This is a genomic window from Rhodococcus erythropolis R138 (assembly GCF_000696675.2).
GTDB classification, from domain to species: Bacteria; Actinomycetota; Actinomycetes; order Mycobacteriales; family Mycobacteriaceae; genus Rhodococcus_F; species Rhodococcus_F erythropolis.
The window spans coordinates 1-56,620 of sequence record NZ_CP007256.1; the positions used below are offsets into that span (position 1 = coordinate 1).

General features: G+C 62.0%; 60 protein-coding genes (1 of these 60 cut by a window edge). 41 read left to right on the forward strand and 19 right to left on the reverse strand.

From position 1 onward, the window contains the following. The first annotated feature begins 190 nt into the window (after positions 1-190). The 4 genes from H351_RS32655 (at position 191) to H351_RS28660 (ending at position 4,345) form a co-directional block, all read left to right on the forward strand. Complete coding sequence (locus tag H351_RS32655; protein WP_244891518.1) at positions 191-430, forward strand: recombinase family protein; 240 nt, start codon at positions 191-193, stop codon at positions 428-430. Between the two features lie 448 nt (positions 431-878). Next, a complete protein-coding gene (locus tag H351_RS28650; RefSeq protein WP_244891519.1) occupies positions 879-1,415 on the forward strand; it encodes a recombinase family protein in 537 nt (178 codons plus the stop codon). A 423-nt stretch (positions 1,416-1,838) separates the two neighbouring features. Next, positions 1,839-2,396 (forward strand): restriction endonuclease, encoded by a 558-nt coding sequence (locus H351_RS28655; protein ID WP_158510649.1) that lies wholly within the window; start codon positions 1,839-1,841, stop codon positions 2,394-2,396. 983 nt (positions 2,397-3,379) lie between these two features. Continuing rightward, positions 3,380-4,345 carry a hypothetical protein gene (locus tag H351_RS28660; RefSeq protein WP_051636619.1) on the forward strand — a complete coding sequence of 322 codons (966 nt, stop codon included), beginning with the start codon at positions 3,380-3,382 and terminating at the stop codon, positions 4,343-4,345. 256 nt (positions 4,346-4,601) lie between these two features. Here the strand turns inward: H351_RS28660 and H351_RS28665 are convergent, their stop codons facing one another. The 6 genes from H351_RS28665 to H351_RS28695 all read right to left on the reverse strand — a co-directional run bounded on the left by H351_RS28665 (position 4,602) and on the right by H351_RS28695 (position 9,349). Beyond that, positions 4,602-5,108: a hypothetical protein gene (locus tag H351_RS28665; RefSeq protein WP_144440136.1), complete on the reverse strand. Its 507-nt coding sequence runs from the start codon at positions 5,106-5,108 to the stop codon at positions 4,602-4,604. Between the two features lie 29 nt (positions 5,109-5,137). After that, positions 5,138-5,419, reverse strand: coding sequence for a hypothetical protein (locus tag H351_RS28670; RefSeq protein ID WP_029257052.1), 282 nt, complete (start codon positions 5,417-5,419; stop codon positions 5,138-5,140). A gap of 56 nt (positions 5,420-5,475) precedes the next feature. Next, positions 5,476-6,033, reverse strand: coding sequence for a TetR/AcrR family transcriptional regulator (locus tag H351_RS28675; RefSeq protein WP_244891516.1), 558 nt, complete (start codon positions 6,031-6,033; stop codon positions 5,476-5,478). Positions 6,034-6,143: 110 nt separating this feature from the next. Further along, entirely contained in the window at positions 6,144-6,806 is a 663-nt protein-coding gene (locus H351_RS28680; protein ID WP_029257050.1) for a TetR/AcrR family transcriptional regulator, read from the reverse strand. A gap of 82 nt (positions 6,807-6,888) precedes the next feature. Next, positions 6,889-7,986, reverse strand: a complete 1,098-nt coding sequence (locus H351_RS28685; protein WP_029257049.1) for a DUF2637 domain-containing protein — start codon at positions 7,984-7,986, stop codon at positions 6,889-6,891. A gap of 445 nt (positions 7,987-8,431) precedes the next feature. Further along, complete coding sequence (locus H351_RS28695; protein WP_019750059.1) at positions 8,432-9,349, reverse strand: ParA family protein; 918 nt, start codon at positions 9,347-9,349, stop codon at positions 8,432-8,434. Positions 9,350-10,446: 1,097 nt separating this feature from the next. On the opposite strand from H351_RS28695, the gene H351_RS28700 reads away from it, so the two are divergent. After that, on the forward strand, positions 10,447-11,259 hold the full coding sequence (locus H351_RS28700; RefSeq protein ID WP_029257121.1) for an SDR family NAD(P)-dependent oxidoreductase: 813 nt from the start codon (positions 10,447-10,449) through the stop codon (positions 11,257-11,259). 129 nt (positions 11,260-11,388) lie between these two features. Then, positions 11,389-12,396 (forward strand): GAF domain-containing protein, encoded by a 1,008-nt coding sequence (locus H351_RS28705; RefSeq protein WP_029257120.1) that lies wholly within the window; start codon positions 11,389-11,391, stop codon positions 12,394-12,396. Between the two features lie 4 nt (positions 12,397-12,400). On the opposite strand, the gene H351_RS28710 is transcribed toward H351_RS28705, so the two are convergent. The 4 genes from H351_RS28710 to H351_RS31630 all read right to left on the reverse strand — a co-directional run bounded on the left by H351_RS28710 (position 12,401) and on the right by H351_RS31630 (position 14,813). Next, the gene (locus H351_RS28710) at positions 12,401-13,576 is read right to left on the reverse strand and encodes a hypothetical protein (RefSeq protein ID WP_051636632.1); all 1,176 of its coding nucleotides are present in this window, start codon (positions 13,574-13,576) and stop codon (positions 12,401-12,403) included. Positions 13,577-13,581: 5 nt separating this feature from the next. Further along, positions 13,582-13,722, reverse strand: a complete 141-nt coding sequence (locus H351_RS32145) for a hypothetical protein (RefSeq protein ID WP_158510650.1) — start codon at positions 13,720-13,722, stop codon at positions 13,582-13,584. A gap of 244 nt (positions 13,723-13,966) precedes the next feature. After that, positions 13,967-14,167 (reverse strand): hypothetical protein, encoded by a 201-nt coding sequence (locus tag H351_RS28715; protein ID WP_020971495.1) that lies wholly within the window; start codon positions 14,165-14,167, stop codon positions 13,967-13,969. A gap of 145 nt (positions 14,168-14,312) precedes the next feature. After that, a complete protein-coding gene (locus H351_RS31630) occupies positions 14,313-14,813 on the reverse strand; it encodes a helix-turn-helix domain-containing protein (RefSeq protein WP_081051205.1) in 501 nt (166 codons plus the stop codon). 1,050 nt (positions 14,814-15,863) lie between these two features. Here H351_RS31630 and H351_RS28725 point away from each other — a divergent pair. The 22 genes from H351_RS28725 to H351_RS28825 all read left to right on the forward strand — a co-directional run bounded on the left by H351_RS28725 (position 15,864) and on the right by H351_RS28825 (position 35,501). Continuing rightward, positions 15,864-17,045: a hypothetical protein gene (locus H351_RS28725; protein WP_029257117.1), complete on the forward strand. Its 1,182-nt coding sequence runs from the start codon at positions 15,864-15,866 to the stop codon at positions 17,043-17,045. Positions 17,046-17,105: 60 nt separating this feature from the next. Beyond that, complete coding sequence (locus tag H351_RS28730; RefSeq protein WP_029257116.1) at positions 17,106-18,734, forward strand: cutinase family protein; 1,629 nt, start codon at positions 17,106-17,108, stop codon at positions 18,732-18,734. 60 nt (positions 18,735-18,794) lie between these two features. Then, positions 18,795-19,697: a DUF8176 domain-containing protein gene (locus tag H351_RS28735; RefSeq protein WP_051636629.1), complete on the forward strand. Its 903-nt coding sequence runs from the start codon at positions 18,795-18,797 to the stop codon at positions 19,695-19,697. Beyond that, positions 19,694-20,602, forward strand: coding sequence for a hypothetical protein (locus H351_RS28740; protein ID WP_051636628.1), 909 nt, complete (start codon positions 19,694-19,696; stop codon positions 20,600-20,602). The genes H351_RS28735 and H351_RS28740 overlap by 4 nt, the downstream gene beginning before the upstream one ends. Then, on the forward strand, positions 20,602-21,231 hold the full coding sequence (locus tag H351_RS28745; RefSeq protein WP_029257113.1) for a DUF6668 family protein: 630 nt from the start codon (positions 20,602-20,604) through the stop codon (positions 21,229-21,231). The genes H351_RS28740 and H351_RS28745 overlap by 1 nt, the downstream gene beginning before the upstream one ends. Positions 21,232-21,246: 15 nt before the next feature. Next, on the forward strand, positions 21,247-21,531 hold the full coding sequence (locus H351_RS28750) for a hypothetical protein (protein WP_019749787.1): 285 nt from the start codon (positions 21,247-21,249) through the stop codon (positions 21,529-21,531). Next, the gene (locus tag H351_RS28755) at positions 21,528-21,758 is read left to right on the forward strand and encodes a hypothetical protein (protein WP_029257112.1); all 231 of its coding nucleotides are present in this window, start codon (positions 21,528-21,530) and stop codon (positions 21,756-21,758) included. The genes H351_RS28750 and H351_RS28755 overlap by 4 nt, the downstream gene beginning before the upstream one ends. Next, positions 21,755-21,964 (forward strand): hypothetical protein, encoded by a 210-nt coding sequence (locus tag H351_RS31635; RefSeq protein ID WP_081051206.1) that lies wholly within the window; start codon positions 21,755-21,757, stop codon positions 21,962-21,964. The genes H351_RS28755 and H351_RS31635 overlap by 4 nt, the downstream gene beginning before the upstream one ends. Then, the gene (locus H351_RS28760; protein ID WP_051636627.1) at positions 21,958-22,236 is read left to right on the forward strand and encodes a hypothetical protein; all 279 of its coding nucleotides are present in this window, start codon (positions 21,958-21,960) and stop codon (positions 22,234-22,236) included. Before H351_RS31635 ends, H351_RS28760 begins: the two co-directional genes overlap by 7 nt. A 30-nt stretch (positions 22,237-22,266) precedes the next feature. Next, positions 22,267-22,908, forward strand: coding sequence for a DUF8175 domain-containg protein (locus tag H351_RS28765; protein ID WP_029257110.1), 642 nt, complete (start codon positions 22,267-22,269; stop codon positions 22,906-22,908). Further along, on the forward strand, positions 22,905-23,759 hold the full coding sequence (locus H351_RS28770) for a DUF8175 domain-containg protein (protein ID WP_029257109.1): 855 nt from the start codon (positions 22,905-22,907) through the stop codon (positions 23,757-23,759). Before H351_RS28765 ends, H351_RS28770 begins: the two co-directional genes overlap by 4 nt. Then, entirely contained in the window at positions 23,744-25,330 is a 1,587-nt protein-coding gene (locus H351_RS28775) for a TrbL/VirB6 family protein (RefSeq protein ID WP_144440137.1), read from the forward strand. Before H351_RS28770 ends, H351_RS28775 begins: the two co-directional genes overlap by 16 nt. Next, positions 25,327-26,814: an SCO6880 family protein gene (locus H351_RS28780; RefSeq protein WP_029257107.1), complete on the forward strand. Its 1,488-nt coding sequence runs from the start codon at positions 25,327-25,329 to the stop codon at positions 26,812-26,814. Before H351_RS28775 ends, H351_RS28780 begins: the two co-directional genes overlap by 4 nt. An 11-nt stretch (positions 26,815-26,825) precedes the next feature. Continuing rightward, positions 26,826-28,514, forward strand: coding sequence for a hypothetical protein (locus H351_RS28785; RefSeq protein WP_029257106.1), 1,689 nt, complete (start codon positions 26,826-26,828; stop codon positions 28,512-28,514). Then, complete coding sequence (locus H351_RS28790; RefSeq protein WP_019749778.1) at positions 28,511-28,807, forward strand: transposase; 297 nt, start codon at positions 28,511-28,513, stop codon at positions 28,805-28,807. Before H351_RS28785 ends, H351_RS28790 begins: the two co-directional genes overlap by 4 nt. A 19-nt stretch (positions 28,808-28,826) precedes the next feature. Beyond that, positions 28,827-30,485 carry a peptidoglycan DD-metalloendopeptidase family protein gene (locus H351_RS28795; RefSeq protein WP_029257105.1) on the forward strand — a complete coding sequence of 553 codons (1,659 nt, stop codon included), beginning with the start codon at positions 28,827-28,829 and terminating at the stop codon, positions 30,483-30,485. 15 nt (positions 30,486-30,500) lie between these two features. Beyond that, entirely contained in the window at positions 30,501-31,079 is a 579-nt protein-coding gene (locus tag H351_RS28800; RefSeq protein ID WP_029257104.1) for a hypothetical protein, read from the forward strand. Further along, a complete protein-coding gene (locus H351_RS28805; RefSeq protein ID WP_029257103.1) occupies positions 31,076-31,315 on the forward strand; it encodes a hypothetical protein in 240 nt (79 codons plus the stop codon). Before H351_RS28800 ends, H351_RS28805 begins: the two co-directional genes overlap by 4 nt. Continuing rightward, a complete protein-coding gene (locus tag H351_RS28810; RefSeq protein ID WP_029257102.1) occupies positions 31,312-31,863 on the forward strand; it encodes a thermonuclease family protein in 552 nt (183 codons plus the stop codon). The genes H351_RS28805 and H351_RS28810 overlap by 4 nt, the downstream gene beginning before the upstream one ends. After that, a complete protein-coding gene (locus H351_RS28815; RefSeq protein ID WP_029257101.1) occupies positions 31,863-33,776 on the forward strand; it encodes a type IV secretory system conjugative DNA transfer family protein in 1,914 nt (637 codons plus the stop codon). The genes H351_RS28810 and H351_RS28815 overlap by 1 nt, the downstream gene beginning before the upstream one ends. Continuing rightward, positions 33,773-34,483, forward strand: coding sequence for a DUF4913 domain-containing protein (locus tag H351_RS28820; protein ID WP_029257100.1), 711 nt, complete (start codon positions 33,773-33,775; stop codon positions 34,481-34,483). Before H351_RS28815 ends, H351_RS28820 begins: the two co-directional genes overlap by 4 nt. 64 nt (positions 34,484-34,547) lie before the next feature. Then, positions 34,548-35,501, forward strand: a complete 954-nt coding sequence (locus H351_RS28825) for a hypothetical protein (protein WP_037121490.1) — start codon at positions 34,548-34,550, stop codon at positions 35,499-35,501. 93 nt (positions 35,502-35,594) lie between these two features. On the opposite strand, the gene H351_RS28830 is transcribed toward H351_RS28825, so the two are convergent. From H351_RS28830 to H351_RS28845, 4 genes are all read right to left on the reverse strand, one after another. Then, positions 35,595-37,202, reverse strand: coding sequence for a toll/interleukin-1 receptor domain-containing protein (locus tag H351_RS28830; RefSeq protein ID WP_029257099.1), 1,608 nt, complete (start codon positions 37,200-37,202; stop codon positions 35,595-35,597). Between the two features lie 120 nt (positions 37,203-37,322). Then, a complete protein-coding gene (locus tag H351_RS28835; RefSeq protein ID WP_029257098.1) occupies positions 37,323-38,096 on the reverse strand; it encodes a hypothetical protein in 774 nt (257 codons plus the stop codon). Positions 38,097-38,159: 63 nt separating this feature from the next. Next, complete coding sequence (locus H351_RS28840; RefSeq protein WP_029257097.1) at positions 38,160-39,944, reverse strand: relaxase/mobilization nuclease domain-containing protein; 1,785 nt, start codon at positions 39,942-39,944, stop codon at positions 38,160-38,162. Continuing rightward, positions 39,941-40,339, reverse strand: coding sequence for a plasmid mobilization protein (locus H351_RS28845; RefSeq protein ID WP_029257096.1), 399 nt, complete (start codon positions 40,337-40,339; stop codon positions 39,941-39,943). The genes H351_RS28840 and H351_RS28845 overlap by 4 nt, the downstream gene beginning before the upstream one ends. 608 nt (positions 40,340-40,947) lie before the next feature. Between H351_RS28845 and H351_RS28850 the strand changes: the two genes are divergently transcribed. The 3 genes from H351_RS28850 to H351_RS28860 all read left to right on the forward strand — a co-directional run bounded on the left by H351_RS28850 (position 40,948) and on the right by H351_RS28860 (position 44,819). Then, positions 40,948-41,289 (forward strand): hypothetical protein, encoded by a 342-nt coding sequence (locus H351_RS28850; RefSeq protein ID WP_029257095.1) that lies wholly within the window; start codon positions 40,948-40,950, stop codon positions 41,287-41,289. Positions 41,290-41,846: 557 nt separating this feature from the next. Further along, on the forward strand, positions 41,847-44,402 hold the full coding sequence (locus H351_RS28855; protein WP_051636625.1) for an AAA family ATPase: 2,556 nt from the start codon (positions 41,847-41,849) through the stop codon (positions 44,400-44,402). A 45-nt stretch (positions 44,403-44,447) separates the two neighbouring features. Beyond that, positions 44,448-44,819 carry a hypothetical protein gene (locus H351_RS28860; RefSeq protein ID WP_029257093.1) on the forward strand — a complete coding sequence of 124 codons (372 nt, stop codon included), beginning with the start codon at positions 44,448-44,450 and terminating at the stop codon, positions 44,817-44,819. A 60-nt stretch (positions 44,820-44,879) separates the two neighbouring features. On the opposite strand, the gene H351_RS28865 is transcribed toward H351_RS28860, so the two are convergent. The 3 genes from H351_RS28865 to H351_RS28875 are packed head-to-tail and all read right to left on the reverse strand — an operon-like array spanning position 44,880 to position 46,210. Further along, a complete protein-coding gene (locus H351_RS28865) occupies positions 44,880-45,755 on the reverse strand; it encodes a Fic/DOC family protein (RefSeq protein WP_081051207.1) in 876 nt (291 codons plus the stop codon). Positions 45,756-45,761: 6 nt separating this feature from the next. Then, positions 45,762-45,962, reverse strand: a complete 201-nt coding sequence (locus H351_RS28870) for a hypothetical protein (protein WP_144440138.1) — start codon at positions 45,960-45,962, stop codon at positions 45,762-45,764. Next, positions 45,959-46,210 (reverse strand): antitoxin VbhA family protein, encoded by a 252-nt coding sequence (locus H351_RS28875; protein WP_037121482.1) that lies wholly within the window; start codon positions 46,208-46,210, stop codon positions 45,959-45,961. Before H351_RS28875 ends, H351_RS28870 begins: the two co-directional genes overlap by 4 nt. Positions 46,211-46,745: 535 nt before the next feature. Here H351_RS28875 and H351_RS28880 point away from each other — a divergent pair. Genes H351_RS28880 through H351_RS28905 form a run of 6 tightly spaced genes read left to right on the forward strand, consistent with a single transcriptional unit; the run spans position 46,746 to position 49,586 of the window. Further along, a complete protein-coding gene (locus tag H351_RS28880; RefSeq protein ID WP_029257089.1) occupies positions 46,746-47,372 on the forward strand; it encodes a hypothetical protein in 627 nt (208 codons plus the stop codon). Between the two features lie 28 nt (positions 47,373-47,400). Continuing rightward, entirely contained in the window at positions 47,401-47,625 is a 225-nt protein-coding gene (locus H351_RS28885) for a S1 domain-containing protein (protein WP_029257088.1), read from the forward strand. 20 nt (positions 47,626-47,645) lie between these two features. Continuing rightward, the gene (locus H351_RS28890) at positions 47,646-47,954 is read left to right on the forward strand and encodes a hypothetical protein (protein ID WP_029257087.1); all 309 of its coding nucleotides are present in this window, start codon (positions 47,646-47,648) and stop codon (positions 47,952-47,954) included. 14 nt (positions 47,955-47,968) lie between these two features. Continuing rightward, positions 47,969-48,928 carry a hypothetical protein gene (locus H351_RS31950; RefSeq protein ID WP_144440139.1) on the forward strand — a complete coding sequence of 320 codons (960 nt, stop codon included), beginning with the start codon at positions 47,969-47,971 and terminating at the stop codon, positions 48,926-48,928. Positions 48,929-48,984: 56 nt separating this feature from the next. Beyond that, complete coding sequence (locus H351_RS28900; RefSeq protein ID WP_244891512.1) at positions 48,985-49,368, forward strand: hypothetical protein; 384 nt, start codon at positions 48,985-48,987, stop codon at positions 49,366-49,368. Continuing rightward, the gene (locus tag H351_RS28905) at positions 49,368-49,586 is read left to right on the forward strand and encodes a carboxymuconolactone decarboxylase family protein (RefSeq protein ID WP_244891513.1); all 219 of its coding nucleotides are present in this window, start codon (positions 49,368-49,370) and stop codon (positions 49,584-49,586) included. The genes H351_RS28900 and H351_RS28905 overlap by 1 nt, the downstream gene beginning before the upstream one ends. Positions 49,587-49,730: 144 nt before the next feature. Here H351_RS28905 and H351_RS28910 read toward each other — a convergent pair whose 3' ends face one another. Beyond that, positions 49,731-50,702, reverse strand: a complete 972-nt coding sequence (locus tag H351_RS28910) for a DUF4192 domain-containing protein (protein ID WP_029257083.1) — start codon at positions 50,700-50,702, stop codon at positions 49,731-49,733. A 1,003-nt stretch (positions 50,703-51,705) separates the two neighbouring features. Between H351_RS28910 and H351_RS28920 the strand changes: the two genes are divergently transcribed. The 4 genes from H351_RS28920 to H351_RS28935 all read left to right on the forward strand — a co-directional run bounded on the left by H351_RS28920 (position 51,706) and on the right by H351_RS28935 (position 56,163). Continuing rightward, complete coding sequence (locus tag H351_RS28920; RefSeq protein ID WP_051636624.1) at positions 51,706-53,169, forward strand: APC family permease; 1,464 nt, start codon at positions 51,706-51,708, stop codon at positions 53,167-53,169. Between the two features lie 182 nt (positions 53,170-53,351). Continuing rightward, entirely contained in the window at positions 53,352-54,182 is an 831-nt protein-coding gene (locus tag H351_RS28925; RefSeq protein ID WP_037121513.1) for an SDR family NAD(P)-dependent oxidoreductase, read from the forward strand. Between the two features lie 138 nt (positions 54,183-54,320). Continuing rightward, positions 54,321-55,124 carry an enoyl-CoA hydratase-related protein gene (locus H351_RS28930; RefSeq protein ID WP_029257079.1) on the forward strand — a complete coding sequence of 268 codons (804 nt, stop codon included), beginning with the start codon at positions 54,321-54,323 and terminating at the stop codon, positions 55,122-55,124. Between the two features lie 64 nt (positions 55,125-55,188). Next, a complete protein-coding gene (locus H351_RS28935; protein ID WP_029257078.1) occupies positions 55,189-56,163 on the forward strand; it encodes an NAD(P)H-dependent flavin oxidoreductase in 975 nt (324 codons plus the stop codon). Positions 56,164-56,177: 14 nt separating this feature from the next. Here H351_RS28935 and H351_RS28940 read toward each other — a convergent pair whose 3' ends face one another. Continuing rightward, positions 56,178-56,620: the 3' portion of a TetR/AcrR family transcriptional regulator gene (locus H351_RS28940; RefSeq protein WP_037121477.1), read on the reverse strand. The gene runs 172 nt beyond the window's last position; 443 of the gene's 615 nt are visible here — the last part of the coding sequence; its start codon lies beyond the right edge, outside the window; it ends in the stop codon at positions 56,178-56,180.

The window sequence follows — 56,620 nt, forward strand, 5'->3', positions numbered from 1 at the left end:
TGCCGGTTTCGGTGTGCGTTTTGACCATCGTCATACCGGACGATCTCGAACGCGCTCCTGCGTGCGATTCACCTGGGGAAATTCAGCGCGTTCCGTCCATTTTGCTGTCCGTTAAAAAAACCGGTATGACATAGTTTCTAGCGGACGATACGTCCACTGGACGTCGTGAACGGCGAAAATCGGGAGTGAAATGAAGATCGGCTACGCGCGTGTGAGTACGGCGGCTCAGGATTCGTCGATTCAGGTCGATCTTCTCGTCAAGGAAGGCATCGACCGAGACCGCGTCTACGTCGATCACGGAATCAGTGGCCGGCAGACACATCGACCCGGACTCGACAATGCGATCAACGCCGCCCGCGAAGGCGACGTCTTCTGCGTGACCAAACTCGATCGACTCTCTCGTCCGCCGGGGATCTTCACGAAACGGTGAAGCGACTCGCCGCCAAAGGCGTGGCGTTGTCGATCGACGGGAAGATCTACGACCCCACCGATCCGATGGGAAAAATGTTCATCCGGCGTCCTCGGGCTGATGGCCGAATTCGAATCAGACCTGATCCGGAGCAGAACGCGGGGACGCTGTTGCAGCGGCCGCGGCGGCCGGCAAGATGAAAGGCCGTCAGCACAAGCTCACACCGGAAGAGCGTGCGTACCTATTGCAAAACGTACGAGACCGGGACAATTCAAGATCGAAACACTCTGCGGAACACAGGTTTGAAGCGTTCAGCACTTTACGCAAACATCGAGTTGGCACGCACCGAGCGGGACACTGAAAGACCCCCGGCACCCTGATCTTGCCCAGTCCAAGCGATCGCCCATGTTTACGGCCGACCGCGTCTATCGAGCACCCCATGCCAAATAATTCCAAGAGTCACAGGGCTATGCGCGGGTCTCGACTACCGATCAGACCGCTCGATGCTCAGAGCGACGCTCTGAGCGCGGCCGGCTGTTTCAAGGTCTGGACCGAGACCGCGTCGGGCGCAACCACGACCCGTCCGCAACTGACGGATCTCCTGGTCGCATCTTCGCGAACGGATATACCTTGGTCGTCTGGCGCCTCGACCTGTTGGGGCGTTCACCTCCCCCATCTGTTGCAAACCGTCGAAAATCTCCCCGGCCCGCGGAGTCGGCTTCAAATCGTTGACCGAAGCGATCGACATCACCCACCCTCCGGCGGCAAACTCATCTTCTCCATCTTCGGCGCACTCCCAGAATTCGAACGCAACCTGATCCGCGAACGGACTCAGGTCGGCCTCGCCGCCGCCAGGGCGCGTGGCCGTACCGGCTGCCGGCCACCGAAGATGACCTCAACGAAACTCGCACAAGCACAACGGATGCGGGAGAACGGCCTGCAACTCACCGACATCGCCGAAATCATCGGCGTCGGACGAACCACTCTGTACCGACACCTCAAGTAGATACGCGCACTTTCAGCCGGCGGTTCAACGGGCCGAAACATCAAAGACTTTGTCCCCCATCTGCGTTGGGACCCTGGATCTCGCCCTCACGGGGCATGATTGCGATTTTTTCGTTCGTTGTCGTAGCTGGCGGGTCGGTACGGCCTTAGCAGTGGAATGACCACATCAGGTCGGGCATTCAATGCCTCCGCAGCGTTTGTGATCGCTACTCTTCTCTGCCTTCTGGCGTACAAGATGATTAGGCGTGGTCACCGTTGAGGAATACTGGCCGGCCCTCGGCACCCAGGCGGCCAGCAGGCTCCATGGAATATATCGAATTTGTAGCGGTGGCACAGTTAGCTCGGTGGCGAACTTGGGTGGTTGTCGCTCTGATGTCGGAGTCGCGGTGTATAAGTGGATTTCACTTATCAGGAGGCGCTTGTCGTGACTTCGCTCTCTCATCAACAAGCTGAATTGGCGATGGCTTCGGCCATGCGAAAGATGGGGTTCAATGACGCACGAGCACATCCCGGAGGACCGGATGGTGGTATCGACGTGCTGTCGTCACGAGCGATAGCTCAAGTGAAGATGCACAGGTCCCAGGTTGGCCGGCCAGACCTTCAGCGTCTATATGGTGCACGAGGCCGTGACCTGCGAAGGTCGATGCTTTTCTTCTCTTTGAGTGGGTACTCGTCCCATGCTGTGAAATATGCAGCGGACGTCGAGATTGCGCTTTTCACCTTTGATTCGAAAGGTGCTGTTCAGCCGTACAATTCGGCGGCCCGGTCGATATCGAAAGGGGCCAAAGGTCTCGGTTCGCCCAGCCTTATTGTCGACGAGCACCTTGCATGGTTCCTCAAGGGCATCGTGCTCATATCCCCGACTTCACTCTTCCTGTTGTTCGATCTTTCTGTGCCGGTGCTGGATACCATTTTCGCTTTGGCAGGGGCGCTCGGGGTCCTGTTCATCGTGGCCGCTATCGGCGGGTTGATGAAGAAATGAAGCTAGCGGTTAGCGCTGGCCCTGACTTGCAAGGACGAGAACTCTGACACTGGAGAAGACGACTGCACGATCAGCGGCAATAACTGGGTCCCGTGGGATGCCGCTAATCGGTAGTTCGGCCTAGAGAGGCTCGCCACAGCTCCCGCAGGTGTCCTCGCCAGCTTCGTATATGGCCCCGCAGCAGTATGTGGAACCTGCGCCCACCTCGGAGCACCCCGGGCACAACTCACACTCCTCGTCCCAGTCCGCCTCGTCCTCGACAACCTGCTCACACGACGTACATACGAGCTCCACCAGAACCTCCTAGAGTCGGAACGCGGATACTTTACCGAGAGGTCACCCGTCAAAAGAGCTGGCTATGTCGGGGCGCGGTCAAGATGACGCCGGAGCAAAATCGCCACATCTCGTTACCGAATCGTATCCTGTGTCAGAAACCTGTCTCACCTTCTGTAGCGCCCGCTGGAGCACGGGAGATTCTGAGACAGTCATCCCGTGATCACGACTTTCAGGTCCTCGATTTGCAGAGGGCCGCTCACAGCGGCCATTCGATGTGAGCTGCGTGGGAAGAAGTGGCGAGTGGCGCCAAGAATGATCGCCCGTTCATACTCGATCTACTGCCCCATTTCGTCCTCATACTCGCACCAATGGTCGCCATCGTGTCCGGTATCCAGACGGCAAAATACCCCTCCCATCTTTTTCCGGCCGTACGGGAAGTACAGAGCGTTGCACCACTTATCCGAATGGGCCATGAGTTTCCCTCGTTTCCGAACCTGTGCCGGTAGCACCGTCAGCGTCCCAAAGCCTAGCCTTGGGCTTTCGTTATGAGTGGGCGTGCGAAATCGTTTCGTGAAAACATGCCAAACAATTCCGAGGATCACAGTCTCACCTACCGTTTCCCTGCACAGATCGGCGAGAATGCGATTAGGTCGGTGAGAGCCCTGACAAATCCTATGGAGCAATGGCCTGCTTGACTCATCGTTGTGATGGAAACGCAGATCCCTGAGGATCCAACAGACCTCGATGCGGCGTTGAAGCTCGTCAGTCAGGTTGTACCCGAACCGATCCGAGAACACTGGGCCGACATCGACGGCGTTCGTTATCCCCCGAAGCAGGCATATCAGCTGATCAGCAACCTCCCACGATCGAGCTTCACCTCTCATACCGCCCTGGCGCGTCTCCGTGAAATCGGTTTCACTACCAGTATCTACAAGGCCAAGAACGGGGTGCAGCGGCTCGAAACAGGCGGTGACCTCACCGTCGCACTGTCTGACTACACGCATCTGTCGGCATCATTCGCTACCCTGCTGGAGTTCCTCACTACGAACGAGCTCACCAAGCACCTGTCCTCCGCCGAGTCGGCGTTCGATGGTTCGGACATGACCGGGTGTGCTGACGCCGTCGAACATTTTCACTTCAGCGAGGATCTTCTCGACGCAGCCCTGGCCGTTCGTCAGCATGTAGGTCGGCTCAACGACGTCATTCATGCCACAGTCATTGCGCGGTGCCTTCCCCTGATCCTCGAACCTGGTGAGACCGTCACGGTCAGGCCATCACTCGGCGCCGGCAACGACCCCAGCAGGCCGTTTGATGTCGAGACCGATCGGCGTATCGCCGAGTTCAAGGTTTCGCAGTGGAAGGGTGCCGACACCATGCGCAAGCGAGGCGTCTTTGCTGATCTGGTTCATCTGGCGCTGGACCCTACGGAGCGGCGTGCGCAGCTGTTCGTCGTCGGAGCGCTTCCGAAGAAATTCTTGGTGGCCTCACGATCAACCGCCGAGTGGGCCTTGGGCCGCTCCTCTCCCCATACTCGACACCGATTCGAAGAAAAGTTCGGACCCGCCGGACAGTTCACCGTCGCCGACTTCACCACCGGACCGGCAGCACACATCGAGATCGTCGACATCGCTGCCTTAGTGCCATCTCTCGGCCTGGCAGACGAGATGCTGTAGGAGCGAAATGCAGCACCAACAAGTGGGGCTAGGTGTTGGGGGCAATTGTGCGAGAACTGCGGAAGTCCGTTCCGTGACACGATAACTGGCAATGCCGAATGAGAACAAGCCGCCACTACTACCAATCTGTGTGGGGTTCCCACACAGATCAGGACCGTCGAGTGATCGTCGGTCTGGCAGGTGTGGCGACCTGCTTCTCGTCGCATCGTGAAGGTTACTTGGCGGGGCAGACAATTTCGGCACCGCGTGTGTTCATTCACCAGTCGTGCAGATCTTCCAATGAACCGATCCGATGTAGGGGGACAACGAGGACTCTCTTCGTCGTGCGCCTGCATTCGAAGGTTTCATCCACTGTTGAAGACACCAGCAGAATGGGGCGATTGGTCTCTGCGTCCAGGGCATTCGCGTCGTAGAGCTCGTCGTGGGCGCTCAAGAAGTGGTCGATCACTCTCAGTTCCCCCGCATTGTGGGGATGAACGGTGATGTTGATCCATCCGGGCTGACTTGCGGAAATCAAGCTGGACGAGTCTCCCGCCTGGGTGATGTATCGATAGTTCATCGCCTGTTCGAAGAGGGAGTTGGCGAATCTGGCCTGCCCTTTGAGACGCGTGGCGATCGTCTCGGGATCTGTACCCTCTCCAACTTCTTCGGCGGCCTGTCGGAATATCTCTGTGAGGTCCGATAGATGCTTGATCTCCGCGAAGGTCAAGTAAATGGGAAGCCCAGGTAGGGGCTCTGTGAGGTGTACTCGCGTTTCGGTCAAGCGCAGATCCTCCCATGATGTCCTGGCAGTCAGTCTTTCAAGTAGAGACGGCTGGCTTCGTCAAGGACACGCCTGTAGGCGGCGTCGGTTGCCTTGAGCGCGGTGTCAACGAGGTCGAGCTCGCGGAGTACGGCTTCGTAAGTCTCGGGCCCTGTGGTGGCATCGCCGAGGGTGTCCGCTTCGAGTGTTTCAGGGTCGTACAGCTTGTAATCGGCGACGCTGGCGGCGACTCGGTGAAGCAGATCGTTGATTACTCCGAGTTGGCCGTGCAGTTGCAGATAGAGGTCGCTGGGTGCAATGCGGCCAGGCATGAAGTCTCCCTAGTGTTTCACTGTTTCCGGTACTCAGGGGAAGGCGGATATTGGCGTCAGTGTGTGGCGGACAGGTGGATGGTGAGCACGTCATCGATGCGGGTTGTGAGGTCGACGTTTTCGTGCAGGATCGCTGATGCGTTGACGGCTCCGAAGGCGCCGGCGCACAGGTTCCATGCGAGTCGGTGTGTGGTGGGCGTGTTGGTGAGTTCGCCGTCGGTGATGGCGGTGTCGATGATGTCATTGACGGCGTCGACCCAGTGCGCGAAGCCGGCCGCGTTGTCGATGGTGGGTTCGAGGGTGAGTTTCATTCCGGCCCGCACGTTGGTGTCCTCGGCAATCTGACGAGCGAGGGACGTGAAGATCGCCGTTAGCTTCTCCCCTGCCGTGCTGCTCGAACCGGATGTCAGTGCTTCGCTGATGGTTTCGTCGAGGGTGCGGTTCCAGTCCGAGATGAGGTGCGCGGCGATCGCTTCTTTGGACGGGAAGTGGTAGTACATTGCGCCTTTGGCGAATTTTCCGGTAGCGCTGATGGTGTTGATGCTGGTGTGGCCGTATCCGTCGGTGTCGAAGTGCCGGGCTGCGACGGCGATGATCGCTTCCCGTGTTCGCACCGCACGGTCCTGCATTGCTGAGTTTTTACTGCCGGGGATGCGCCCGATCCGAGGGCTGGTTCTTGTGGCGGCAGCGTTTTCCGGAGTGGCCGCCGATTCGTTATGGCTGTTCACAGAGATGCTCCTTCGACCATACGGACGGCGGCCGGGTCGGTTCCGCGCCACATCAGCAGCAGATCGTCGACTCGTTTGGTGATGGTGTGGTTCTCGTCGAGGCTAGCTGCAACGTGCACAGCGCCGACGAAACCGGCGCAGAGAGTGTCTGCGAGCCTGGACATGCTTTCCGCGCAGTCGAGGGCGCCGGAACGGATCGCGTCGACGACGATCGGTGTGATCGCGTCGGTCCACGATCCGTAGGTCGCACACGCATCACTGAGCGACTTGTCGACGGACAGGATGAGTCCAGCTCGGGTGATCGCTTCTGTTTGGGTGCGGCGGGCGAGTTCGCGGTAGATCATGATCACTTGCCGATCGGCGGGTTGACCTGTCGCTGCGGCCTTCCCCACTGTCTCGGAGACTGCGGCGGACCAGCGGCAGAGCATCTCGCTCGCGATGGATTCCTTCTTCGAGAAGTGGAAGTACATCGCACCTTTGGTGGTCTCGGAGATCGCCAAGATGTCATTGATGCTGGTGCCCGCGTACCCGGTTTGGCTGAAGAGGGTGGCGGACACTTCAAGGATCGCTTCTCGGGTGATTTTCGCTCGTGGCTGCATACTTGGTCGGCCGGTTTTGCCGTGGTCGATGCCTTCGGAGCGGTCGGTATGATTGTTCATGGTCACAGGTGCTTTCTGTGGTCATCGGCCCTGACGGTGTTACAGCACTGCCAGGGCCACCCCTTTTATTGGTGCGTGCGGGTCAAACGGTGGTGAGTTCGCTGCGCATCGGGTTCTCGGCGGCTCGCAGGTCGGGCAATGGTGGACTGTCGAATCCTGCTTCTCGAGCTGCGGCATCGAACTTCTCGTACCGGCGCCATGCGGTCGACGTCGCGACAGGCGGCTTCGATTCCAGAGCGATGGTTTCCCACGTGAGGTTCGGGTTTGTCAGCTTGCGGACCGCTGTGTCTTTGACGTTCTTCGCGAGATTCGACCGGGCGATGAAGGCCATGAGGTCATCTATGTCGGCATCCGTGTCGGCCTGTGCTTCTTCGGCGGCGCGGCGGTCTGGGAACTCCGTAGCTGTGTCTTGGGGATCGAGGATTTCGTCGAGGCCTTCATTCGTCATTTCGTCCACGAAAAACGGCTCCGCAAAGTCCGCAAAAGCATCCTCGTTGCCGGCCTTCGCATCCACCGTTGTGGCGTCTACGTCTAGATCCTCTTCCTCCGGCTCCGCAATATTGTGGGCGATCTTCTCGCGGGGCTGAGGGACGCGGATCGGTCCCCGGCCTACGGTGAGGTCAGATGCAATACTCGTTGCATCCTCACTGTCGGTGGCACTTTCGACGATCGAACGGTAAGCGGCGTACGCCATTCCGACTGCCTTCACCAGGATTGTGATTCCGTGCGTGAACGCCAAGACCAGGGCCGGCGGAATGATCGCTATGGCCGCTGCAATGGCGGGCGCCAGTGGAATGAACCCGAGGTCTCCCCCACCGTCGATCGACTCCTGCGCGGCGATTGCTGCGTGATAGGCGTGGTAGGCGTTTCCGAGGATGCTGATCACGACGACGCTGACGGCGAGTGCGATGTAGAAGCCTCTGTCGCGTTTGTTCATGTTGAGCTTGCTGATGATGACGATGGCGATCGTGGCGCCGAGGATGGCGCTGTCGACGATCGCCGGGAAGATCCAGGTCAGGTGTTCGGGGATCAGTGCTTGCCGTGCGAGGTCGCGTTGTACGGCGAAGGAAAGTACGAATGCGCCGGTGGTGATACCGAGCGCAATGACGATCGCGAGGGCGAGTGCAGCAAGCAATGCGCCTAGCTGAATACGAGCTGCCCGAAGACTAAAGTCGGTCATGACTGGGTTTCTTCCTTCCAGGGGTTTCCCGGTCTGGAGCCTCGTCGGGTGCAACCGGCGAGGCTCCTTCGATGTGTGGGTCAGTCGTCTGAGATGGGGCGCCCGCTGGGAAGTGCGCCGGTCTCTGCTTCGTACTGGTTTCCGCTGTTGTGCGCGGTTTCCCGGCGTTCTGCCTCTGCCGCTAGTGCTTTCTCTACGAATTGCGACCAGGATTTGTCGTCCTCAAGGTGGCTGGTGTTTCGGTAAGCACCTCGGGCGCGACTGAATACGACTTGATCGACGTAGACCGTAATACGTTTGGGCTTGGGCTTTTCCACAGCTGTCGGCGTGGGCTGTGGAGGCGGCGGGACCTGTGCGGCCGTGCGGTTGGACCTCTGCATTCGAGACAGGTCACCAGTCACGTTCCGCGGAGGTAGCGCCGTGAGCTTTCGTTCGGGCCGGTCATTCATACCCGTGCTTCCTCTCTTTCCGCTGTTGCAACGCGGGTGACAACTTCTTGCGCAACTGCAAAGAGGTCGTCTGCAACGGATTTGGACGATTTCGGTGCGAGAGTCTGAGGCTCGGCGTTGCCTTTGATGACGTCGTACCATTTCGGACCGCTTCGGACGACTGCGTCGAGTTCGGCTGCGAGCATGCCTCGCTCGCGTGTTGCTTGGGCTGTCGCTTCTGAGTGACGAACTGTGGCAGTGAAAACGACGTCGTCGTTGCCGAACGCCTCTGCAATTGCAGACCTGGCTTGCTTGAGCACGGTTTTCGCTGATGTACCGACGGCTACGAGAACGACGCCCAGTAGGTCGAGGTCGGGGTTGATTGCAGCGACAGCGTCAATGCGTAGTGCAACGGCTGCCATCCCTTTTCGGCTGGACGCATCGGATTTGACTGGCACGAATGCCCATTTTGCGGCGGCTAGCGCTGCTGTCTGCAAGGTTTCGTCGCCGGGGGGGCAGTCGATGAGGATCATGTCGTATGCGGGCGCCATTGGAGCAAGGACCCTCGCGAGGGCAAGTTTTGCACCATCGGGATCTTTGGATGCCATAGCGGCAAGCGCTGCTGTTGCTTGTTCGAGGTGAACTCCCCCAGGGAGAACATCGAGATTAGCGCGAACATTTTCGATGGGTTTTGCGTCACCGCCGAAAGCGATTGCGCTAGCAAGCGACCTTCCCTGGTCATCGCCGGTTTCACTGGTGTACCCGAGGTCTTCGGCGAGGTTCCCCTGAGGATCGAGGTCGACGAGCAGAATTTTCTGCCCCGACGCTGCCAGTTCTCCACCGACGTTAGCTGTCAGGGTCGTCTTTAAGACACCACCCTTGCCGTTGATTACGGCGATCACCCTTTTGCGTGTTTCGTGAAAGTCGGTCTGCATTGCTCTCCCTCGACAGCGCTGGCACATTTGACGGTATTACCAGCATTCCACGCCATCGCCAGCAATGCAATCAATAGCAGTAATGACAGTATTGCTGCTATCGACCATCGGCCGGGTCGTAGCAACACATCTGGCCTCAAAACCAGTAATGGCAGCAATGCTGGCATTACGCACAGTTTCGCCATGGCAGCACCTTGACCTGCATGTTTCCAATAGCAGTATTACTGCTATTATGGCAGTCGGGGTTCGCAGAGAATCGAAACAAGCCGAGACTGCCACACCAACATTGACCGCATTACTGGTGTTACTGGGATTACAGGTCCCCCGGAGCTCGCCCTCAACTCTTTACTGCTATTGACAGTAATGCTGGCATTCTTTCAGTTCGGCGCAATGGCGCAAAATGCCTGGACGTGAGGCGGAGAACGCCACGGCTCGACGACTACGCCACCCGTTCGACCGCACCTGGCGGCCCGCACGTAGGTCGCACCTCTCACTCGACATTTCAATCGAGCAACGTCAGCATGGGTCAATTTTGCGCAGCCACCCCACTAAGCCCGTTCCGCGAAACCACCGCTGTCGCATAATGCCAGTATTACTGCTATCGACCATCGGCCGGGTCGTAGCAACACACCTGGCCTCAAAACCAGTAATGGCAGCAATGCTGGCATTACGCACAGTTTCGCCATGGCAGCACCCTGACCTGCATGTTTCCAATAGCAGTATTACTGCTATTATGGCAGTCGGGGTTCGCAGAGAATCGAAACAAGCCGAGACTGCCACACCAACATTGACGGCATTACTGGTGTTACTGGGATTACAGGTCCCCCGGAGCTCGCCCTCAACTCTTTACTGCTATTGACAGTAATGCTGGCATTCTTTCAGTTCGGCGCAATGGCGCAAAATGCCTGGACGTGAGGCGGAGAACGCCACGGCTCGACGACTACGCCACCCGTTCGACCGCACCTGGCGGCCCGCACGTAGGTCGCACCTCTCACTCGACATTTCAATCGAGCAACGTCAGCATGGGTCAATTTTGCGCAGCCACCCCACTAAGCCCGTTCCGCGAAACCACCGTTCTCACGAGGAATACTTGCGGCATGGGGTATTTCATAGGACGCGTTGTGGTCGTTACCGGCGCCGGAGCGGGAATCGGGCGGCAACTAAGCATCCAACTGGCCGCCCAAGGCGCAAAGCTCGCACTAATCGACGTCGACCAAGGTGGCCTAGAGGAAACGGTCGAGCTGGCTGGAATCAGCGCCGACTCGGTGATGATCTCGGCGACGGATGTCACGGACCGAGAAGCGATGGGGGAGTGTGCCGCGGCAACGCTCGCCCAGTTCGGGCATGTTGATGCGATCTTCAATAACGCTGGCGTTCTGTATTCCGGAACCGTGGAGGATTCCGACTACGCAGACATCGAGCACGTGATGAATGTCGACTTCTGGGGCGTAGTTAATGGGTCGAAAGCCTTCTTGCCGTACATTATTGCGTCGGATCGTGGGTCTATCGTCAACATCTCATCGGCCTTCGGTCTCATGGCCGCGCCTGGTTACTCGGCCTACAACTCCGCGAAGTTCGCGGTCCGAGGGTTCACCGAGTCGCTCCGCCAGGAGATGCTTCTTCATCACCGGCAGGTAGCTGTGATTTGTGTGTTTCCCGGAGGAATCAAGACTTCAATTGCACGTACAGCGCGTGTGGCGACAACTCTCGACCATTCGGAAGTCGTCGAATCCTTCGAGGGTTCCATCGCGAGAACGGATCCAGCGGCCGCTGCCAAATCGATTTTGCGCGGTGTGGAACGGCGCCGACCTCGAGTGCTGATCGGTAAAGATGCCCGCATCGTCGACCTACTAACTAGGACTGCCAGTTCGGGCTACCAACGGATCATTCCAGCACTGAAGTCCGGCTAGTACTTTTGGCGGATGCCCAGGTCAGCGCTGTCCACTGAAGGACTAAATACCTGTAACGGTCAGTAACATTAAGTCTGTTTTGTCGGGTAGTGTTCCTCTGTTCGCATCCGCGGGGAGAGGAACTACGCAGTGGCAACAAAGTGGTTGTTGATTGAATCGATCGGCGGCGCTACACCGTCGATCATCGGTCTGGGGAGCACTCCTCGAAAGTTCACACCGTTGGACAAATTCTTCAAAAGCAAGGATTCCCTCGACGAGGTTTACAACGTGATTGCCGAGGTCATGGCGTCGCCTGACCGCGTAGACAGGGTCACGGCCGATGGCCGCCGGCATGTCGTTGTAGAGCCCTTGGTGACGTTCTCGGGACGTCTGCATGGCATGTACCTATGGACTGGCGGACCAGACGAAGTCGTTCCCGACAGGGACCCGGCCGGAGCTTGGTTGTTCAACCTGACGGCGAGCAAAGCCAGCGGAAGCAACGATCTGCTCGACTTGTACGGCGTTCCGGAGGATGAGCGACATACCGAGAAAGCAATGGCCGGCGCCTTCACCCGTCTCGTGACCAATCGCGATGAGGGCGAGGCTTTGTCGAAGATCATCCACTCGGCTCCCGGAACCATTCACCAAGCGGTGTGGACAGTGAGGCGAGATGACGACGAGCTGCGTGCCGCCCACTTTTCATGCCGAATGCTTGAAGAAATCGATCCTGCGACCGGCAGGTCAGAGGTCATTTTGCGAGGAATAACGCAAGACATCGGCCCCGCGATCGACGTTGCGGCGGCTCCACCCCCTGTGGTTCTTGAATACCGGGTCCTCGAGGCTGCGACGGAGGAGGGGGAGTACCGAGCGATCGTCAATCTCAAGACGCTGCAACTCATTCGATGGGTAGGCGATCCGATGCCAGACTTGGCGTGGGAATCAGTGGATGACCAGGTTAAACCTGGTATGCATCCCGAGGACTTGCCTGTGGCGCTAGAGATGTCTGCGGGTTTGGCGCGGGGCAAAACGCAAGGCACCGTCCGGTTCAGACTGCTCGACGGGAAGTGGAAAGCCTGTGATGTGCGAGCGACATTGATGATGCTCGACCAGCACACCACCGCCGGCCTGGTCATGGTCCGCGCTGCTGCGGATTCGTAGCTTTTCACCAGTTGTCGATGCCGCGCTGACGCGCGCACAGTTCTGCGCGCGCGTCAGCGGCAGTCCTTCGCTCAGCAATCTGTCTGCGGCGGCGTACTTCCGCAGCATCCGGAACAGCTGCCATCGCTGCCCGGCGACCGGGGGAGTCTTCGGTCGCGGCCATTGCGTAACGCGCACGTTCGGCCTCGAACTGCGAGGACTGTCGTTTACGTTCAGCTTTTGCCTGCTCAGCGGCAATTTGAGCGAGAACATGCGGTGAGAAGGCCAGATCCTGCTCCTTCATGAGCCAACGGATAAATGCAATCGGATGCTTCGGGTCCGGTGTCATCTTCCGTGCCTCGGCCCACGCGTCGATGGTGAAGTTGAGATCGTTAGCGGTCCAGCCGTGCGCTGCTGATTCGGCCAGTGCCGGAGCCCAACCTCGGGGGGTGTGTTGACGTGCCCAAGCAGGCGTTCTCGGATTCCCGAGCCACTTGGATGCGAGCAACAGGCCTTTCCGGATGCCGTCAGCCTTCTCGGCCTCAGTGCTGGATTCCTTGCGCCGCGAAGCGGCTCGTTTATCCACAGATCGTTTTGTATTAAGTACCTCTCTACGAGAGGTAGGGATAGAAAACTGACCCCTGCGGGGGTGGGGTGCCATCTGTATAGATCCTGCGACTGACATGCGGGTTTTATCCACAGGCTTACGCGGGTGCAGCGCCCACACCGATGCCCAGCCACGCGACTTGTCATCAAATCTCCACGACGCCATACGTTCGCCTTTGCGGCGTAGTCGGCCACGCAATACCTCCGTGGCTACCCGAAGTAGTTTGAGCGCTTGACGGGCTCGCTGAACGGTCCGCTCTCCGAGCCCTGTTCGCTCGACGAGTGTGGCAATGGATAGACGCGAGCTGCGGCCGGAATCGAAATCAGCAGCACCGGCCATGACTTTCGCGACCGCCAACAACGACTTAAGACTGATCCCTCCGCCGGCGACACTGCCTGCCTTCGACGTCTTGACGAGCTCGGGGCGGATGCGGTTGTACTCCGCGGTGTAGGCGCAGCGGACGACGATCTCGACCCAGTGCTGGGCTCCCCGCCATGAGGCGATACCGCTGTATGCGCCGGCCTCCAATTCGAGCGTGACCTGGCAGTACCTTCGGCAAGCTGCCTCTGGGCCACCGAGCGCGTTGACGAACATCGGGGTCAGGGAATGGCATTGGTGCCCGTGCACATGGCCAGATACAGCGCGAGGCGTACGAGCTGTGCCGTACCGACGCCGTATGGGGCTGCTACCGCAGTACGGGCGCAGTACGGATGTAGGTGCGTGCTCGTGAACAGCGACACGCGCAGGAATCATTGAAACTTCATCAGGCCACGATGTAGCCTGAGACCTGTCCGCCAAGACAGTCCCTTCAGGGATATAGCAGTACCGCTGAGAAACGAGCGTCTAACTCGAATCTCACCAACTTCGAAAAACCCTCGACCCCGCCCGGTTCGGGGGTTTTTTGTTGCAGTCGGTGCGCTACAGCTAACGATGTGTGGTTGTCACGGCATCCCCCGCCCGGGTTTGCCGTCTACGCGACGTTCGTTACGCGGTGAGCTGCAAAACCTCCTGGTCGAGTTCGACGACAAGATTCTTATGGCCAGTGGTGGCCGCCAGTAGATCTGCGACGTACTGGCTGACGGAGCTGACTCCAGCCGCCTTCCGCCGCTTTTCCAGCTCTGCGTACACCGGATCTGGAACGCGACTCACAACCCGGGTTCGATCACCCTTGCTTGGTGTGGGCATGCTCTTCTCCCTTCGGCCCGACCTTGCTCCTAGCGATGCAGTGCCAGGTTCCCGTTCATCCTGTGCCAAGATCACACAATCGTCACGGTGACACGCCGAAGAAGAACCGAACTTCGATGTTTGGGTGGAATTATGGGGAGATTTCTTAAGAATCGCGGAAGCGTGTCGCACGCGCTTGACGGCTATCACGATCACGCTGCCAGACCTCAGCGACCAGCCCGGGCGTGACCTTATACAGCTCCGCAAGCTGCGCAGCCCTAGCCTCGTCGTACTCTTTGCGCCCTTTTTCAATCCGGCCGAGAAGCGTCGCCGAAATTCCGAGAGCTTCGGCAGCTCGCCCTTGAGTCATGCCGGCTTGTGCGCGCAGATCACTGAGGCCAAGCTGGTCATTCGGAATCGGCACAAGGTCTGCAACGGTAAGCCGCAATTCGGCCGCAACCTTGGCTAGCAGCTCGGGAGTTGGTGCTGCACGACCCGTTTCCCATGCAGAGACGGTCTGCTCGGAGACACCAGCGGCATCAGCCAGGTCTGCAATATTCGCCTTGCGCGCCAGTCGATAGCGCCGCAACCTGGCGGCACTAAAGCCTCGAACAGCACTCCGCGACACGCCTACTCCAAGCTCTCGAGAACCATCCCCGTGAGTCATTGTGTCGCTCCTTCACCCCGCCAACTCGCACTGGTGTTTAGAATAATAGGGTGTTATATTGGTTTTGCATAAAAGGTTACCAAGAAAGAGTCGAGGTCAAGGGACCTATAGGTGGGAAAGCGGTGGCCGTGAGTCGATTGAATGAGTTGCCGAACACAAACCGCGCGGTCTACCCTGCAACGGCGTGCCCAGCCTGGGATTCCTCGGTACTTGTCGACGTCGGTATCGCTTGTAGCGCAGAAGAATTTGCACACGTCTATCTGCGTGTGCCTTCTGAGTCCGGGCGGGCGATTTGGATGAACTGGTTTCACGCGGTGCGCGATGCAACATCGCAGGTCACTCTCAGTGACCGTTCTACTTCAAGCACGAATACAAGGACTTCGGCTTCTGCCGAGCGTCGCGCTGTCTCGAAAACCCCAGGTGCGTTGGTGATTGGCGTCCCCTCACGCACCTGGGGTTCTTTCATGTCTGCGGTGCTGCACGCACCAAGGCGACCAGACCGCAGGCCTTCGAGCCTATGCGGTGAAGTTGAAAACGCAACTAGCCGGAGGCAGTCGTGGGGAACAACTCTGCGCAAAATACCTATTCCAGCTGGGTAGAACAGGACACTCTCGAACTCGGATTCGCTGACCGCGAACTCGGGCGCCCTGTGGACCCTGCGTGCGGCCATGCCGCCCCGAGCCCGGTCCGTCGTGCCACACCCTGCGTGGTGCTCGGCAGCACGGTCCGTGAAGCGCCCACCCCGCTCCTCCCGCCCGGGGAGCGGGTGGGTGCACCTAATCGAAATGGCCGGAGAAGCAACCTCGGCAGCCTTCGTGTGGGCGCTACGATTCCCAGCCTTTTCGGCGCGATTGCCATGGGCCACACACAAATACCCATAGCCTCCAACATTTTTCACGCTTCGCGCAGTGTGCTCAACCCTGTTGCGAGTCAGCTTCCCAGCACTGCTGTGTCGGGATCACAGGCCGCGTAGCTCTCGCATTTTGTGCGGCCATGCACGTCAACCGTTCCGGTTAATTGTTGAACCACAACAAGTTTGAAAGGGCACTCATGAAGCATTTCCAGAAGCCACGTTCGGGCGGTCGTCACCGCGCCCCGTCTACGACTGCGGTCGCTACGGTTTCGTTTGCCGCTGTGGTGGTGGCAACGTTCGGAGGGGCTGGTTTTGCTGTGGCTGCTCCGGGCGATCAGCCGGGCGTCACCAGTGAGGTTCCGGTGCCGAGCCAGCCGGGAGTGACCACACCTGCTCCTTCGGCGCCCGAACCCGCTCCTGTGCAGACGTGGGTTCCGGCTCCCGTCGAGTACCAGAAGCCTGCGCAGCCGCTCCCGAACTGGGACTACGACACCAACCAGTACACCCCGCCGACCAACAGCAACGACAACTATGTCGCTCCTGTCGACTACACGTCGATTCACCTCCCGACGCAGCTCGAGACCTTCACGGCACCGATTCAGGCTCCGGAAGACAAGATCCGTTTCGGCCGCTACCTCGCTGATCGCCCGAACTGGATCAGCAAGGAGACCGCGGACAAGACGAATGGCCAGACCGCCGTCATCGAAGCTCAGGTAACGGACTTCTGGCGCTCAACACTGATCATCGAAGACACAGAAGCCGCTCGCCTTGCCGCATCGCAGGTTGGCGGCGCCGCTGCCGGTGCGCTCGCAGGTGCAACCGCTGCCGCTGTCCCGGCCGCCACAGTCGGCGCATTGATCGGCGGAACCATCGGCGGGACTAGCGCCTTGACGTTGTTCGCTCCGATCGTGACTCCCATCGGTGCGGTTCCGGCTGGGGTTGTGGGAACGGCGACGGGTGCGGGCATCGGTGCAGCTGTACTCGGCGTACCTGCCGCTATCGGCGGCGCGGTCGTCGGCGGCGCAGGTGGCGCTCTTGCCGCATCCGCTTATGGTGCAGGCGATTTGGGGCAGCCGATCGATTTCGAAATCCCGGACATCGATCAGCCCGCCATCACTGAGCAGACCGAAACCACGCTCGATCAGTGGTCCGCTAGCCCGCCGGTCGGCACTGCTGCCGCTGACGCGGTCCGCAACACCGCTGCTGCTGCACCTGTCGTCGATCAGCAGATCCGCGACGCGGTGACCTCGCTGCCCGGCGGCGAGGGTGCTGTCGCAGCATTCGACCAGGCTGTGACGGATTTTCAGGCCAACACGTCTGTGCCCGGTCTTCCGCTGGGGATGATCGCCGACGCCATCGGTGCCGGTATCCCGGCGTGAGCCGTCCATCCGGGGTGGGCGCGCTGTCTGCTCTGAACTTCGATCAAGGGATCTGATGTGATGTTCACTCGTTCTCGTTCGACTGGCACCGGGATCAGCTCTACTGCTGGTCTCGGTGCCAGGTCGGCGGTAGTGGGCCTGTCGCTGGTCAGCGCTACCGCCGTGGTCCTTTCGTTTGCTCCGCTGGCGAATGCAGCTCCCGCCTCCGGTACCGATCTGGTGAAGGGGGAGTGCCCCGCACTGTTCAGCCTCGGAGTGCAGGGAACTGGGCAGTCTGCTCCGGATGCAGCGCCGACGACGGACACCGGCATGTTGTCGCAGGTGTTCATGCCGATGATCGCGAAGGCGGTCGACGGCGACAAGGAATTGGCCGGCCGCGCGTACGTGCCGTACGAGGCCGGGTTCGGCGGCGCTGTCCCCGGAGGCAACGTGCCGTATTCACAGTCCGTCGAGGGCGGCTTGCAGAATCTGCGGGACATGGCTTCGGAGGTCGCGGCTGCGTGCCCGGACACGAAGTTCACCCTCGCCGGTTACAGCCAAGGCGCACATGTGGTTTCACTGTTCGCCGAAGAGCTCGGCAAGGGCTCGGGCGTGATCGCTGCGGACAAGGTTGTCGGTGTCGCGACGTTCGGTGACCCGACCCGCCCCGCCGGTGCACCGCTGTTTCCGGGCTCGCCCGGTCAGACGTCCCCGAAGCCTGCTCCGGGAACGGACGGCGCTGAGGTGTCCAAGGTTTCCGCTCTCGATCAGGTCCCTCCTGCTGGTGGCGGTATCGGCCCGGTCGCGGACGTGGCGGAGAACTACGGCTCGCTGACCGGACGGGTGGCGAGCTTCTGCCAGTCCGGTGACCTCGCGTGCGATGCGCCGCCGGATTCTCCGATCCTGCGGGTGGTGACCAACATTGCCGGTCAGTCGGAACTGTCCTCGGGTGATCCGATTCGGTCGTTGGCCTCGGTCGGTGACGCGCTGGCGATGACGTCGATCAAGACTGCGGTGACCGTGGTCAACGAGGACATCAAGGGTACGACGTTGGCGAATCTGTCGATCGCGCCGAAGAAGTCGCTGTCCGAGCGTCTTGCGGTGGCCTCCGATCCTCGGACTCCGTTGCCGTCCACAGATGATGCGATCAAGGCGATCATGAAGGTCGGCACGATCGGGTTCAACGCGGTCAAGACTGTCGCGAAGGAAGTTCTGACCCCGGCGAACATCGCGGAGTTGGCGACGGTCGGGCTGGCCAATCCTGCTGGCGCGGTTGCTCTTCTGGGCACGAAATTGGTCGGAGCGGCAACGAAGCTGATTCCGCCGGCCACCACGTCTCGGTTGACGACGCAGGCGTTCGCGGCCGTCAAGGACAACGTCAGCGACAACAAGGATCTGCTCAACCTTGCGACGCTGACGAAGTATTCGTCCACGGTGGCCGCCCACGGCGGTTACGGCTCGGTGCCGGCCACGGCGACCGGGACATCGGCGACGGCGTTCGTCACCGATTGGTTCGTCGCGTTGGCGAAGGACCTGGCAGATCGTGCAGGTGGATCACCTTCTTCCACTACGAAGGCCACGTCCACGGCGGTCGCGACTCGCCCGTCCTCTTCTTCGGCGACAACGACGACGAGTCCCCGTCCGACCAGCACCTCCACCTCGATCACCTCGACCACCGCGGTCGCTACACCGACTGCTGCGGCGAACTGATCGGGCGTTCTGGTGCGGGGTGTTCGTGCCCCGCACCAGAACCTCCGGAGAAAGGACTCGATGGTGACAAATAACAACAATGACGATCCCAAGTCTTCCAATCCCGTTCTCGACCAGTGGTTCCCACCGTTCACGCCTGTGGCGGACGGGAGAGCGCAGACCTCTGCGCCGGTAGAGCCGCTTCCGGTCGTGGACCTTGCGTCCGACGACGACACATATCCGACCGCTCCGAAAGCCGATTCGGTTCCCGCGCTGTCTGTTGCCGCTGCTGACTCGAACGACATCTCTGTCGACGACAGCGGCGCGGCATGGCTGCGGGAGGCGATGCAGTACACGCAGGACCAGGCAGCGGCTGATCCGCTGCCCCTGGCTGCTGCTTCGGCTTCACCTTCGCAGCGCCTTCGTGGCCGCGCGGCGGTCATCGGCGCGGCCGCAGCGGTCGCGGTCCTCGTGATCGGCGGGGGTGCGATCGCTGCTTCTGCGCTCGGCGGCGGTGACGACGACGCACCGATGAACGTCGCGGAGATCGCTCCCGCAACAACCAGCACAGCCGCCACCTCGCAGACACCGACCTCGTCGGTTCCGCAATCGTGGTGCTCACCGTCACCGGAGGCCGGAGTCGTTCGCGGGTCAGGCCCCGGCGGAACCGGTTCGGGTCCGGATGCCATTCTCGCGTTCGATCACGCCTATTACGTCGAACGCAGCGGGGCCAAAGCCCGCGCACTGCTTGTCTCGGATGCGCAGGTGAAGTCGGCAACCGCCGAAGAACTGCAAGCCGGTATCGACACGATTCCCGCTGGTACCGAGCACTGCGTCGAGATCCGCCCAACAGAACCGAACACCTTCGCCGTCACCCTCGAGCAGCGCTATCTGGACGGCTCCCGCGTCAGTGGCCGTCAGATCGTCAAGGTCGCCGATGTCGGTGGCCGCACGCTCATCACCTCGATTGGAAAAGCATCGTGACCGACAACGACAACACTCAGGATTGGCTCGGCTGGCTCGGTGAGGAACCGGAGGTCGTGGAAGCGCCGGTAGCTCAGGTGTTTCCGCTCGTCGCTCCCGAGCCGAAGAGTTCTGCTGCGAAAACGTCCACGGCGACTGCCCAGGTTCTCGATCCCATCCCGCCGATGACGTTGGTCGTCGGTGCATGTGGGGGAGCGGGGAGCACCACCACTGCGATCGGTCTCGCGAACGCGTGGTCGACGGTCGGTGCGACGAGCGCCGTCGTCGATGCCACGGTCGGCGGCGGTGACTTGGTCGAGCGTGGAGCGGATTCGACCGTGTCGGAAACCTCGATCGAGACGATGTTCGGGTCCTCCGAGACGCTGCACGCTGACGAGTCGTTCAGCGCGTCCACCTCTGCGACCTCGGCCGGCGCCCACGTCCTCGGCCGCCACTGGCTCGAAACCATCGAACCCGACTTCCGTCAGGTCGATCGCTACGTCCGCGCTCAGGTCGACACCACGGTCTACGACCTGGGGCACCGAGCGTTCGGCCGCGAGAGTGCTCAGGCGCTGCGGGGAGAACCGTGGTCGACGATCGTTGTCGCGGTCCCGTGCCGCGCCGACGCATTCAACCGGATGCGGGCCGTCCTCGAGACGATCCGGCTGACCGCCGGAGAGAAGGCACTCGATCGCACGATCGTGGTCATCTCGCACCAGACCGCAGGCCCTGCGGCTGCCGATGTCTCGCAGCTCCGCGACCATCTGACCGGCAAGATCTTCGCCGTCGAGGAAATCCCATACGACCAGCACCTTGCGTCGGGGTTGACGATTTCGGCGACCGACCTCGCACCCGACACCGCTGCCGCGTACGAACAGATCCGCAGTGTGAGTGTTCGGGCAGCGGACAGCCGGAGTGATCGCTGATGGGTGCGCAACGCTTGTCCGCCGAAACGGGACACCGGGTCGACCTCACCGATGCGTCGGTGAGGCTTCCCGATGCGGTGGCCCCGATCTGGGACGGACCGATCCCGCTGCCGCCTGGTGCGCCGAAGCCGATGGTGTGGCTGCTCGGCGCTCACGGCGGGGCCGGCGCCTCGACTCTGGCGCAGGTTCTCGCGCCGGCTGCTGAATGTGGTCGCCGGTGGCCCGGCGGGCACGGTGGGCAGAGTCCGTTCGTTGCCGTCGTCGCCCGCGAGACGGTGTCCGGTCTGGTACGCGCTCACGAGCTGCTGCGCCAGCACGCGGCGGGCCAGGGCGGACCCAGCCAGGTCGTCGGTTTGATCACCGTCGCCGATCGGCCAGGGCGCAAGGTGCCCAAACCGATCCAACAGACTCTCGACCTCGTCACCTCGCTCACGGCAGCGCAGTGGCGGGTCGGGTGGATCGAACAGTATCCGCTGGTACGTGATCCGACCTCGTTGCAGGTGTGGTCACCGTTCGATCCGGAACCGGAACGCAAACGTGGCCCCGACGACGTTCCGGCGGACATCGCCGAACTCGGCAAGGCCTTACGCGAATCCATCATCGCCCGCATCAAAACCCAACAAAGTTGAAAGGTTGCCCACCACATGGTCATTCACACGCTCCAGACCGGCATCGACATTCTCGCTCAGATCGACCTCACTCCCGAAGCGCCTCCGAAGTCCGAAGGATTCCTCCGTCTCGGTCGGTGGCTGCTGTGGGGCGTCGTCCTCGCCGGGGTGTGCGCACTCGTCTACGCCGGCGGAAAGTTCGGCTGGGAGAAGTACTCCGGCGGCCAGCTCGAATCTCCGAAGATCGTGGTCGGCGCACTCATCGGCGGTGTGATCGCCACCAGCGCAGGAACGATCATGAACACGGTCGTGTTGTCGTGACGGCCGCTGTGCTCATGCTTGTGGTTGCGCTCGCCGGCGGTGCGCTCGCGCTGTACGGCGATCGTCTGTGCAACCAGCGGCAAGAGCAGGTGCTCGACGACTACGCGAACGGCCGCCCGACGGCAGGGCTTTGTGTCCTCGACAAGGGCTTCGTCTTGGAGTTGGTCGGAGTGGCCGTCGCAATCGTCGCCTTGCTGACGTTCCTGTTCGTGGGTCCGCTCCGATGATCGCGGCGCAGTGGGCGTTGTGGTCGGTGATGGCCGTCGCGACTGTTGCGACGGTCGGCGGGGCTGCGGTCACGGGATGGGAGAGGTTTCGGGGGTACACCCCGTGCTCTCGCTCGGATCGGGCGCAGTGGTCTGCACTGGCCGGCGTTGGTGTCCTGAGCGTCACCGCGGGAGTCTCCGCAGCTAGCGGGGTTTCCCCATGGTGAACCTCACGCTGGCGGCCGCACAGACGACTCTGGCATTCAAGACGCCACCGCCGGAAGTCACCGACCCGATCATGACCCTGCTGCGCTACCTGTTGTGGTTCGCGTTCGCGATCTTCACCATCTCGATGATCTGGGCGGCGGGACGGCTGGCATACACCCGCTCGCAGTCCCCGCACGAAACAGATTCCGCCCAAACGATTGTCGTGATTCTGATCGTTTCGGTCATGGCATCCGGTGCGTCCGGTATCGCTGCCGCCCTGTTGTCGTTCTGACCCTCATCTGACGAAAGGCATTTCCTTCCAATGAAACTCACCCAACGCATAGGGTTCGCCGTCCTGGCTGCCGCTGTCGTGGCGGTCGGGGCAGGATGCGGGTCCGACGACTCCGATACTCCCGCTGACGTGGCGACGACCGCCGCTCCGGACGTGTCGGCACCGCCGAGCAACGTCCGGTGGCAGGACTACCAAACGATCGCGTTGCCTGTCGCAGATCAGGGACCGAAAACCAACTCCGGTTCCGGCCCCGTCAGCGGCTTCACCCACGATCCGCAGGGCGCGGCGCTCGCTGCGATTCAGCAGACGGTGCGACTTTCGGTCGCTCCGGATCACCAGTGGCCCGGCGTCGTGGCCGCAGGTGTTGCGCCTGGTCCTGCTCGTGACGACTTCGCGATCAGCCGACAGCTGCTCTCGTTCACTGCCCCGCCGGCTCCAACAGAAGCACCGAAGATCGTGGGCTACGAGGTCAGCGACTACAACGCCGACAACGCAGCGGTGACGGTGTACTCCGCGTTCCCCGATCAGTCATTCGCAGCATCACAGGTGAAGGTGGTGTGGTCGGGCGAGGACTGGAAGCTACTGCTCCCAGGCGACGACGAGACCAGCGGCCGGGTGAGTTCGGTCGACGGGCTTCCGTCGTCGGCGATTGCATTGGCGGCCAACCGATGAGGGCCACGAAGCAGCAGCCGCAGAGCAGCGAGGACGAGTCCTTCATCGGTCGCAAATGGACGTTCTACCTTGCGCTGATCATCGTGGTCGTCGTTGTAGTGGGCGGTGTGATCGCCGTGGTGATCAATCGCAGTAAGACCGACGAACCGACCGCGCAGCCTCAACCGGGAACGACGATCTCTCCTCAGCAAGACCGTTCGGACTGGGGATTGCCGTACATCGACGAACTCGGCTTCCGGGTCGAGGTACCGCCGAACCCGAACGGTGTCGCTCTCGATCAGGATCGTTCCGGCCAACCGGACCGGGGCGCAGCTGATTACGCAGCACTTCCGCCTGCTGGGGTGATGTGGCAGAAGGTGCAGAACTTCCCGATGCCGTTCTCCACCTCGGATGGCCCGTCGAAGGTCGACGGGGCGCTGGCCACCGGTTTCGCGCAGACACCGCAAGGTGCTGCATTGGCAGGGATTCAGCTGATCAACCGCGCACAGTCCAGCTACGCCGGCGGCGCTGCTGTCCTCGAACGGGGTTCGGTTGCCGACTCCTCGGAGCTGGAAGCAGAGCGGATCACCAACCTCGCAGCCGCGAAGCAGTCCGTTGCCGACGGTCGAACCGGCCCCGTGGGTGCGCCGTTGATCAGGCAGGAGGCTTACCGGCTCAAGTACTGGTCCCCGGATTACGCGGTAATCGAGTACGCGGGAAACAACGTCTCCGGCAATGGCTGGACCACAGCTCCCCTCGAAGTGGTGTGGCAAGACGGTGATTGGAAGCTCAAGCTCACCAATCAGCCGAACTCGGACAAGTTGGGCTCGACTCCGACGTTAGCGGGGTGGACGCGATGGCCAGGAAAGTAGTTCTCGCACTCGTCCTCGCACTGCTGGTGATGTTCGGTGGCGTTTCTGTCGCCTCGGCGCAAGACGCGCCTCAGCCTCCCGGCGATTCGCAGACGGAGGAAGACGAGTCGAGCGGTCTGTGCAAGGTAGTCGGAGGCATTGCAGAGGGCGCCGGAAACACCATCCTTCCCGGAGGCCTTCTAGGCGACATCGTCGGAGGTCTGGCAGGGGCGTCCTGCGAGGCGGGCGGTAATCCGGTCACTGCGGTGACGTCCTTCGCCGGCGACAAAGTCAACGAGATGTGGGATTCGCAGTTCGGCGACATCGTGAAGTCGTTCCTCGAGGCTATGGCTCAGGTGCTGACGATGGCGATGACGTGGTGGATCAAGCTGCCGAATCCGGACCTGGCGAATTCGACTCCGCTCCAGGCGATCACGGAGTACACCGGCTGGATTCAGTTGGCACTGCTGACCGCGTCGGTGATTTTCATGGCCATCAAGTTGGCGGCGGCGAAACGTCACGCGCTGCTCAACGAAGCGGAGGAGACGTACAAGGCGTTGGCGCGCACGGTGTTCGCGACGACGATGTTCGCCTCGATCATCGCGTTGGCCACTCTTGCCGGTGACCGGTTCGCGGAGTGGATCGTCGACGACACCTCGAACAAGGACCCGATCGGGATGGTGAACTCGATGCTCGCGGTCAGCGCCTTCACCGGTGCTTCTCCGGGGCTGCTGTTCGTGATCGGCCTGGTGGGGATCTTGGGCGCGCTGGCTCAGGCTGCGTTGCTCGTGGTCCGTCAGGGCTTGTTGATCGTGGCTGTCGCGGCTGTGCCGGTTGCGGCCGCTGCGTCCGGAACGAGTACGGGATCGCAGTCGTACCAGAAGTTGGTGTCCTGGATTCTGGCGTTTCTGCTGTTCAAGCCCATCGGCGCGCTGGTGTATGCGATGGCGTTCCTTTCCGCGCAGGACTCGGCGCGGATCACTGAAGGCGAGACGCCGTCGGCGGATCAGTTCCAGCAGTCCTTGATCGGCATCATCTTGCTCGCGCTCGCGGCTGCGGTTCTGCCGGCGTTGCAGCGGTTGATCGCTCCGGCGGTCGCGGCGGTGGGGTCCGGCGGCTCGGGCGCGGCGGCGACGGGCATGGCGTTGATGGCTGGTGCTGCGGCATTTACCGGCGGCAAGTCGATGGCGGCCGGTAAGTCGGCCGGCGCTGGCAGCAAGTCTGCGGGCGCGTTCAGCGGCGGTCCTGGCGGCGGCGGTGGCGGTTCGTTCGCAGGCGGCGGTCGTCCAGGCGGCGGCGGAGGAGGCGGCGGCGGCGGTGGCGGTTCGCGCGGCGGCGGCCGCGGAGGAGCGTTCGGTCAGCCGCCGAACACGCGGACCTCTCCGGCGTCGGGTCGCACGTCCCAAGGTGCCAGCGGATCTCGCAGTGCGGGCAGTGGTGGCAAGGGTTCCGGCGCCGGATCGAAGGCGAGTAAGGCGATCGGCGCAGTCGGCTCTGGTGCGAAGTCTTCCGATCGCGGTGCGGGTGACCTTGCCGGGGACCGGTATTCGAGTAGTCAGACCGATCTGGGAAGGAACACGATTCGGCGATGAGCACCACAAACGAGAACGGTTTGCTCTACACGGGCTGGACCAAGCCACGTAATTCCGGATTGTTCGGTCTGACGTGGGGCACGACGATCGTCTGCTTCGTGCTGGTGATCGCGGTCATGGTCGCGATGTTGGCCGGTGGTTTCAAGGTTGGCCTGACGGTGTTGGCGGTTTCCGTCGTCGTTGCTGCCCCGCTGGTGTGGGGCAGGGACGGACGGAGTGGATACGAAATGACGGTATTGAGAATGCAATGGCTCCGGACGCGCCGTCGGCGAGAAAACATTTACCGCGGTGGACTTTTCTCCGAAATGCCCGGCGGGAAGGCTCTTCTGCCCGGCGTGGTCGCGGACACGAAACTCTATGAGGGTGAGGACGCCGCCGGGTACCGGTTCGGGATGATCCACATGCCCAAACTTGACCTGTACACGGTGGTCCTCAAGGCGTGGCCGCAGGGCGATGAAGCGGTCGATCAGTCGATGATCAACGAATGGGTGGGGGAGTGGGGCGTTGTCCTCGCCTCGATGGGTCAGACCTCGGACGTGGTCTCGGTCGTCCCGGTGATCGACTGCGTGCCCGAGACCGGAAACCGGTTGCTGGCGGAGGTCATTCGCCAGACCGAACCGGATGCACCGCAGTTGGCGCAGGACTCGAATTACGAGGCGGCTGAACTGTTCGCCACCGAGCAGGCTCAACTTCTGCCGCGCTTGGCGGTCACGTTCCGTGCGACCACTGACGCCCGTAAGAAGGACCCTTCGGAGCAGGCCGTCGAAATCGGTCGCAGGCTTCCCGGCTTGTGCGCCGCGATGCGCTCCGCCGGAGTCGGTGTCCGCCCGATGGCAGCCTCGGACGTCATTTCCTTCGTTCGCCGCTCCACCGATCCGGCCTCACAGGAAGACATCGAACGCGCCGACGCGACGGTGGAAGGACACGGGTTGGACTGGTCCGACGCCGGCCCGATCTCGCATGAAGAACGCTTCGACCAGTACATCCACGACGGTGCCCGCTCGGTGACCTGGGAAATGGAGATGGCGCCGACCGGCGCGGTCGACGAAGGCGTGTTGCGCCGCATCCTCGCCCCGAACCCCGACATTCCACGTAAGCGGGTCGCGATCGTCTACCGCCCGCACACGGCCGCGGATGCAGTCAAGATCGTCGACAACGACTACAAGAACGCTCTGATCGCCGAACAGGGCGGCAAGGGCATCGGCTCGGTCACCGCGACGTTGAAGGTGGAAGCGACCGCCCGTGCCCGTGAGGAACAGGCGCGTGGTCACGGACTGGTGCGGTTCGGCATTTTGATCACCATCACCGAACCGCTCGACGGGGACATTCCGGCGATCGACGCGATCATCAAGGACCTGTCCGTGCAGGCGCGGTTGAAGGTGCGCCGCGCATTCCGCTACCAGGCGGCCGGGTTCTACGGCTCCCTCGGCATCGGCGTCATCTTGCCCGAGCACGCCTCCATGCCGTCGGCGATGGCCGGATAGGGGGCTCGGTCATGGTCAAGCTCCTCACCGAAGAACAGCGCCGGCAAGTGCTGGCACGCTCGCACGGCCCCACCTTGGCCGGTGTCCTGGCTCGTCATCACCTCAAGATGGACGACAAACGCCGGCGGAACCTGGAGGCGCAGAAGGCAAGCGAAGAACAAGAAGGGTTCCTCCTGCCTGCCCTCAAGCTCTCCGATCGCGGCTATCGCGGTGCGGGCGGTGGCCGGATGGCCTCGGTCGGCCGTCAGGTCGAATACCGTGCCTCCTCGGCGCAGGCGGCCGGCATGTGGCCGTGGGCCGTCGGGGCTGGTGCGCCGCTGATCGGGACACCGGTCGGGCGTCATCTGCTCACCGGCGCCCCGGTCCTGTTCGACCTGTTGTCCTGGTTCGTCGAAGGCCTGATCACCGCCCCGGTCGGGTTCGTTCTCGGACTCAACGGGTACGGCAAGTCCTCGTTCGTGCGCCGGATGGTGCTCGGCGGTGTCGCGCAGAAGGTGACCACCCTCGTTCTCGCCGACGTGAAGCCGGACTACCGCAATCTGATCGAGGCCGTCGACGGGCAGGTCATCGACCTCGGATACGGGTACGGCCGGGTCAATCCTCTTGCTGGTGGTGTCCTCGGCTCGATCCTGCCTCGGCTGGCGGTGTTCCCGGAGCTGGCCCGCAAGATGCTCACCGAACTACGGGCACGCCAGTTGCAGACCATGTCCGGACTGATCGAACTTTCCCGTGGCAGTGCGGTGCGCGACTACGAGGAAACGATCATCTCGTCCTGCATCGAGATCCTCTACAACGAAAAGGGTTTCGACGCGGAGAACCCGCCGTTGATCGAGGACATGTACAAGCTCGTCAAAGAAGGCCATCCGGAGTTGATGGAGAACGCGGCCGCCGTCGGTGAGCACGAGTACCGCGAAGCGACCCGCGATCTGCAACGTTCTCTGCGAGGTCTGGTCAAGGGCTCGTTCGGTGAAATCTTCAACGGCCACACCACCACCGAAATCGACCTCGACGCCCCGGCGATCTGCATCGACGTCTCGCACATCCCCGAAGGCCACACCCGTCTCAAGGCCGCGGTCATGTTGGTGTGCTGGTCCGACGGCTTCGCCGCCATCGATGCCGCCCACGCTCTCGCCGATGCCGGCCTCGGACCGCAGCGCCGCTTTCAAGCTGTCATGGACGAGCTCTGGCAGGTGCTCGGGCTGGGTGAGTTCATGGTCGATCGCGTCAACTCGCTGACCCGATTGAACCGCACGATTGCGACCGCGTTGTGGATGATCACGCACACGATCACCGACCTCGAGGCCATGGGCTCGGTGTCGGCGGCGAACAAAGCGAAGACGTTCATCGAACGTGCCCGCGTGAAAGTCATCGGCGCTGTTCCGGAAGCGGAAATCGACCGCCTCGAGCGGATCGTGAAGTTCACCGGCACCGAAGCCGACATGGTCACCGGTTGGTCCTCACCGCCTGCTCGCACCGGTGAGCGGCGCAAAGAAGGTGAGCCGAAAGAGCCGCCGCCCGGTCAGGGCAAGTTCCTGATCAAGGTCGGTGAGACCCGCACTCCCGGAATCCCCGTGCAGCTGATCTTCACCCCGTCGGAAATCGCATCCGGCATTCACGACACCAATTCCCGGTACGGCGACCTCACCTCGGACGCCGTGAGCGACGACGAGGACGGATTCGAAGGAGAGGGCGCGGCATGATCGCCGAACGCAAGTACAAGTCGCTCACCCCGCAATTGCGGGCAGCCGCGGTCAAGAAGGTCGCCGAACTGAGCACCGAAGTGTCCTCGCGGTGGAAAGCGATCGTGCTGATCGCCGAAGCGTTGGAAGTGCACCCGAACACCCTGCGGAACTGGGTCAACGCAGATCCGGAGATGGCCGCGACCCGGCGCGTCGACACCGCTCGTCTCGAACAAGAGCACCGGGTCCAGCTCGCGGCCGCCACGGAGCTGATCAACGAACTCTCCGATCACCTCCACGGCCGCAGGCAGTAGGGGCAGGTCACCTGAAATCATGGACGTGAAAAAGATCGGCGCATTCTGCGGCGCCGCGCTGCTGGGTTTGGTGATGATCGTCGTGGTCATCATCGGTCCGGCCACGGAGAATCCCGATTGCGTACCCGGCGGAGGCCGGGTCGGATCGGTGGCTCCCGCCGGCTCACTGGTCAAGCCGACCAAGAGCAGCGAGACCACCGATACTTCGGGATTCGGTGCGCGCTGGGGAACCCAACATCAGGGCATTGACCGCGCCGGTCCCGTGGGAACCCCGATCTACGCGTTCACCGACGGCCGCGTTGTCGCTGCCGGCCCCGCCGCCGGTTTCGGCAACTGGATCATTCTCGATCACCAGATCGACGGGAAGGTCTACTCGACTGTCTACGGGCACATGTTCGACGATGGGGTTCTGGTCAAGGTCGGTGACCAGGTTTCCGCTGGTCAGGAAATCGGCAAGATCGGCAACGCCGGTGAGTCCACCGGCGCGCATCTGCATTTCGAGGTGTGGGACGGTGGCCGGTTGCCCGACGGTGCCGGAACCGCAGTCGATCCGGCGCCCTGGGTCGACAAGGCCGCCGAACCCGGTGCCGCCGCCCCGGCTCCCGCGCCAGGACAGGAACCTGCACCGAGCAACCCGGCTGAGCCGGGCACCGGCGGGCTCAATTCCAGTCAGCTCGCTCTCGCGAAGCAAGCGGTGGCGGTCGGGGAGTCGATCGGTGTTCCGGATCAGGGAATCGTCGTCGCTCTGGCCACGATGAGCCAGGAGAGCACGTACCGGATGCTTGCCAGCTCCAACGTCCCGGAATCGCTGCAATACCCGCACGACGGTGTCGGCTCCGATCACCTCTCGGTCAACCAGTACCAGCAGCAGGTCACCATCTGGGGGACCGCGGAAGAGCTGATGAACCCGGTGACCGCGAACGTGAAGTTCTACGACGCCCTGCTCAAAGTATCGGGCTGGCAGTCCATGCCGGTCACCGTGGCTGCTCAGACGGTGCAGGGCTCGGCGCACCCGGAGGCGTATGCCGATGACGAGCCGCTCGCCCGTCAGCTCGCCGCCCAGTTCAAGGGCGCCGGGAAGGACCTCACTCCGCAAGAGTTGGCCGATATCGCCAAGGTCGGTGTTGCGACCGCGGTCGTCGACGGCGGTGTCGGTGTCTGCACTCCGGGAGTCTCGAACTCCGGCGGCCCGCAGTTCAAGCCGGGTGGACCGTTCGGTGCGAATGTCATCGCGGCCGCGTCCCGGTGGATCGGTACGACGTACGCGTGGGGCGGCGGCGATCAGAACGGACCGACCAAGGGCATCAGCGACGGCGGCGGCGCCGGAGATGCGAACGGCGATCCGAACAAAGTCGGCTTCGACTGCTCCGGTCTGACGCTGTACGCGGTGTTCCAGGCCTCCGGCGGACAGATCCTGCTTCCGCACTTCACCGGAAGCCACGGCAACCCAGGGCAGCTGTACGACGCTCGGGGACAGGACATTCCGTTCGATCAGAAGCAACCCGGCGACCTGATCTACTTCGGCGCCGGTGGGGACACCCACCACGTGGGGATCTACTACGGCAACGAAAACGGCCAGGACATGCTGCTCAACGCCCCGCAGTCCGGGCAAACCGTCTCCATCATGCCGCTCTCGGGTTGGGCCGGCGAAGACATGTACGTCAAGCGTTTCGGATAAAGGGAGAACACGATCATGACTCGCACACGCAACACTGCGGCCGCTGCCCTGCTGGCCGGGGCGCTTCTGCTCGCCGGATGTGGTTCCGGAGGCGACGGCCACGACGACCATCCCCTCGACGAGGGAGGCCCCGCCGACAGCTCACTGACAACCCCGCCCCCGCCGCCACTGCCGGGTGCGTTCGCCGGAGTCGACCAGAACGATCCGGAATCGGTCATGGTCGGCGCAGCGCAAGCCCTGTTCTCCTACGCCCCCGCCGAGGATGCGAACCAGCTGGCCGCAGCGCAGCGTGCCGCGCCGCTCTTCGACGAGCGGTACTACTCGGAGAACTCCGGTTCCTTCATCGCCCTCGCCCCGATCACCGGCAAACAGTGGCAGAGCTGGGCAGACGAGGGCGCGATCGTCACAGCATCGGCGAGTGTGACCAGCGACGAACACCCGGCCGATCAGCCGGCGAAAGTTTCCCGCGTTCTCGCGGTGACACAAACAGCAACCACACCGGAGGGGAAACCATTGAGCAGCACCACCTTCGCGGCATACATGAGCGCGACCAAACTCGGCGTCTGGCGCGTGAGTGCGGTGGCCGTGCGATGAGCCATCAATTTCTGTACGCGACCGGAACCGCTGCCGGTGAGCCGGCGGCGGCACTGGGCATCGCCCTCGGCAGCTTGCACGACCTGATCGGCGAATTGGAGTCGAACAACACTTTCGTTGTCGTGCAGGGACATTCGCACACCATCACGCCCACGTCCGTGCAGCAGCCAGGGATGATGCGCAGCGAACGCCCCGGCTACATCGCCACCGTCACCACCGTCGTGGAGATCTCATGAGCGGGGGAGCGCACCGGCTGCTGAACTGCGCTGTTGCGCTCGCGGTCGTCGGGGCCGGTATCTGGGGAACGGTCACTGTTCGCGAGTTGATCGCACCGGTCACCGATTCCGCGGCGTCGACGTCGGGTCAAGTGGTCCGGGTCGTCGACGGCGACACTGCCGATGTCCGTCTGACTTCCGGCGAGGATCTGCGGGTCCGGATCTTGGGGATCGACACTCCGGAGACGGTCAAACCCGATGCGGCGGTGCAGTGCTGGGGACCGGAAGCAAGCGCCTGGGCGCACACGACGCTCGACGATGCAGCGGTGACGTTGACGGGCGACCCTCGCTCCGACGACGTCGACCGATACGGCCGATCACTGCGTTACCTGACCTTGCCGGACGGCACCGACTACGGCGTACTTGCAGCTCGGTCGGGCATGGCGCGGGCGTACGTCTACGGCAACACACCTATCGAGAAGACCGCGGAAATAGCTGAGGCGCAAGAGGATGCGCGTTCGGCAGGAATCGGACTCTGGGGTCCGCCGTGCAACGGAGAGGCAAACTGATGAGTACCAGGACAGTGAAAGATCCATCAGCCTCGGACGGGCTGTTGCCGGCGGTTCTCATCGCCGGTCTGGTGGCAGTGGTCGGCGGCAGCGTGTGGGCAGGTATCCACCTCGGGACCGACCAGACCGCGCCGGGAAACCCGATCGCGATCGTCAAGGGCTTGATTCGGGGCGAGCTGGTGTGGGAGACCGGGTCGACCCTGGTGGTTGCCCTGGTCCTGGCGGCGGTGATCGGCCTCGTGGTGGCCACGGCCGTGCTGGTGCGGCGGGTGCAGGGGGAGAAGACCCGCATCGACGCGAAAGCGAAGGTCATGGGCACCGGACGCGACATCAAGGGCATCACCGAAAAGGAATGCCGCTCGATCGCGTACAAGAGCTTGGGCATGAAAGAAGAGCTCAAGGACCGAACAAAAGCAGTCGGGGTGCAGATCGGCAAGCACCTGCTCACCGGGCGGATGCTGCGCGGCAGCTACCAGGATCTTCACTGCGACATCTGGGGACCACGTACCGGCAAGTCCTCCTCCCGGGTCATTCCGGCGATCCTGTCGGCGCTGGGAGCGGTGCTGACCACGTCCAACAAACGTGACGTCGTCGACGCGACTCGGGCATGGCGGTCGGTGCGGCTGATCGACCGGGAAACAGGAGACAAGGTCAAGGCCCGGTCGGTGGACTGGAGAACCTACAGCGACCCGGCCAAGCCCGTCGCGAAGGGCAAAGTGCATGTGAACACCCTCGTTCCGCGGAAAGTGTGGGTGTTCGATCCGCAGGGCGTCGCCGGTGAGGAACCGACGTGGTGGTGGAATCCGTTGTCCTGGGTCACCGACGAGGTCAAGGCCGCTGACCTGGCAGAACACTTCGCTGCCGGTGACGACGGAGTCGAGGCGAAAAAGGACCCGTTCTTCGATCCGGAAGGGCAAGACCTGGTCGCCGGGCTGCTCCTCGCGGCCGCCGTCGACAACCGTCCGATCACCGATGTGTACCTCTGGGCGACACAGGAGACCAACGACGAACCTGTCGCAATCCTCAAGACGGCGGCCGGCGGGAAGTACGCGATGCAGGCGAGCGGCCTGGCGGCGCAGTACAACCAGACCGAAAAACAGCGATCCGGTGTTTTCACCACGGCCAAGAAGATGATTCGCTCGCTCAAGCTCTCCGCGGTCCACCCGTGGGTGCGCCCGATGGGTCCGGGGGACAACCGCCCGCATTTCGATCCTCGGGCGTTCGTCGCCAACGACGAGACGATGTACAGCCTCTCGCGAGAAGGCAACGGTTCGGCCGGACCGCTGGTCACAGCCCTGACGGTCGCGATCATCGACGCCGCCGAGCAGCTGGCCACCAGCTCACCGAAGGGTCGTCTGCCCAAGCCACTGATTGCAGCTCTCGACGAGGTCGCCAACGTGGTGCGCTGGACGAAGCTCCCCGGCCTCTACAGCCACTACGGCTCACGCGGCATCCTGATCATGGCGATCTTGCAGTCCTGGTCACAGGGCGAGGACGTGTGGGGCGCCAAGGGCATGAGCAAACTGTGGTCCGCCTCGAACGTGCGCGTCTACGGCGGCGGCGTCGCAGTCGACGACGGCAACTTCCTCAAGGACATGTCCACCGCGATCGGTGAGCACTGGGAAATCACCGGCTCCGTCTCCAACAGCGGCAACGGTCGCAGCGTCTCCAAGCATCGCAGCAAGGAACGCACCCTCACCGAAGCCGAACTCGAAGCACTGCCCCGCGGCCGCGCAGTCGTACGTTCCTCCGGTAACTCACCGACCCTGGTGAAGACGGTGCCCTGGTGGGAGGGACCGAACAAGGACGCTGTCGTGGCCTCGATCAAGGTTCACGATCCCGAACCGGAGAAGACCCTGGCGAAGGCCGTCACCAAGGTCGGCGCCGTCGACGCAGTGGAGCTGGTCGCATGAGCACCGATTTCGATTTCCCCGGATTCGCCGACGACTTCGAGCCGCCACCGGAAGGTGCCTACGACGAGGTACCGATCGACGACCCCGGCGACCCGGCGCCCGCTGTTGATCCTGGCATCGCTGCGCCCGCCGAACCTGCCGCTGCGCTCAGTGCGCAGATGGAAGGGTTCGTGGCACGCGCGATGGACAAGCGGATCAGTCAGGAAGCTGATGCGATCGCAGCCGCGAAGTTCGAGGAGATGCTCACTCCCGAACTGCATGCCCAGCTTCAAGAAGCCGCACAAGCGCGCCTCGTCGCGCAGCTCGCGGCGGCGCTCGAGATCCCGGAGGAAGTCGAACCCGAGCCGGAACCGCAGATGGTGTTCGGCTCGGCAGAAGAGTTCATGCGGGACTGGCTCGCTCCGACGTACCGCCGTCAGGTGACGGACACCCCTTCGCGGGTGTGGTGCCCGCAGTGGTGGAAGCACGAGGAAGCGGTCAACCGCGTCGAAGCTCTCTGGCGGGCGTGGGAGTACCTACGCCTGGATGCGAAGACCGGCATGAGTGTGTGGTGGCGCGATCACGCCGATCACCACATGGAAAAGCTGTTCGCCGGCGATGGCCCCTTCAAGGCGTGTTCGGCCGAGCGGGGCCACAAAGGTTCCGTGAAGCCGCTGCCCACCGACAAGGCTCCGGATGCGCTGTTCCCCGATCAGCGCGAGACGTGAACCCCCACGAAACCGCACTTTCGGCCCGCACCCGGCGGACCGGTTCGACGAAAGGTGAGAGCAGATGTCCGATGACGAAGTAGGCACGATCGGCCGCGAAATGGGCATGGCGATGCGCGTGGCCATGCAGGTGATGAGCCGACTCGCCGAGCAGATGGCACGCTCCCGCGAACAACGAATGCGAGATGCACAGCATCGCAGCGAACAGGCAACCCGCGAGTACGCCGAACGTCTCAAGGTCGAACGGACGGCCGCCGAGACCCCGCTCCGAGGAGTCTCGGACAAGCAATGGTGGGATCAAGCGAAGCCGGAAGCGATCACCGACGCCTACTTGCAGGCAAAGGCGTGGAGTCCTGAATCGGAGATCGCCGCCCAGGCTGCGCACAAGATCCGTTCCGAAGTCCACGAGCGATACGGCTTCGACGTCGACAACGATCAGGCAGCACGGGAGTTCCTCGCCTACGGCCGTGCGTACAAGGACGTCGCAGGTACCGAGCAGAAGCAGGCCGCGCAGGACCGCGTCGAAGCTGGCGCTGCGATGGCCGCGGCCGAGAGCGCCGACCGTAAAGCAGAACGCGCTGCGGTCGAGCTCGAAGAAGCGAAGACGTGGGCGCGGGAGAACACTCCGGAATGGTTCGCCGTCTGGGAGCAGACGTACGGCCCGGAGGCGGGGAAGGACGAACGGACCGAAGCAGAGAAAGAGCTTGTCGGGGACTGGCAGCGGTCGCAGCCCGAAGCATCGACGGCAGTCGAGGAAGGCAAGAGCGCTCAAGGTGACGACGAGCGTGGCGAAGCTGTCGAGAAGTACGACTCCGCTGATCGGCGGACCGCGTTCGCGAACAGCATGCACGCGGCCGGCGTCGACTCCGAAGCGATCGCAGCGCGCATGTCGGCAGACACTGCGCAGGGGCGTCCCGCTCGCGATGCGGTCCGAACCGGGCCTGGTAAGCCACCGGTCGCGAGGAAGGGGAAGCCGAACAAGTCGCAGGGGCGTGATCGTCAACATGCGGGCCGTTGACCTGATCTAGACCTGAAATACGCAGGGGCGAGGCAGTCACCGTGCTGCCTCGCCCTGCGTTGTCTGCTCACGATTCGGACCGTATTCAGCCCGCTAGTAGTTATTCCTCAGATAGTGCTCGATCAATGCTCGGACGTTCTGTGCCGCAGCCTTTGCACGGTCTGGTGACCCAGCGAACAGACCGCCGCTCAAAGGCAACCAGTCGCCGCCGGCTCTCTCGCTTTCCTCGAGGTATCTCGACCACACGGAATTCGATTCATCGAACGTGTCGGATCGTTGCGCAAACACCCCAAGCCACGGATCAGTGTAAACACGACCGAGGTCTTTGATGTCGGCGGTAACCATCGAAAAGAGCACCTCCGCTTGGTCGAACAACTTCTCGTACTCCGCCGAGTGGATTCCTATCTTCTCGAAGTTGGGTCGCAGCGTCTCTCGGAGGTATCGAGAAGCGGGGAAGCGAGGTCGTCGGCGGAGACGGTTGTCCACGATCGCTCCGAGCATCTCCTCGGTCAGAGTTTGCTGCTGATTCGCGAGCAATGCTTGGAGGATCGTGTCGTCGCGGAGAGAGTAGTAGGGGGAAGCGCCGACGATCATGGGGCGATAGAAAGTAACTCCGCCGAACTGCTCGGAGACATCGAGCTCGGCCTCGCAAAGTAATGCCTGAATCAGGCGATAGTTGCCTTCACGGAGGGCTGCAATCGTGGCGGCGTACATCAAGAGCGTTGTCGGAAACAGCGCCAAACCCGTCAGATATTCGTCTCGGGCCATATGGATGGGTGAACCGGGACGCGTAGTGTCGACTCGCGTGGCTGCGATGCTATTGAGCGATCGTTGAAAGATCGGAGCGTAGTCCTCCGCACCCCACAGGCCGCCCAAAATGAAGAGATCGATCGCCGGATCAACTACGTCTCGGTAGGTACCGGCCTGATCGACCATCTGCTGGACTCGGCTCGCGGGGTCGTTTCGGGATTTGTATGCCGGAGGGAACTTGTCGATGTCCTGGAGTTCGCTGTATACCGGGCGCAGGATTCCTTGAACGCCGCGATCGACGCTGGGTTTCTGACCCGGCGTGCTGATGATGCGCTCCAACTCTTCGAGGCGAGATGCGGCGGGAGTAGTTGCGGTGGGGATGGCTGTCGGTGCCAAAGTGGTCGGGGCTGAACCCAGTACCGGCGCAGTGGTCGGGGTTGATGCCGGCGCTACAGGTGGAGCGGCGGGCGCTGAGGCCGCCGGCGGCTCTTCGTCGAGCAGCGATTTGATCTGGTTCACGAGTTGCTGGCCGTGGGCCGCCTTGGTTGCTCCGAAGAAGTCGAGGCGCTGAATGTCGCCGAGTACCTCACCGTTCCCGATGTTGTACCTAGGGATATCCGAGTCGTCGAAGCGCACATTGAACAACCACATTGTGTCGGGGCGGCGCTTGCGGAGTTCACCGGCTGCCAGGTCGAGTTCCTCGTTCTGTCCGTTCGATTTCTTCGTCTCCCCGGTCTTGGAGTAGCAAGCAACGAACGCGAGGCTGTTTTGCGTGATCGCCTTCTGGATCTCCGCCTTCCAACGTGTGCCGCCAGGTATCGAGTTCCGGTCCATCCAGACAGAAAAACCTTCCGCCTCCAACAATTCTTTGAGTTCGTCGGCGACGTGGCTGTCCTCGCGAACATAGGAAATGAAGACGTGGCCAGGGCGCGGGGGAACAGGATTCGACACCCCGACATCTTACTGGGCGTCCGGTTTTCACCTGCGGCTTCGCTCTGGGCCGGCCGGTAGTCAGCCCGACGACGAAGACCCCTCACATGACGTGCGGGGCTTCCGTCATACGTGGCCGGCTCATGTACCGCTGGGCGGTGTTATCGGTGAGATTCGCACGATGTTCGCGATCTCGTCGTTGAACTTGCCTCGGCATGTGGCATTCCAATGCGCGACGGCTTCGACATATTCGCCCAATGCTTCGGGAGTCGTGTCGCTTGGCCCCAGCGGAAGCAATTCCACATCGGCGAGGGTGCCGACCAGCGGCGGCAACGGCTCGGTTCCTTCCCAGATATCGAGGATTGCTGCCAGAGTCTGTATGTGCGACGTCCATTGCTCGGTCAGGGTCTGGCGCGCAATCGCCTCGCGGCCGATGAAAGAAAGCGGCACGGAATTTCGCCGCAGTTCCGGAGCTTCGGCGTAGGTGGAGATGCGAAGTAGGTGGTAGGTGGCAACGGACCTCGCGGCCAGGGTCAGATGTGATTGTCCGAGTGCGATCTGGAGGTCACGGGCCGACCGTGAGAGCCTCTCGAACACTTCCTTTGATCGGGTGAAGATCGCCCGAAAAGTCGCCTCGTCAGCTCCGTCCCTATCGTACGAGCGATTGATCTCGACCAGCTCTGTCATCGCCTGGCGGGCGTCCTCGACGAATCTCCGTGCGAATGCCCGTCGGCGTTCCTCTGCGACCAGGAGACGGTCGTGTGCGAACTGCTCGGCGATTAAGTTCCGGTCGTGCTTGAACTGTGCTTTGAGGAATCGGTACGCCACGTACAAAGCGATGAGCGAAAGGAGCAACGGAAGCCCGGTGTCGGCCAGCCACTCCGCGTTCCAAATCTGCGACCAGAAGTTCTTCACGGCACATTTGAGCACATAGGCCGGACACCGGTTCGCATTCTGTGCGGCGGCGGCAATATCCGGTTACACGTCTCGTTCGGTGTCCCGGCCCTGGTTGGGTTGTGCGACGGTGCGCGGTTTTGGTTCGAGCTTCGGGGGGAGCGGTGACGGGCGGACTGCTTCGGTCGGGCTGCTCGGGTACGACAGGCGCAAGGACTTCTGGGCGTCGTCGATCTCGGCTTGCTCTTCGGCGGTGTAGGTCCGTTCGACGGATTCGGGTGCCGTCGTCGGTGTCGTGGTGGTGACCTCGTGGGCGGGTTCGTCGCGCTCGACGACCGCGACCGAACCAGTCTCGGCGGATCGTTGTGCGGCGGCGTTGAGTCGGCGGTGCACCGATTCGAGTTGCACCCGGCTCACGGTCTCGAGCTGGGCTGCGTAGGCAGCGGCTCCGGCCGCGCGTGATGATGCAGCGATCGCTTCGGTCGCCTTCATCAGTTGCCGCAGTAACAGGGCGTAGCCGGCGGCTGCGTTCAGTCCCGGCTTGCACTGCATCACGATCATCGCCGCGCCGCCCGCGGAGACGATGCCGGCCTTCTTCGGTGCGTGCTGGTGTGCGGGGATTTGCGCGGACCGTGCGAGTTGGACGGACGCTCTCGCGAGTGGGCCGGGTGTGGCTTCGACTTGGGAGGACCACGCGGCGAAGACACCGGAGGTTCGTCCGGCGGCGCGTGCCCATTGTGCTCGGTCGGTGACCGGAATGCTGGTGAGGTATTTGTTCCACTGCTCGATGTCTTGCGCGGCGCGTGCCAGCAGTTCGGGATCGGCGACGACGCTCTCGCGTCCCTTGCGCACTGCGGGCTTCTCTCGTCGTGCTGCGCGCCATTCTGCGACGGCTTCACCGGAGCTGGTGGGGGTGTCTTCCCATTCCTTGCGGAGGCGGGGGAGTGTGAGGTCCTTACCGAGGTGCCCGCCGCCGTAGAAGATCGGTTTGGCATCGGTTCCGGTGACATCGCGGTCGGGTCTGACGGCGACCTTGTAGCCGACCACGACGTCATCGCGGCCGGAGGCGAAGCGGGGCCGAACGATCAATCCTTGCCCGCGAAGTCGGCGCACGAATTCCGATTCGGACTTCGACGATGTTGCACAGGCGCGCACGCGCCGTGCGAGGAGATCGCGGTCGAGTTCGGTCTGCCCGTTGCGTCCTGCCCGCGCTGTCTCGGCGCGGTGGTATCCGCGTTCGCCGGTCTTGCTCTGACGGGACTCGATGACAGCGAGGCCGTGTTCGCGTTCGATGCGTGCGGCCGCCACGCTGGCTCGTTTCCAGTCGCGGTAGAGGTTGACCTTGGTGCCGTCTTCGCGCACGGCGGATGCGGCGATGTGGATGTGGTCGTTGCCTTTCGCTGACACTCCGTGGCGGACGGCGACCCACCTGGCGGGGCTGCGCCCGGAGGTGTCGGTGAACCCCACTTCGTCCATGAACTCGGTGGCGATCTTGTTCCACTGCTCGTCCGTCAGCTCGCCTTCGTCGGCTTTGAGTGAGAGCGAGCAGTGCCAGACATTTCCGTCGCGGTACGGGTCGATCGGGTCGCGAACCTTCTTGCCGTGGCTGTCGCGGACGTCTTGGCCGGCGTCGTCGCGCAGGTAGTTCGGGATCTTGATTTCGGTGCCGAAGACTTTGCGGGGCTGGTCGATCTGCTTGCCGATCGCGAGAGCGTCGACGCCACTGAGTTCGTTGTCGTCGTGCCACGCCATGATCGCGTAGTCACCGGCCACTAGATGAGGGTCGGTGTGCTCGTTGCTCTTGCCCGGACCGGCGAGGTATGACATCAGTCCGGTGACTTTGGCGCCGCGGGAAATCTTGACGATCACGGCGCGGACATCTCGTCGAGGGTGCCCTGAATCCGGTCCGCCAAACGCCGCACGCTGACCAGTGCGCCGTTCAGTTCGGCGGGGATGTCTCCGGTTGCGTTGGTGGCTTTCGCCATCTGGTTGATGTTGATAGAAATTGCCGACAACAACCGGAACGCGGAGAACAACTCCGCAGCAAGATCGCGCCGACCAGTAGCAGTTTCACCGGAGTCGGAGAGGGCGGACTCGACCATCAGCCGCGCCACGGTGATGCGCGCTTCCTGCGCACGGCGCAGCAACTCGGACTCCTCCTCGGGAGTCACCTTCACCACGTGCCGGCCAGCTCGACCGCCCGGCACATTCTCCCGGCGTTCACGACGGAACCGGCGGGGTCGACTGACCTCGTCTTCACTCATGTCCGTCGTGCCTCCCTTCGGCCCAGCGCAGCGCCCCCACCACGTGGGGCTACACGCCAGTGTCTCAGGTCCAGAGCGCAGCGGCAAGACCTGACCCACCTTAGGGCACCTAAGTTACTATCTTGCTCTGCCGGTGCTTAGATTTCGGGGTCACTTCCGTTCTGAGTCTCGTCCCCGAAATCTCAAAAGCGCCAGGACGAGCCTGCGAGTTCCTTCGATCTCGAATTCGTCCCCATTTGGGGGCTGGTCCCGATTGTGGGTGCCTGAGACGCAGCGGAGCGGAGAGGGAAATCTCGGGCATCCATATGAGGATCGGAGCAGTCCCGATCTGTGGGCGAATCTCGGAGAAAAGAAGATGCGCCGCGCGGAGCGCGTCGATACGCAGTTCGGGTGGTTGATACGCAGTTCGGGTGGTTGATGTTGTCCACAAGCGGGCACCGGGGTTCTCGGCATTGGGCACACACCAGATTCCTCCGCTCCGCGTCTGGTGTGCACACAACGCCGCCCCGGACACCCACCTGTGGACAACGGTTTCGGTATTCGCGAGTTCCGCTTAGCGCCCGTTCAGTGGTGCACGAGCGGGCGAGATTTCTCCTACGATGTAGCGCATGAACACGACACCGAACACACCAGACTTCGACGCACTCGACGCAGCTATCAAAGCGGAAGCCGAAGAGAAGATGAAGATCATCCGTGTGGTGGCAACCGCACACAAAGAACTCCTCGATACACGCGAAGAATTCGCCCGGACGGACGCCGCGAACGTCGGCAACCTCGACGCCGCGCTGAGCGAGGCGCTGCGGGTCGGATTCACCGAAACCTCGATCAAACAGTGGCGTGTGCCGGCCGCTCGAAAGTCAACAGGCAAGCGGGCTGCACCGAAGAAGCCGGTGACAAAGAAGATCGAAACTTCGCCGTCCGCTGAATCCGGTGAGCAGAAAAGCGCTTAGGACTACACCCGATGCCCGCACCCGTTCTCGGCTCGGGGTTGACGCCGAGAACGGTCGTCCACTCTCAGCTCAAGCGCGTCACTACCGCGTGGTTGCGCCTCGTCCCGGCCCGCACCCAGCTCTGAATCTTCTCAACGGGATCTCTGTGCTTGGCGATCGTCTTCACGGCGCGCACGGCGTGCATGACCCATGGGAGAGAACCTCACCAAAGCGTTCGTCGCGTAGATCATCTGGGCGACGGACTCCTGGTTCAGCCAATTGAAAGTGGTCAGTTCAACTCTGCATTCGTCATGCAACTCCAAGTAGCAAGATCGGTCGACCGGAAACTCGATGAAGGTCTTCGCCCGAGCGGACGACGCCGACGACCTCACCGCGGCAAGAGATGTCGCGCGCAGCCTCTCGCCTAACCAAGCCCCAGCAGCGGTGGCTCGCTCGTTTGGTCAATTCGATCTCTCGGTCGGACATAATTCGGTTGATTCGACGTGACGCGTGTCTGGGCCGTGCTTTGCTCGCTTGGTCGCACACGCGACCAAGCTTCGACAGACGAAAGGCATGCCGTGCGCATCCGCAAGGTTTTGGTCCGCTGGTACAAATCGTTCAACTACGACTACGAATTGAAGTTCGCGCCGTCGTCGAAGAAGAAGGATTGGCAGGTGACGGGCGATGGTTGGCTGCCGCACATAACAGTCAGTCTCGAGCACGACATCACTGCTGTGGTCGGCGCCAATGAGTCTGGCAAGTCCCATCTGCTCGATGCCATCCACATTGTGCTCTCGGGAGAAGAACACTCCCGTAGTGACTTCTGCCGTTACTCGACATTGTTCTCGGTCGAGAAGGACAAACGCCTGTACCCGGAAGTAGGCGCTCAATTCGCACTGTCGGACATCGAGCGAAGCGAACTTGCTACTTTGAAAATCCCGCTCTACAAGAATGACGACCTTCTATTGTTGCGCCCCGAAGCCGGAGTCGTGCAGGTCCTTAACACCGATGAGAAGCGGGTTCTGCTCAGCGGGGCTCAAGCCGTCGCGCTACAGGCGTTACTACCAAAGGCTCACAAACTCCAGACTCAAGTAGACCTCCCCGACTCGGTATCGCTAGCCTCCCTCGCCGGAATTGAGCCCGTCCCCTCAGGACGGAAGAACCGCATTGATCTGTTGCGCTTCCTGGCCGGAGTGAGCGGTCTGGAGGCCCTTAGGGAGCAAGCCAGCACCTTGTTCGCCCTTATCGATCTGGCCCCCACCACGACCGAGGATGAAACTGTGCAGGCGCTGGCCGCAAAGCAGCAAAAACTGGGTCAAGACTTACTGACAAAGATCGCACGCATCGATCGGAGCGCCTTCGCCGACCTCTATAACGCGATCGCAGAAGAGCGTGAAGGCCTGGTCAACGCTCTTATCCAAAAGATGAATGACTCCATCGCCCGACACCTCAACGTCTCAAGGTGGTGGAGCCAGGATGAGGACTTCGCACTCCGAATCTCGCCGCGTGAGCACGAGCTGGTCTTCACGATTCGTGACCGTACTGGTACCGACTACTCGTTCAGCGAGCGCAGCCGCGGACTGACATATTTCTTGTCGTACTTTGTTCAACTCTGGTCTCACGAGCGACCTTCAGTGCCCGAAGTGCTTTTGATGGACGAGCCCGACGCATATCTGTCGGCCACCGGGCAGCAAGACCTACTACGAATCCTGGAGTACTACGCCCACCCCGACAACACCGATCGCACCGACCAAGTCGTGTATGTAACGCACTCCCCGTTTCTCATCAACCGCAACTCCGGTCACCGCGTCCGCGTCGTTGACAAGGGCACCGGCGACGAAGGCACGCGGCTCGTAGCCGACGTGACACAAAATCACTACGAGCCGCTACGCACCTCCCTCGGAGCGTTTGTAGCTGAGACCGCGTTCATCGGCGGCGACAACCTCTTTGTCGAAGGCATCTCCGACCAAGTGCTGCTTTCCGGCATGAACACCCGCCTGCGACTCGCCGGTGCCGCACCGAGTGCCACCCTGGACCTCAACCAGGTAACGCTCGTACCCGGTGGCTCGAACATGCCCTACATGCTGTACCTGGCACGCGGACGAGACCAGTTCAAGCCTGCGTGTGCAGTCCTGCTCGACAGCGACGGTGCCGGTCAGGAAGCTCGACGACAGATCCTCAAGGGTGGAGCCAAGGGACGTCCGACCGTGGCAAAAGAATTGATTGTAATGCTTGGGGAGGCCGTGCCGGACGCTGTGACAGAACCTGGCGTGGTCGTCGAGGAGCCCGAGGACCTGGTCCCGTTGCCACTAGCTGGAATTGCAGCACGCCGCTACGCCACACACCTACTCGGCTTAAGTGTCGACGAATCCACTGCGTTGACCGACGAGGCGATCTTAGCCTGCATCTCACCGGAAACACCTTCTCTGTGGGATGCCATCGAGACAGCTTTCCGCTCTGCTTTTGACACTGGCATAGGCAAGGCAGGCTTCGCCAAAGAGTTGATCGCCTACCTCGGTGAACACGCCAACGACCAAGTGCAGCCTCGAGAAGTGAAGGTTATTGACGCGAACTTCGCAGCCCTCATAGCCAAACTGAGCACCACCTTGACAACTGCACGCGAGAATGAGGCGGCCCGGCGTCGTGACAGGCGCGTTGAGCAGCTCATTACCGAATTCTTCGAAGCTCACCCCGATGGCTGCATTCAGGACCAAGCTCTTGTCGTACTCCGTCGTATCGAAGCAGCGGCCGACGACACAGAGATCGGGGACATCATCCGAGCTGGACTCGCGACCATCAAACGCGACCACAAGCTCGGAGAGAATCCGCTCACGCGGATCGCGGCCTTCTCTGTATTTCGGACCGAATTAGAACGTCTGCCCCTATTGCCGCGGCTGAAAGACCAAGGGCGGATAGACCTCGATGACATCACAAACAGCGAGAACCAGGCAGATGCCCTGGCTCCCACAGGAACGCCTGCCGCAGTTGACACGGCCGATGCAGACGAAGCACCTCTCAGCCAGGCAGCGGACGAGGACTCCGAGGAAGAAACCGAAGTCGATGCAGACGGAGCGCCACTCAGCCCGGCGGACGAGGACTCCGAGGAAGAAACCGCCGACGAAGTTGCCGAGTAGGGGCTAGGCGATGGGTCCGAACACCGGTAAGACTAACGACGCTCGATGGGAAAGTTGATGGACAGTTGGAGTCCAAAGTTTCGGCCGCGTAAGTGGAAGCGGGACAAGGCGCAGTTCGCGGCCTGGATGGACGGTGCAGTGGTTCGCTCGCGGTGGAAGCGTCGTAGGTTCGGAATCTGGCGTGAGGATCAGTGTGCAGTCCGGGCGCAACGCGCGCGTATCGCGGAGTGGCAGCGTCGCGCGGAGCGGGTGGCGAATCCGAGTCCTGAGCTTATTGCGGCGTATCAGCAGTTGCAGGCTGCGGAAGCGGCGTCCGGTGCCCGGATTGGTTGCGCGCGCGGCGGCGATATGAGCGACCCGAAAACGATCCGGGCTCTTGCTCGGCTGCTGAGCGATCACGCGAACAGAGTTTCATAGCGCCGATGGGCGGGGCGGCAACAGTCCTGCTGGTCAGTCCATTTCGGCGGATGACAGTTATCAGTCTCGGTTGTGCCCCTGTTCGCGTTTGCGATTCTCCGCGGGTCGCAATGTTTCGGATGTGGCCGAGCTGCGGCCTCGTGTCGTTGTCGGTGGCGACGGGAAGGCGAGTCGCACGTTGCGCATGAGGTCCTCGAGGTGGGCGCCTTCGGCGGACCGCGCCGATACCGGTGGGTGCGCTTCGGTGAGGGCTTTGTTCAGCACCGCTTCGAGGCGGTCTGTTCGGGTGGTGGATTGGTTGTAGAAGCGTGCGTAGACGAATTCGGTTCGTAGCGGCGCATTTTCGGCGAATTGTGCGATGTCGAGTTCGTATCCGGCATGGCGGGAGAGTTCGGAGAAGAACACGAATTGTGTTCGGGTGTTTCCTTCTCGGAAACTGTGGATGGTGTTGATTTCGCCCCAGTGTTCAGCGAGACCGGTGAGGAATTCTTCGCGGCCTCGGCCGCGGAGGAGGTCTTGTTTCGCGAGTCGGCGGAATTGGAGGTCGGCGGCGTCGGCGATGGCGGGGGCTGGGTAGTAGCCGTAGTTGACCGTGGGCGCGTGGGGATCACCGGGAGGATAATTGACGACGTCGGGTCCGCTTTTACTCATTTGGTTGAGTGGGCCGGTACGTTCTTTTCCGGCCCAGTCGTAGACGTCTTGGAACAAGGTCCGGTGGATGGCTTTGAGGTGGTTGTAGTCGAACTTTCCGGAGACCGGTGTGCGGGCTAGTTCACCCATGCGTATGTGGGTGGCAGCTTCTTCGTAGCTGCGGAGCTTGTCAGGATCCGTTGTTCCGTACGGTTCGGCTGTGCTGGTCAGCTTGTTGCGTAGAACAGTTGTTCCTGGGATGTAGTAGTCATCCCAGGAACGGAACTGCGAAGTTTTCGGCGGCAAGGGTCGTCAGTACCCCAGTGTGCGGCGCAGCGCGGACAGCTCTTGTTCTGCTGTTTTCTCGCCTGTGAGTACTCGGCGGGTCGCGGCTTCGTTTTCTTCGGTGACGGTACCGCCGGCCAGTCGAACGCCGGCGGTGGCGAACTGGACAGATTCTTCGATGCTGCGAGCGCCCGCGTGCTGGTCGGCGACTTTGCGTGCTGTGGTCATGAGCATTGCTCCTTGCGTTGATTTCGTGCTGTGAGCGCTGCAGCGATGGCAAGGCTCACGGCTTCGTCCCCGGTGATTTCTCCGCGTAATTGCCTACGGCCGATTTCGAGATCAGCGGCGGTGGGTTCCATACCTGCCATGCGGTGACCGGCGGTCGCTGCGGCAAGTGCACGATCGATTTCAGCTTCGGTCAGGCGCGATTGCGAAATGAGCGATGAGGGACGTGTGGTGAGGTGGGAGTCGGTCACCAGCGCTCCTTCATCGTCTCAAAAGTTTGTTGGCACGGGACGTGCACATCGTTATCTATTCTACCTGATCATTGCCGGTTTTCGAGGATGAGCGACCACTGGAACGGGGCCAAAACGGAGCACGGAAGCCGACATTCTCCGCAAACTGAGCCGGAATATTGTCGCTTGAATTCACGGCGCAGATGAGATGACCTGATTTGCTCGGCATCACGGCTTGATGCCCACATCTGCGCTCTGGCGCTGTTACCGTCTCCGACCTAAACAACCGCCGCGCTCAAAACCTGGGGCGTCAGTGTTGATCTTCAGATTCAGTCGGGTAACAGCTTGAATCGAGCGTCAGGAGCCGGAAGTGACCTTCGTCAGCGATGCTCCGATGCCACTGCTTGGGATGCTCGCGTCACTAGGTCACTGCCGGCGGTCCAGCTGATATCAATCAGGCGCCCGCATGCGAACTCCCAACTGTGATACCTGTCAGACCCTGCACCTACCGTCATCCGGTACCAACAGCTCGAATCGAGATTTCAGGAGGCCGGTGATGTCGTTCGTCAACGACGCCCCACTGCCGCTTCCCGGGATGCCCGACAGCGTCCCCGCACCGCCTGCGTTCCAGATGACGCTGATTGGTCAACCGCAACCGGTCCGGATCCCCGAACGCTTGTGGCGGTCCTGGCTCGACGATTCTGCTGTCGTTTTCCGATTTCAATCCAAACGCTACCGACGACAACACAATCAGTGCTGGCCTTGGATCGGCGGGGTGTCCTCGACCGGGCATGGTTCCTTCCGGGCGGCGAGTCTGCCCGGGCCGTCCCGTCGAGGGACTGTGCCGGCGCATTTGTTCGCCTACCAGCTCGAACACGGCGTGATTCCGCGGTTGGGATGGTCAGGCACCGATGACGCTGTGCTGTGTCACCAGTGTGACTTCGCGGGCTGCACCAACCCTACCCACATGCTTCTGGGAACCAATCGCACCAACCGCAGCGAGTACGATCTCCGGCGCCGCAACATCTCCAGCCCACTTGCCGATGTCCGCGGCCCCGCCGGCCGCACGCGAGCCATCGCCGACGCCATCCGAACCGGCATCGACCGCAACGAAGACCTTGACAGCATCGAGGAAAGCATCCGCGACGCCGAGCAGGCCGGGCTGCCGTTCACGCTGTGGTGATTCGGGCTGCCGTGACATAGTTCGTGTCATGGGGCAGACGACGGGAACGGTGCGGGAGTGGCACGGCGAGCTGGGTTGGGGAGTGCTGGACTCCCCGCAAACTCCTGGTGGATGCTGGGCGCACTTCAGCAACATCGACGGGCCCGGATACCGGACTCTGACTGTGGGTGCGACAGTCGATCTCGACTGGGAACAGACGGAACAGGACGGCTACGCGTTCCGGGCAATCCTGGTAAAGCAGCGCGGCGCGTAAGGGCCACGAAGCTGCGGGCGATGAATCTGACGGAAATGATTCTCAGTGAGATGCACGCTGTCGAGGACTGGGTTTCCATCGCTGACGTACTCAAAGCGATGGGGCCGACGTCGTTCGTGGCCGATCGAGGCGATGTTCAGCGCGTTCTGGATTGTGTCGATACCAGCGATCAACTGCGGTTGGGACGTGTGGGCGATCAATTCGTCGAGATCGCGAAGCCGCTACCTGTCACGGAACTCATGGACCGCATCTTCAGCGAGGACGGTCCCGCCGACAGGTCAGCGGCCATGATGGAGCTGTTCATCGATCAAATCCGCCCGGTGGGCTAAAGGAGCAAACCCGCATGAGCAAAGTGACAGGTTCGGTCAGGGTTTGGTATGCCGAGCAAGGGTGGGGTGTATTCGACTCCGCGGAGACTCCCGGCGGATGTTGGGCTGACGCCAAAGAGGTGATGCCGATGGAGCAACCCCTCGATCTGTACCCCGGCTCGCCAGTCAGGTTCGCCTGGATGGACATCAGCCCGTTGCTGATCGAAGGTTTCCGCTACCGCGCGCACTCCTTCTATCCGATCGACGAATCGCTGGAACTCGACGACGAGGATTACGAACTACTCGATCTCGAAGACGCCGTCATCCTCGACGACGAACCACCGACGTCCGCGGAAGATTTCGTTCGGGACTCGGAGGTCGGGGTCCACCAGGGCGCGGTGCCACAACGCATCAGTCGCATCGAACTCAATACGGGCGCAGACAGATCACCGGTGATCGACGATGATCCCTGGCGTCAGAACGGACCACTGACCGGCGATTTCGAAGCCCTCAACGACAATGCTGCTGCTCCGCAACTCGTCCGTCACAATCCCGAGTTGGTGGCGTTGATCATCGCCATGAATGAGACCGACCAACGACGCGTAGCGCGTTGGTGCGTCAACAAGGCATATGAGCGCTCCGGCCTGGCCGTGCTGGATTGGGTCGCGCCGGCGCTTTCGGCATTCAATCGCGGCGATCTCAACATGCCGGCGCCGTTCCAGGATCTGACGGACGCGTCCGCGCGGTGGTCAGCGGAAGGGTACCCCTCGTCTGATCTGTACCGGGGCGAGATCCGGCCGCTGAGTGAGCTGCGCAGTCCGTTCGACAACGACCAAGGATCACTCGCATACAGTGCACTGCCAGCGTTGTTCCGCGCTCAACAATCCGATGCACTCGCAGCAGCTATCGGGGCCTTGTCGGACGCTTCGCATACCTTCGGTCCCGCCGTCGATGAACTTCACAACGCTCTCATGCGAGAGTTTCGCAAACCGTAAACGCTTCCGAATGAAAGTGGCTGATAGCAATAGTGCAACTTTCGTATACGCCCCCGTTGCCGGCCTTTTGGCTGATGCGCGACGGCCGGCAGCGAGTCGTGCGTCCGCATCGGTACGCGCTGATGCTCGAACTCGGTCGACCGTTGACCGATTCCGAGTTCGCGATCCACGAAGTGTGCGACAACCCGATCTGTGTCCGGGCCACGACGAGCATCGCCGGACGTCCGCATGTGGTTGCGGGTACGCAATCACAGAATCTTGTGAGGATGAGCGCGAAAGGTCGCGGCGGCGGCCGGGGACAGAGCTGGCATTGGTACGGGCCGGATCGTGCGGCGCGGGTTGCTCGGTTGCGAGCGCTGCGCGAAGCATTGCGCAACGGTTGGGATGCGGAAGCAGTTCAAGCGGTGTTGCGCCACACAAGCACCGCGACACTTTTTTGATGAGCGAAGGGCACCAGAAGATGAGCGAGAACTTCACTCCGCGGGAGCGGTCTGCTGTGGAGGCGGCCGCGTACCAGGCAACGAAGCACACGCAAAGGATCACCGATGCGGATCTCGTTGCAGTCGTGGCGGGTTTGACCGGAACTTCGGTTGTGCAGACTCCGCGTATCGACATCGCTTTTCCGGCGGCGGGCGATTCGGACGAGCTTTTCCACTGAACGACGCACGACGCGTCCGGGTCGCCGGTGCGCGCAGTGTGGCGCAGTGGTTGTAAGGGCTCGATGCCCGAGCAACCACCACCGCGTACGGGGGCGGCCCCGACTCTCTCGAGTTGAGTCGGGGCCGCGTTTTTGTCCGTTCGGCTATTCGGTGTCGAGTTCGATTCCCATCGAACGCGCTACCTCGACGCCGATGGTGGCAAGTTCGGCGATGGTCTCGGGCTTGAGTCCGGCCGTGCGGGACGAGTCGAGCAGCTTGAGCAACGTCGTGAGGCTGGGATCGACGCCGATGGCGTTCGCGGCCTCGAACGCAATTCCGGCGGCAATTCCGTCGCCGTCGACGTATGCGGCCAACCCGGCAAGGGTGAGGATCTGGACTCGGTAATTTCCGCGTAGGTGCGCGGCGATGGTGCCGAAGGCGTCCGCTGCCGCTTGCGGGCTGATCGTGACGATTCCGATCATGGCATCGCGGTGGTGCGGGTCCGCTGCCGCGCACACTCCGGCGCGGGCGGCGAGGTCGAGACTGGGAACCTCGAAATTGCGCACGACTGCGGCGATTTCCGTGATCGTGTTTCGTGCGAAGTCCTCGCCCTGCTCGGCTGCGGCGGCGCGGGCGGCATCCATGTCGGCGGCCGTGTCCTCGCGGTAACGCGCTTCGATCTCGGCGCGGCTGCTCGACGTCTGACGCCCGCTCATGATTCGGTTCATGCTGACCTCCGACAGGATCGGGTCGGCGGTGCGTCCACTCTCCTCGCCGTTGGTGTCGAACCACTCCGCTCCGATTTCGAGAGACTCGGCGACAAGGGTGCGGACGCTGCGGATTCCCCTGCTGTCGAGCTCGCGCTGAGCTGCCTCGATCTGATCGAGTCCGGCGGCTGCCACCGGACCGGCGCCGACGACAACCCAGATAACCGACGTGACTGCCGCTTGCTCGAGTGCGGTGCTGTAGTCAGCTGCCGCATCAGCGCCGATGACATCGGTGCGCGCAACGAACGCGAGCGTGGCCGGTGATCCGGTGAGAGCGCTCATCACGACGGAATTGACGGGGACGAATCCGAGCAATGCCGGGATTGCGGCCAAGACGTCGGTGGCGGTCCTCAAACGGATGTTCTGCATGTCGTTCCCCTTGCTGTGAAAGTGACCGGGCCTCGTGCCCCGCCAATTTTTTTCGCCTTCTGGCAAAGGAGAATCGCGTCGGCATGAGGGGGCCGGAGTGCCACCCCTGGACCGAGAAAATTTTCGGCGGGAGCTTGCGAGTGGCGAAAATTTCTCGGAGCCATCGGCCGGCGCTTGCGCCGCCAGGGGTTGCGCGCAGGTCACCGCCGACGAGAATCGGAAGGCCAGAAGTGAAAACAAATCAATGTTTTTCACAGAACGGAGCGCAGCGGAGTTCATTTCGGGGGACACCGAAGGTGGCCGGCCAACAGGCAGGCGTCGCCCTTCCGGCGACCACATGGTCTTCGGGTTCGGTACGTCGTCTCCGCGAGGGGCGCGCGTTGACTGGACGCTGGTGAGTTACCCCGCCACACCGGAAACGTCGCCTTGAGCGCACTGGGTTGAATGGGAGCGGTTAAGAGCCTGTTACAGCTCACACAAACTATCGTAAGTCGGTTGACTAAGTCGATAGTTCGTTTTATATTCCCATTATGGCTCAGATCACAGGCCTGCTCAGATTTTCGGCCACCTCGACGCGGCCGGCCTATGGGCGTTTTGGCTGGACACAATCGAGTCATGCTCGCTTCGTCGCCGGGGGCACACACCAGTGCATCAACGCGCAGTCGAGGATCCCCGATGAACCGCCCAGACGCACACGGGGGGCGAACAAGTTCCTGCCGCTCGTACCGACATCGTCTATTTCGAAGTTTCCGGCGGCGAGTACTTCAACACCGGGTCGATCGCGTGGATCGACTCCCTTCTCCACGCGGACACCGACAACGACATTTCACGTATCACCGAAAACGTGTTGCGCGCGTTCGTGGTTCATGGATTGCGCCCGGCAACAACGCGCCGACATCGGATCTTGCTGACTGCTATAGGTCGATTGACTAAGTCGACAATGCGTCTTACATTACTCACACATGACCCAGATCACACTCGGTCCTTCATTCAGGGAGTTCACATGACAGCCGACAACCGATTGGTGGGCAACTTGTCCACCTTCAAGATCGTGACGATGGTGGTGGCCGCAGCAGCACCGATGGGGGCGGTCATCGGCATCATCCCGATTTCCATGGCGATCGGTAGTGGATCGGTGACTCCGCTGATCTTCATCGTCACCGCCGCGTTGTTGTTGTGCTTTGCCGTGGGTTATGCGGCGATGAGCAAACGAATTTCGGCATCCGGCGGTTTCTACACCTACATCGCCAAGGGGCTTGGGCGCCCTGCTGCTATGGCTGCGGCGGTTATCGCGATCTGCGCCTATCTAGCGCTGACCCTCTTGCTTCTGGCCGGCGTGGGCAATTTCGGAAGCACCGTGGCAGATCGGTTGACGGGCAACGATGTTCCGTGGTGGATTTTCGCGGGAATCGCTCTTGCGGTGGTAGCGGTGATGGGAGCGCGCGAGATCAGCGTCGCCGGCAACGTCCTGGCTGTCCTCCTGGGCATCGAAATTCTGGCCATCGTTGTCCTCGATGTAGCCATAGTCAGCGACAAAGGACTCGCCGCATTCCCGCTCGCTGCGATGAATCCCGGCGATCTCTTCACGGTGGGCTCCTTCGGGCTGGGGGTCATGTTCGCATTCACCACGTTCCTCGGATTCGAATCCGCGGCCATCTACGCCGAAGAGTCACAAAACCCGAAAAGGACTATTCCGCGCGCCACCTATGCCGCAGTCCTGTCGATAGGAACTTTCTACGCCATCACCACATGGATCATGGTGGGTGGCATCGGCACGGAGAATGTCACCGACACTGCGAGTGAAAAACTCAGCGGCCTGGCTTTTTGGCTCAGTGGCCAGTACGCCTTCAGCGCACTCACCACCGTCATGTACATCACGGTCCTCACCAGCCTGCTAGCTGCAATGATCGCCCTCCACAACGCGACAAGCCGATACATCTTCTCCGTCGGACGCGAAGGGGCACTGCTCCCCACCTGGTTCGGCGTCGCCCACCCCAAGTACGACACCCCGGCGCGCGCAAGCGCGGTGGTCACTGTCATCACCACGACGGTCACGCTCGGGTTCGCGATCTCGGGCGCGGACCCGTACCTGAAAATGCTGACGATCATGACCGGAGTCGGCACCCTGGGAATCATCCTCCTCCAGGGCCTCACCGCCGCGGCGATCGTCGCCTATTTCTGGCGGAATTCGAGGAGCAATACCGGCGCCATCGTCGGATCGGCCGTCGGGTGCGTCGCGTTCGCCATCATCTCAGTGCTCATCGTCAACAATTTCAAGACGCTGGTGGGCACAGAATCGAATTGGATCAACATTCTGCCGTGGGGCCTGCTCGGTGCAGCAGTCATCGGTTACTTCTGGGGCCTTTGGCTCCGGTCGAATCGACCGACAGCCTATGCGCGCATCGGAACCTTCGGCGAGGGCACAGCCGATTCACAGGACACCGATATCGTCCCGGCGCACAGCTAGCAGTGCCGAACACACTCGGCGGTCGCGGGCAGCGCACGTGTGCGACCGAGCAGACCTGGCATCGCATGTGCAACGCCCGCATGATCGGGTATCGTCGATCCTAAGTTGGTCAGTCGACTAATTCAACTGACCAAAATGAGTCTCGTCGTTCGATCGAGCGACGACAGATGGAGGAGACCGCTATGACGGCACACCACGCAGCAGGCACTGCATCCCGGGTTGCGCTCGTGACGGGAGGGGCCCGCCCCCGCGGAATTGGGGCGGCTGCCGCGCGGCATCTCGCGCGCGCCGGCTATGACGTGACGCTGACGGACATGATTCCCGGCGGCGAGCACGGTGCCGAAGCCCGTCGCAATCTCGAGGAAACGGCCGACGCGATCACTCGGTCAGGCGGATCGGTACTGATTCATCCGCTCGATGTCACCGACACCGACCAGATCGACGCGGCCATTGAAGCGACGATCGACGCCTTCGGTGGACTGGACGTCTTGGTCAACAATGCAGGAACTGGCGCAGGTGTCGGCGCATTCTGCGACATCGATGACGCCCGCTGGGACCTGTCATGGCAGGTCAACGTCATGGGTCCCGTCCGCCTGAGCCGCGCCGCTCTTCCCCACCTTTCGAAAAATGGGGGGAGCATCGTCAACGTCGCCTCCACTGCTGGGATCGCCGCTGAGGCGGGCTACGGCGCCTACGTCGTCACCAAGCATGCCGTGGTCGGGCTGACCAGGCTTCTGGCAGCCGAGCTCGGTCAGCACGGAATCCGAGTCAACGCACTGGCCCCAGGAATGATCCACACCGATTTGGGGGCAGCCGAGCTCGGACTGATCGCCGATTCTGCTGGCACCAGTGTAGAAGAAGCAACACAGGCGGTCGTCGCAGGAATCCCGCTCGGACGTCTGGGCACAGCCGATGACGTAGCAGAAGCCATCACCTGGCTGGCCGACGCTGCCGGCTACGTCTCAGGAGCGGTCCTCCCGGTTCACGGCGCCGCGGCCTCCGGACTGAACTGACCGAGCCTGCCGTGCCATGCCGCCCGGCAACACCGAGACTGTGCCGCGCCGAAGCGCTGCACGCACCGCCGTATTGGTCCCACGAATCGACAACCTGGCCCAAACACAGACGGCCATTGAAGCCAGAAAGAACGACGAATGACTGACAACGAACCCGCCGGACAACTCGTTCAGCGTGAGCGCCTCGGCGCGGTCGAGCTGTTGACGCTGAACCGGCCCGACCACCTCAACGCATGGACCGCGGATCTCGAGGAGGAATACTTCGCCGCACTCGAAGAGTGTGAGCGCGACGCGGAGGTGCGGGCAATAGTGGTGACAGGAGCGGGGAGGGGATTCTGCGCCGGCGCGGACATTCACGGTCTGAAGGGCGCCAGCGAGTCGGGGACGGTGCGCGCACCAGGGCGACTTCCCCTCCAATACCCTCTTTCCCTCGGCACACCGTTGATCGCGGCGATCAACGGTGCCGCTGCGGGCATCGGGCTCGTCCAGGCGCTGTACTGCGATGTCCGCTTCATCGCGCCAGAGGCTAAAGTGACGACCGCTTTCGCCAAACGCGGACTCATCGCCGAGTACGGAATCGCCTGGCTCCTACCGAGAATCATCGGCACCAGTCGCGCACTGGATCTACTGCTGTCTTCCCGAGTTGTGACCGGCCAGGAAGCCCACGCGATCGGATTGGCGGATTTCGTGGTACCCCCAGACGCACTCGTGGACACCGCAGTGCGTTACGCAACCACTCTCGCGACATCGTGCTCCCCGACCTCGATGCGCACGATGAAGTCACAAGTACGCGACGGTCTCGACACCGACTTCACCACCGCCGTACGCAGATCCGAGATCGAGATGGCCGCATCGTTCGCAGGAGCAGACTTCACCGAAGGCGTCACCAGCTTCCTCGAACGCCGCGCACCACAATTCGCTCCATTGACATCAGCGCACTGACGGTGCCCTACTTATCGCCAAAACAATTTCTGCACAACATAATTCAGTCTGGAAAGGCACTCGCATGAGGACACGAATCACCGAACTGTTCGACATCGACTATCCCATCATCCAAGGCGGGATGCATCACGTCGGCTTCGCCGAGCTCGCTGCCGCAGTCTCCAATGCGGGCGGGCTCGGGTTCATCACCGCACTCACCCAAAAGACACCCGATGATCTCTCGGCCGAGATCGACAGGTGCCGGGCCATGACCGACAAACCGTTCGGGGTGAACCTGACGTTCCTCCCGACCGTGAATCCACCGGACTACGGGGCCTACATCGAGGCGATCATCGGCGGGGGGGTACGCATCGTCGAAACAGCCGGCAACGAACCCTCGAAATGGATGCCGCTACTGAAGGACGGCGGAGTCAAGGTCATCCACAAATGCACCACCGTCCGGCACGCGCTCAAAGCTCAGACCATCGGTTGCGACGCGGTCAGCGTCGACGGCTTCGAATGCGGCGGGCACCCGGGTGAGGACGACATCCCCAACATGATCCTGCTACCCAGAGCCGCCGACGAGTTGGACATACCCTTCATCGCGTCTGGCGGACAAGCCGACGGGCGTTCACTCGCTGCATCGCTCGCTCTGGGCGCCGAAGGAATCAACATCGGAACCCGATTCATCGCAACGAAAGAAGCACCGGTTCACGACAACGTCAAACAAGCCCTGGTCGACGCCACCGAGCTAGACACACGATTGATCATGCGGCCCCTGCGCAATACCGAGCGCGTGCTCAACAACGCAGCAGTGGAGCGGTTGCTCGAGAAGGAACGCACACTCGGCGACGCGATCACGTTCGACGACATCCGAGCCGAGGTCGCCGGGGTGTACCCGCGTGTCATGCACGACGGCGACGTCGACGCCGGTGGGTGGTCCTGCGGCATGGTGGTCGGCCTGATCCACGACATCCCCACCGTCGCCGAACTCGTCACGCGGATCGTCGCGCAAGCTCGCGACATCATCGACAAGCGTTTGCCCGTCATGATGAGCTGAAGTCGCCGGCCAGTTCACTTACCGAGCACTGCAGCGGCTGGCGTGGCCAGAGTAGTGAAATAGCCTGCAAACGCATCGATGGAAGCCTCCGCGGCCTCGGAATTACGGTCCGCCAGCCACCCGAGCACGACTCCATCGATGGCGTTGGTCAACATTCGAGCGATCACCGGACGCGGCAGATACCACTCGACACCCGCAACCTCCTCCATGGTTTGCAGTGACCGCTCGGTCTGGGAGTAGTAGTGCGTGTACTGCCACTCGGCCAGCATCGCAAGCTCAGGCTGCCGCAGCACGTAAGTGGTCAATTCGTAGCCCACCAATTGACGCTCGGGGTGTGCTTTGGCCTTCTCCCACGCGCTACGAATACCGCTACGAAAAGACTCTTCCACATCGGTGGTCACCTTCTTCGCGTCGATGGCGGCGTCGATCATCGTCCCGATGGTGATGTGAATCAGCT

Excerpts from the sequence above, each read along its gene's own strand:
- H351_RS28815 (WP_029257101.1), top strand. The coding sequence starts at position 31,863 with ATGAGTACCAGGACAGTGAAAGATCCATCAGCCTCGGACGGGCTGTTG.
- H351_RS31950 (WP_144440139.1), top strand. The coding sequence starts at position 47,969 with ATGAGCAAAGTGACAGGTTCGGTCAGGGTTTGGTATGCCGAGCAAGGG.
- H351_RS31635 (WP_081051206.1), top strand. The coding sequence starts at position 21,755 with ATGATCGCGGCGCAGTGGGCGTTGTGGTCGGTGATGGCCGTCGCGACT.
- H351_RS28810 (WP_029257102.1), top strand. The coding sequence starts at position 31,312 with ATGAGCGGGGGAGCGCACCGGCTGCTGAACTGCGCTGTTGCGCTCGCG.
- H351_RS28660 (WP_051636619.1), top strand. The coding sequence starts at position 3,380 with ATGGAAACGCAGATCCCTGAGGATCCAACAGACCTCGATGCGGCGTTG.
- H351_RS28770 (WP_029257109.1), top strand. The coding sequence starts at position 22,905 with ATGAGGGCCACGAAGCAGCAGCCGCAGAGCAGCGAGGACGAGTCCTTC.
- H351_RS28760 (WP_051636627.1), top strand. The coding sequence starts at position 21,958 with ATGGTGAACCTCACGCTGGCGGCCGCACAGACGACTCTGGCATTCAAG.
- H351_RS28695 (WP_019750059.1), bottom strand. The coding sequence starts at position 9,349 with ATGCAGACCGACTTTCACGAAACACGCAAAAGGGTGATCGCCGTAATC.
- H351_RS28790 (WP_019749778.1), top strand. The coding sequence starts at position 28,511 with ATGATCGCCGAACGCAAGTACAAGTCGCTCACCCCGCAATTGCGGGCA.
- H351_RS28670 (WP_029257052.1), bottom strand. The coding sequence starts at position 5,419 with ATGCCTGGCCGCATTGCACCCAGCGACCTCTATCTGCAACTGCACGGC.
- H351_RS28775 (WP_144440137.1), top strand. The coding sequence starts at position 23,744 with ATGGCCAGGAAAGTAGTTCTCGCACTCGTCCTCGCACTGCTGGTGATG.
- H351_RS28920 (WP_051636624.1), top strand. The coding sequence starts at position 51,706 with ATGACAGCCGACAACCGATTGGTGGGCAACTTGTCCACCTTCAAGATC.
- H351_RS28905 (WP_244891513.1), top strand. The coding sequence starts at position 49,368 with ATGAGCGAAGGGCACCAGAAGATGAGCGAGAACTTCACTCCGCGGGAG.
- H351_RS28680 (WP_029257050.1), bottom strand. The coding sequence starts at position 6,806 with ATGAACAATCATACCGACCGCTCCGAAGGCATCGACCACGGCAAAACC.
- H351_RS32655 (WP_244891518.1), top strand. The coding sequence starts at position 191 with ATGAAGATCGGCTACGCGCGTGTGAGTACGGCGGCTCAGGATTCGTCG.
- H351_RS28890 (WP_029257087.1), top strand. The coding sequence starts at position 47,646 with ATGAATCTGACGGAAATGATTCTCAGTGAGATGCACGCTGTCGAGGAC.
- H351_RS28825 (WP_037121490.1), top strand. The coding sequence starts at position 34,548 with ATGTCCGATGACGAAGTAGGCACGATCGGCCGCGAAATGGGCATGGCG.
- H351_RS28870 (WP_144440138.1), bottom strand. The coding sequence starts at position 45,962 with ATGACCACAGCACGCAAAGTCGCCGACCAGCACGCGGGCGCTCGCAGC.
- H351_RS28745 (WP_029257113.1), top strand. The coding sequence starts at position 20,602 with ATGGGTGCGCAACGCTTGTCCGCCGAAACGGGACACCGGGTCGACCTC.
- H351_RS28650 (WP_244891519.1), top strand. The coding sequence starts at position 879 with ATGCGCGGGTCTCGACTACCGATCAGACCGCTCGATGCTCAGAGCGAC.
- H351_RS28765 (WP_029257110.1), top strand. The coding sequence starts at position 22,267 with ATGAAACTCACCCAACGCATAGGGTTCGCCGTCCTGGCTGCCGCTGTC.
- H351_RS28885 (WP_029257088.1), top strand. The coding sequence starts at position 47,401 with ATGGGGCAGACGACGGGAACGGTGCGGGAGTGGCACGGCGAGCTGGGT.
- H351_RS28735 (WP_051636629.1), top strand. The coding sequence starts at position 18,795 with ATGGTGACAAATAACAACAATGACGATCCCAAGTCTTCCAATCCCGTT.
- H351_RS28805 (WP_029257103.1), top strand. The coding sequence starts at position 31,076 with ATGAGCCATCAATTTCTGTACGCGACCGGAACCGCTGCCGGTGAGCCG.
- H351_RS28730 (WP_029257116.1), top strand. The coding sequence starts at position 17,106 with ATGTTCACTCGTTCTCGTTCGACTGGCACCGGGATCAGCTCTACTGCT.
- H351_RS28925 (WP_037121513.1), top strand. The coding sequence starts at position 53,352 with ATGACGGCACACCACGCAGCAGGCACTGCATCCCGGGTTGCGCTCGTG.
- H351_RS28800 (WP_029257104.1), top strand. The coding sequence starts at position 30,501 with ATGACTCGCACACGCAACACTGCGGCCGCTGCCCTGCTGGCCGGGGCG.
- H351_RS28930 (WP_029257079.1), top strand. The coding sequence starts at position 54,321 with ATGACTGACAACGAACCCGCCGGACAACTCGTTCAGCGTGAGCGCCTC.
- H351_RS31630 (WP_081051205.1), bottom strand. The coding sequence starts at position 14,813 with ATGACTCACGGGGATGGTTCTCGAGAGCTTGGAGTAGGCGTGTCGCGG.
- H351_RS28715 (WP_020971495.1), bottom strand. The coding sequence starts at position 14,167 with ATGCCCACACCAAGCAAGGGTGATCGAACCCGGGTTGTGAGTCGCGTT.
- H351_RS28910 (WP_029257083.1), bottom strand. The coding sequence starts at position 50,702 with ATGCAGAACATCCGTTTGAGGACCGCCACCGACGTCTTGGCCGCAATC.
- H351_RS28850 (WP_029257095.1), top strand. The coding sequence starts at position 40,948 with ATGAACACGACACCGAACACACCAGACTTCGACGCACTCGACGCAGCT.
- H351_RS28795 (WP_029257105.1), top strand. The coding sequence starts at position 28,827 with ATGGACGTGAAAAAGATCGGCGCATTCTGCGGCGCCGCGCTGCTGGGT.
- H351_RS28750 (WP_019749787.1), top strand. The coding sequence starts at position 21,247 with ATGGTCATTCACACGCTCCAGACCGGCATCGACATTCTCGCTCAGATC.
- H351_RS28685 (WP_029257049.1), bottom strand. The coding sequence starts at position 7,986 with ATGACCGACTTTAGTCTTCGGGCAGCTCGTATTCAGCTAGGCGCATTG.
- H351_RS28710 (WP_051636632.1), bottom strand. The coding sequence starts at position 13,576 with ATGTTCGTCAACGCGCTCGGTGGCCCAGAGGCAGCTTGCCGAAGGTAC.
- H351_RS28725 (WP_029257117.1), top strand. The coding sequence starts at position 15,864 with ATGAAGCATTTCCAGAAGCCACGTTCGGGCGGTCGTCACCGCGCCCCG.
- H351_RS28700 (WP_029257121.1), top strand. The coding sequence starts at position 10,447 with ATGGGGTATTTCATAGGACGCGTTGTGGTCGTTACCGGCGCCGGAGCG.
- H351_RS28785 (WP_029257106.1), top strand. The coding sequence starts at position 26,826 with ATGGTCAAGCTCCTCACCGAAGAACAGCGCCGGCAAGTGCTGGCACGC.
- H351_RS28860 (WP_029257093.1), top strand. The coding sequence starts at position 44,448 with ATGGGAAAGTTGATGGACAGTTGGAGTCCAAAGTTTCGGCCGCGTAAG.
- H351_RS28935 (WP_029257078.1), top strand. The coding sequence starts at position 55,189 with ATGAGGACACGAATCACCGAACTGTTCGACATCGACTATCCCATCATC.
- H351_RS28845 (WP_029257096.1), bottom strand. The coding sequence starts at position 40,339 with ATGAGTGAAGACGAGGTCAGTCGACCCCGCCGGTTCCGTCGTGAACGC.
- H351_RS28820 (WP_029257100.1), top strand. The coding sequence starts at position 33,773 with ATGAGCACCGATTTCGATTTCCCCGGATTCGCCGACGACTTCGAGCCG.
- H351_RS28780 (WP_029257107.1), top strand. The coding sequence starts at position 25,327 with ATGAGCACCACAAACGAGAACGGTTTGCTCTACACGGGCTGGACCAAG.
- H351_RS28880 (WP_029257089.1), top strand. The coding sequence starts at position 46,746 with ATGTCGTTCGTCAACGACGCCCCACTGCCGCTTCCCGGGATGCCCGAC.